Below are 46,893 nucleotides of genomic sequence, written 5' to 3' on the forward strand. Positions count from 1 at the left end.
GCGTCTGTTACGTCCGGTCATAATGTCACCTGTTTTGACTGTGAGGTGATGATACCACCTCTATTCAGGTGGCCAAATTCAGTGTGCCACTACAACTTCACCTGTAGGTGCCTCTCGAGTGAAGAGTATTGATCCTGACGGTGGCACTCCTCTCTGAGTCCAAATGTCGAAGTTTTTCTTATCTGTGTATAACGCGCCGTTGAAGTTTAGTTTCTGCTTTTTCACGTTTGTCGTTCGAACAACAAAGTATTCGCCATGCTCAAAATACTCTGGTGTTTTGTTTCGACAATCGACAACTTCACATTCAAACTTAAGGCGAGATACACCCCAATGCTCTGGCACTTTACCTAACCATTCCACACCTGAATCTTTCATGGGTGCTTGAGGGTTCAATCCTTTGGTCACCGCATGGCTGATCACTGCTTGGCGCTTTTCTTTTAGCAGCTTAATCAATTGCTGCTGCTTTTCTATCAAAGTGTCAATCTTGGCGGTTTCGTGCTCGAGGAAGTTGGCGACTTGGGTTTGTTCATCTCGAGAAGGCAAGCAAAACTGCATTGACTTCCAGTTCTCAAAATTGAAACTTTCGATTGACACTCCATACCCTTTTAAGTTTCGAGCAGACTCTCCAAGACAATAGAATAAATAGTCTCTATCGAGTTCATCAATCAATTTAATTCTTTGAACCACATTAGAGTAAATCGCGTTTGCTATAGGCTTATGAACATAAGGGGTGCCATTTCTTGTCAATAGCAAATCTCTTTCAGATGTTCGCTTGTGGTCTGGAAATTGGTCAAAATCTGATTGCATAGGAGTTCTATTGCAAGTGTAAAGAATTTCAATTCCATCGCCCCAATAAGTTTTATCGATAACCTCTCCAGCATTCGCTCTACTAAATGTATAGGCTAGTTTTTTGACTTGCCAAGTAAGTGGGATTTCACCTAATGATTCCAGTCCAGAGTCCTTATACTCTGAATACGCCTGATACCTTCCCATTACGAACGCACCTCTTGCAGTAGCTTCATAATATCGGCACTGACCACATCCAAATCGGCATCAATTGCTTCCAGCGCACGCGGCGGTTGATAAACATAGAAATGGCGGTTGAACGGGATTTCATAGCCCACCACACCAATCTCATTGTCTTGGTCATCGCGCTTGTCTGCGTTGATCCACGCATCGGCAACGTGTGGCTGCACTTCACGCTTAAAGTAGCTTTCGATCAGGGTTGATGTGCTAACGCTTGGATCAAGTGGCACATTTTCGTTATCGCGCAGATCGCCATCTTGTTGGAACTCAACAACCTTACCTTGGTAATCGAACGCCCCGTATAGCGGCTGTGCCGCTTCTTTTAGCACTTTTTTGATCACAGGTTCGGCGTCTTGGTTCTTCCACGTTATCGCATCAGTAAACTGTTTCTTCTGCCTGGCGTCGAACTTAATGCCAGTGGCCTTGAACGCGCCTTTCAGCGTCAGTTCAAACTGGTTGAAGTCATCGGATTGCTGTGCCTTTCCGCCAAGTTTGTCACCAACCGCCACTTGCAGGGCTTTGGCATCATCCATCAGGGCTTTCTGGCTGAGCCACAGTTTGCTGCCCAGCACGTCTTTGATTTGCTTTTCTTTCAGCTCTGGGAAGTCGGCTTTCAGCAGAACACGCACTTCTTTTTCCACCTCAGTGAGTGCGCCGTACGTGTCTTCGGTCCACTGTGTGCCAAACTGCTCGAAAATTGCCTGCATGACGGCATCAAATGGCTTAGGTGCAAAGCGCAGTGATGCCACCGCCGCATCGGTAATTTGCGCAGACAGGCGCAACGGGCGCTCAATCGTCAGGCGACGGTAGCCAAACTGATAAGTATCAAAAATCTTGCTGGCAAAGTGCTTCTTGTTGTCCGTCACACCATCTTTGGTCAAGGTGTCAATTTCTTCAAAGTCACCAAAGTTTTTCGTGATGGTGCGAATTTCTTCATCCGTTAAATAGTGACGCTTAGAGCCTAATGACTTACGCATTTTCGTACTTAAGTTAGCGCCATTAATCAATTGCACCTTGCCTTTACGTGCAGGGGCTTTTTTATTGCTCAGTACCCAAACATAGGTCGCAATGCCTGTGTTGTAGAACATGTCAGTTGGCAGCGCGACAATCGCTTCAAGCAGGTCAGCTTCTAACACGTAGCGACGAATCTCACTTTCACCGCTACCCGCACCGCCTGTGAACAACGGTGAGCCGTTAAGAATGATGCCGATACGACCACCATCGGTAACGTGGTTATCGATGTTCTTCTTGTCGCGCATCTTGCTGATAAGGTGCATTAAGAACAGCAGCGAACCATCAGACACACGCGGCAAGCCTGCGCCGAAGCGCCCATCAAAACCTTTTTGCTCATGCTCGTCTTTAATTTCGCCCTCAATCTTTTTCCAATCCACCCCGAACGGCGGGTTAGACAGCATGTAGTCAAACTTGTCGGCAGGTAGCTGGTCATTCGATAGCGTGTTACCGAGTTTGATACGGCTAACAGCTTGTCCTTTGATCAGCATATCTGCCTTACAGATAGCGTAGGACTCTGGGTTTAGCTCCTGACCAAACGCACGCATCACCGCTTTCGGGTTGAGTTCGTGTACGTACTCCATGCCAGATGAGAGGAAGCCGCCAGTACCCGCTGTGGGGTCGTAAATGGTGCGGATAATGCCTTCTTTGGTTAGGGCTTCATCGTCTTCCATAAATACCAACGAGGTGGTCAGGCGCACGATGTCACGCGGGGTAAAGTGTTCACCTGCGGTTTCATTCGAGCTTTCCGCAAAGCGGCGGATTAACTCTTCAAACACCAAGCCCATATCGTGGTTAGAAATGCTGTTTGGGCTAAGGTCGGTGGTGGCGAACTTCTTCACCACTTTGTAAAGCAGATTGGCATCTTCCAGCAGACCGACAAATTCATCGAACTTGAAGTGCTCGAAGATTTCACGCGCATCTTTGGAGAATGACTGTATGTACTTTTCTAGGTTCGCCTTGATGCTGCTTTGCCCCATCTTGCCAAGGTTCATTGGCGAAGTATTGAAGAAAGCCAAGCCATCTGGCTGTGCTGGTGATTGCGTTGCACGCAGCAAGAATTTTTCCTGCGCCTCTTCTGGCAGATTCATCGCTTTTATGCGTTCATACTCGGCAACTACCGCATCTTTGCTTGGCTCAAGCACACACTCAAGGCGACGAAGTAGAGTAAACGGCAGGATCACACGGCCATACTGGGATTGTTTGAAGTCACCGCGCAGCAGATCAGCGACTGACCAAATGAAGGCAGCGGTTTGAGAAAAGTTGTTGTTGGTCATTAAAAATGCCCCAAAGCGTTTAATACGAAATTGGGGGCATTATACGTAAGAGAAAAGCTAAAGTCCGACGGCTAAGTCATTAAACATGCTGACCTGCTCCCCGTTGATTAACATTTTCCTTATGGTTTACCCACATTTCATTCAATAGCCAAATCGAAAAATCATTGTTGCATTGTCCAATTTCAAGCTAGACATTCAACTAACTGAAAATGAATAGAGTAATTGCCTTAACTGCTCAGAGGGGATAGCGCTGGAAAGTGAGACGATGTGTGACAAAGACTAGAATCCTTGTCGCAGAGAGATTAGAGTCAATTTCGAGGGGTTGATGCTACTGAACTAACGAGGAATGTCCCTCACTTCACCCAGTATTCATAACTAATTGCTTTTAAAATCATTTATTAGAAACAATTCCTATCGAGCATCGGCGCAACAGAAAAGCGGCTGGCATTATACGGCCGCGCTGCTGCGGTTTGGTCAGCAAGTAAGGAGGTTTCAGTTTTCAGCGAGTCTGTCATTACGGCTTCTATTTAAAATCTGGCGGTAAAAAAGTAATCGTTGATTATAACGTAAACTCCCACCGAGACGAAATCACCGTGCGCTGTGGTGCCAAAAGTGTCATTAGTGGCAGAAAATAGCTCAACTCTCGGCGATTTGACGGATACATGTTAAAATCGCTTTTTTACGTACCGGGAAAGTAAGCCATGAACCCAACCAACCAGGAAAAGCTGCTCGCGCAGGCAGAACGACTCTGTCAGCAACGCAATGTGCGCCTGACGCCACAACGGCTGGAAGTGTTACGCCTGATGGCTCAACAGCCCGGTGCGATTAGCGCTTACGATCTGCTGGATCTGTTACGCGTCAGCGAACCGCAGGCCAAGCCACCCACCGTCTACCGCGCGTTGGATTTCCTGCTGGAACAAGGGTTTATTCACCGCGTTGAGTCGGCCAACAGCTATGTACTGTGCCACCATTTTGAACAGCCCATGCACACTTCGGCGTTATTTATCTGCGATCGCTGTGGTCAGGTTACGGAACGCACCACGGAAGGTGTAGAGGAAACGCTGCAAAAGCTGGCAAAAGACTCGGGGTTTGCGCTGCGTCACAGCGTGGTTGAAGCGCATGGCCTGTGTTCCGGCTGCGTTGAGGTGGAAGCCTGTGACAGTAAACACGATTGCGATCACGACCACAGCATTGTGATTAAAAAGAAATAACATTACTCAGGCACCTCCTTGTACCTGACAAACTTAGGCGGAGCAGAGTGGCATCCACCCTATCGCGCTACCAGCGATAGTGGTTGTGGTTTTCCCAAGATTTGACCTCTTCCTCGGCCGCTTCCTTCTGGTAGCCATAGCGTTCTTGGATTTTACCCACAAGCTGTTCACGTTTCCCTTCGATAACCGTCAAATCGTCATCGGTCAGCTTGCCCCACTTTTCCTTCACTTTACCTTTAAACTGCTTCCAGTTACCGTCGGCTTGATCTTTATTCATAACCTCTCCGTTACTTGTGGTGAGTCAGTTTTATACCCGTCATACTTCAAGTTGCATGTGTGTGGGCTTCACTCATTCACCCGAATCACTTACCAGAGTAAGCTCATCGGGATTTATTTCCTTGCCACCTTCCTGCAACGCGAATTATTTAGGGTATAGGTAAATCAGGCTGGGCTTTAGGTCGATAAAATATCGAGGTCGATTAAACCTCATCCTAAAAGATTAATCATCAGCTCAATCTGCCAGCCACATCAATAATTATAGTCGGTAATAGTGATTAGGCAGGTAAAAACCAGCAGGATAATTCTTAAAACAACAAAAACACCGACACAACAACAAATAGCGCTAGCTCAGCCACGCTCTTTTGCCATGACAACAGATTTATTCAACCTTGGAACGTGCAAACCAACTGCCCTGTACGTTATGCCGATGCCAAATCCACCCCAGAGACAGTCCACGCAAGCTCAGGAATACCGCCAGCGCTAACCATAATCCGTGGTTACCTAACCACGGAACGGTAAACAGCGTCAGGCCATATCCTGCGGCGGCAACCGCCATGCTGTTGCGCATTTCGGCCCCCCGCGTGGCGCCGATAAACATGCCATCTAACAGATAACACCAGACACCCACCACCGGTAGCACCACCTGCCACGGCAGATAGTGGTTCGCCAAGCTGCGTAATTCGGTTAACGAGGTCAATGCAGCAACGATGTGCTGCCCAGCGAAAGCGTAAACCAAGGCAAATCCCAACGCCACCAGGCAGGCTTGCCGACACGCAGCATGCCAAACGCGCTTTAACTGGCGATCGTCACGCGCCCCATAGGCATGCCCCGAATGCGCCTCAACCGCATAAGCAAACCCATCTAATGCGTAAGCGGTAAAGGTCAGCAGATTCATCAGCACCGCATTCACCGCCACCACTTCGCTACCTAACCGCGCCGCAAAAATGGTCAGTGAGGCAAAGCACAGTTGCAGCAACAGCGAACGCAGCATAATGTCGCGATTAAGCGCCAGCAAACGGCGTAAATTGCCGCGCCAAGCGTCACGCAGCGTCGTGAGCGAAATACCGCGCATCCGCATCACCCGATAGCTGAGCCCTAAACCAAGCAACAGCGTCGCGTATTCAGCAATGGCGGTGGCCGTCGCCGCCCCCTGCACGTTCCAGCCCAATCCCATCACCAGCCAGATATCCAACACAATATTCAGCAGGTTACCGACAATTAATAAAATCACCGGCGCACGAACGTATTGCACTCCCAATAGCCAGCCGAGCAACACCATGTTCGCCAGAGCAGCGGGGGCACTTAACCAACGAATCTCAAGGAATAAACGCGCCTGCACCTGTACGTCGGGATCGCCACCGACAATGCGCAATGCTAGGTCAATCAACGGATGTCGCAACAGCACAATGGCGAAACCCGCCAACAGCGCCAGCATCAATGGCTGCATGAAGGCACGCGCTAACGCCTGCGGGTTTTTAGCCCCCAGAGCCTGCGCGGCCAGCCCGGTGGTGCTCATGCGTAAAAACAGTAACAACATGAACAAAAAACTGGTCGCCATCGCCCCTACCGCCACGCCGCCCAGATAGTTCGGGCTATCGAGGTGGCCAATCACCGCCGTATCGACCAGCCCTAATAATGGTACGGTGATGTTGGAAAAGATCATCGGCAACGCCAAACGCCATAAGGCTTTATCGGTATCGCTGGTGAAGGTGGCAAGCAGGCGCATAATCTGACAGATTCCGTCCAGACCCTTATCTTTCAAGCTTCAGGTATGTTGGCTGCGCCTTGAAATAAGAGGGTTATAATTTCGATGTAGAAATGACATCGCCCCAGACAATGCTGAGGCGATTAAACGCGGGGGCTACGGTTTAGATCCAGTCGCCGTTGCGTATCACGCCGACGGCCAGACCTTCAATCGTGAAGTTTTGCTGACGCAAATCGACCACAATCGGCTGGAACTCGCTATTTTCTGGCAGTAACTCAACCACGTTCCCGTGCTTTTTCAGACGCTTGACGGTCACTTCGTCTTCGATACGCGCCACCACGACCTGCCCATTACGCACGTCTTGGGTCTTATGCACCGCCAGCAGATCGCCGTCCAGAATGCCGATGTCGCGCATTGACATACCGTTAACCCGCAGCAGGAAATCTGCATTCGGTTTGAACAAGGAAGGATCGACCTTGTAATGGCCTTCAATGTGTTGCTGTGCCAATAACGGTTCACCGGCAGCGACACGGCCAATCAACGGTAAACCGTCTTCGTCTTCCATCAACAGACGGATCCCACGTGAAGCACCGGACACGATCTCGATCACGCCTTTGCGCGCCAGCGCTTTAAGATGTTCTTCAGCAGCATTTGGCGAGCGGAACCCCAGACGCAGTGCGATCTCAGCACGCGTTGGCGGCATGCCCGTCTGCGAAATATGATCGCGAATCAGATCATAGACCTCTTGCTGTCTGGTTGTTAATGCTTTCATTCCGCCCCCTGTTTGTTTATACAGTCTTGCTGTGAGTATATACAGGTGAACACAGATTGGGAACCGGAGAATGAATAAAAATCAGGGATTAGCGTAGCGCTTCGCAACATTAATGCCAGGCATTATGCAAGGTGCTGCCACACGACGCTCACCCACACGAACAGTGCCAGTACGATAGTCAGTGACACCGCCGCCGAGCCCATATCCTTGGCACGGCCTGAAAGCTCATGGTGCTCAGTGCCAACGCGATCGACGACCGCTTCAATCGCACTATTGAGCACTTCCACAATCATCACCAACACCACCGAACCAATCAATAAAATCCGCGCGATCGCCCCCACATCCAGCCACGCCGCCAGTAGGATTGCCAATACCGCCGCCACCAGTTCTTGGCGGAACGCCGCTTCATGTTGCCAGGCGGCGGTTAAACCTTTATATGAATAGCCAAACGCTTTGATAATGCGGGTCAAACCGGTTGCTTGATTTGCCATGTTGCACGGAGCCTTTTATAAGTGATGAGTCATCATTTTAACCGCTCTGGTTTTTTTAACACCACAGATCTGTTTCGCGGTTTCTGGTATGCTTGCGGCGCATTGCTAACAAGAGGCTTCACGTTGTTATGTCAGGTTGGCGTAAAATTTACTATAAACTATTGAATTTACCATTAAAATTATTGGTAAGAAGTAAGGTTATCCCGTCAGATCCGGTCACGGAATTAGGGTTAGATCCCTCACGTCCGATTCTGTACGTTTTACCTTATAACTCCAAGGCAGACTTACTGACGCTGCGCACTCAGTGCCTGGCGCAGGATCTGCCCGATCCCCTTATTCCGCTGGAGATCGACGGCGCCGTGCTGCCAAGCTACGTGTTTATTCACGATGGCCCACGCGTATTCCGTTACTACACGCCGAAACAAGAGTCGGTAAAGCTGTTCCACGATTATTTGGATCTGCACCGTAATAATTCCGATCTCGATATCCAGATGCTGCCAGTTTCGGTGATGTTCGGCCGTTCGCCGGGCCGCGAAGGCCATGGTACGCCGCATCTGCGCCTGCTCAACGGCGTACAGAAGTTCTTCGCCGTGCTGTGGCTAGGGCGCGACAGTTTCGTTCGCTTCTCCAATACCGTTTCTCTGCGCCACATGGCGACCGAGCACGGCACCGATAAAATTATCGCGCAGAAGCTGGCGCGCGTGGCGCGAATGCACTTTTCTCGCCAGCGTCTGGCAGCAGTTGGCCCGAGCTTGCCGGCACGGCAGGACTTGTTCAACAAGCTACTGGCGTCTAAAGCGATTGAAAAAGCGGTAGAAGATGAAGCGCGCAGCAAAAAGATTTCCCACGAAAAAGCGCAGCAAAATGCCATCGCACTGATGGAAGAGATCGCCGCGGACTTCTCTTACGAGACAGTCCGATTGTCGGATCGTGTCTTGAGCTGGACGTGGAACCGGTTGTATCAGGGGCTAAACGTCACGAATGCAGAACGTGTGCGCCAGTTGGCGCAGGACGGCCATGAAATCGTCTATGTGCCCTGCCACCGTAGCCACATGGATTATCTGTTGCTGTCTTACGTGCTGTATCATCAGGGATTGGTGCCACCGCATATTGCGGCTGGCATTAACCTCAATTTCTGGCCAGCAGGGCCGATCTTCCGCCGTTTAGGCGCGTTCTTCATTCGCCGTACCTTCAAAGGCAACAAACTTTATTCCACCGTCTTTCGCGAATACCTTGGCGAGTTGTTCACGCGCGGCTACTCGGTGGAATACTTCGTTGAAGGTGGCCGTTCGCGTACCGGGCGTTTGCTGGAGCCGAAAACCGGCACCTTGTCGATGACCATTCAAGCTATGCTCCGCGGCGGCAGCCGTCCTATCACGCTGGTGCCGATTTACATCGGTTACGAACATGTGATGGAAGTGGGTACCTATGCCAAAGAGCTGCGCGGTGCAACCAAAGAGAAAGAGAGCCTGTTGCAGATGCTGCGCGGCCTGCGCAAATTGCGCAATTTAGGCCAGGGCTATGTCAACTTTGGCGATCCGCTGCCGCTGACCTCCTACCTGAATCAGCACGTACCGCAGTGGCGCGACGCAATCGACCCGATCGAAGCACAGCGCCCAAGCTGGCTGACGCCGACGGTGAACGACCTCGCAGGTAAAATCATGGTGCGCATCAATAATGCCGCGGCGGCCAACGCCATGAACCTGTGCTCCACCGCGTTGCTAGCCTCGCGCCAACGTTCGCTCACCCGTGAGCAACTGATTGAACAGCTAGACTGCTACCTGCAACTGTTGCGCAACGTGCCTTACGCTGACGATGTCACCGTACCAAACCAAACGCCTGAAGCGTTGCTGGATCACGCGCTCAACATGAACAAGTTTGAGGTGGAGAAAGATAACATCGGCGACATCATCATTCTGCCGCGCGAACAGGCGGTGCTGATGACGTATTACCGTAACAATATCCATCACCTGTTGGTATTGCCATCGTTGATTGCCACCATCGTTATGCATCACCGCCGCGTCTCGCGCGATGAACTGCTGCGCCAAATCAGTCTGATTTATCCCATGCTGAAAGCCGAACTGTTCCTGCATTACGATAAAGAGCTGTTGCCCGACGTGCTACAAACGTTGATTGACGAGCTGGCTCGCCAGCAGTTGATCTGCAATGAAGGTGATGAACTGGTGCTTAACTCGGCGCGTATTCGTCCGCTGCAATTGCTCGCAGCCGGGGTACGTGAAACCCTGCAACGCTACGCGATCACGCTCTCAATTCTCAGCGCGAATCCAAGCATCAATCGCGGTGCGCTGGAGAAAGAAAGCCGTATTATGGCGCAGCGTCTGTCGGTGCTACACGGCATCAACGCGCCAGAATTCTTCGACAAGGCGGTGTTCTCTACCCTGGTAGCGACGCTGCGTGAAGAGGGCTATATCAATGATATCGGTGATGCGATCCGCGAGCATACGTTGCAGGTCTACACCATGCTGAGCGATTTGATTACACCAGAAATCAAACTGACGATCGAAAGCGTGAGTTTACCGGCAGAAAGCGAAGTTCCGCCTGTGGCGGCAACAACAGCGGATAGCAAAGAAGAAGCTTAATCGGCAATCTGTAACAAGGTTAACGGGCGCGGCATGCCACGCCCCTACGGATACATCGACAACGCCGCCGCCTTCATGACCTAGGATCGCCGGCATGCCGCGCCCCCTACCGTAGTGGCCGGGCATGCCCGGCCAGCCTTTACAAATGTGTTGTGGTGCACAAATAACTACCGAAATCGCTCACATCTCTGACAATATAGCGCTAACTCACTTGGGCTTTTTTAACCCCCTACATCAGAGATAGCTCAATACAATCCCGATGAACACCACCAACCCAACGTAATTATTGTGCAAGAAAGCGCGGAAACAAGCATCACGCTCACGGGTAGCAATCTGTTGTTGCTGATGAATAAACAATGCTCCGGCTAACAGCAGCGACCAATAAAATGCACCGCTCAACTGCATCAGATACCCCACCCACAACAGCAGCAAAATGGTGGCGAATTGCAACAGACCCACAATCAGCTTGTCGTAACGGCCAAACAGCACCGCCGTCGACTTCACGCCTATTTTTAGATCATCATCGCGGTCAACCATCGCATATAACGTGTCATAGGCTACCGTCCAACAAATATTAGCCAGCAGCAATAGCCAGCAACTCAGCGGCAAGGCCTCGCTAACCGCAGCATAAGCCATCGGGATACCCCAACCAAACGCCGCCCCCAATACCACCTGCGGCAGATTGCTAACCCGCTTCATAAACGGGTAGATCCAGGCCAATGCCAGCGCCGCCAGCGACAGCAAAATGGTCATGGTATTGAGCGTCAGCACCAGCGCAAACGACACCAGCACTAACACCACAAACAGAATTTTGGCTTCTTTCTCGCTGACGCGGCCGCTCGGCAATGGGCGTTGGGCAGTACGCTTTACATGGCCGTCAAAGCCACGATCGGCGAAATCATTCACCACACAACCGGCCGCACGCATCAGGAAAACCCCTAACACAAAGACCAGCAGAATCGATAACGGCGGTATGCCTTGCCCGGCCAACCATAACGCCCATAACGTCGGCCACAACAATAGCAGCGTACCGATAGGTTTATCGATGCGCATCAAATGGCAATAGGCCTGCCATTTACTTTGGCTCACGCTTCCTTCCAAGATATCTCCTCCCTCGTCATGCCGGTTCGGCGCGGTTCACCGTGTAAAGCGGCGATGCGGGTAAAAACAACTCGGTTAGCAACAGCGGTTTACCCGCCAGACGTAAGCGGGAGCGGCGCGCCCACAAATCATCTTGCTTACCAATATGAATATAATCGCGGGTCAACGCGCCGCTACTGAACAAATAGCGGCCCAGCGGCACCGTACCGAGATCGACCAACGCCTGGTCGGGGCCAGTTAGCGTTTCAAGCGGGATCACCGTTCGCCCCAGCAACCAAGGTTGATTATCCCCCAACAATACGATTTCACGCAGCCAATAGCGCGGGCTTTCCGGCAGATGTTCAGCTTCATCCCCTAACGCTGCGCGGTTGATAAAACATTCACGCTGCGGTTCAACATGAACCCGCTGACAATGACCTTCAAAACGCCGGGTCATCGAACCCAATTCCATTAACCAATCATTAACGGCGGCAGGAACTGATAAAAGTGGCTCAGTGAGCCATTCCAGCGGAGGCAAGATGGATTCGCTATGGCCAGACATTGTTCTACTCCATGCCCATCGCGCACCAAACGGATCGCAGCACGCTAGGCAATACAAACTGTTAACAGAGAGCCATTGTAACGCAGAAATCCGTCAGCGGCAGGGTGATTCGATGAGTAAACGTAGTGTGAGGTGCCCACTCAAACGAGGAAATACGGGCAGCAGCGTGGAAAACCGTGCTTTGATAAAGAACGCATCAACCAAAAAAGGTGCGCCAAGGCGCACCAATCATCGAGCCAGTATCGGCAACGTGGGGGATTACCCCTTGCCTTTCACGCTACTGATAAACGTTTCACGTGCTGTGGTGGATCCCAATTTTTCGGCTTCATTCATGAGCTTCAATGCCTTATCGATATCACCGGCTTTTACCGCTTGTTTGATGCCGTTGTTAAAGTAGCTTTCGGTATCGGTCAACATCGGTTCAGCAGGTTTAGTTGATGCAGACGCTGTAGCCGGGGCAGCCGCCCCCTCTACCACCGGCGCAGCGGCCGGTGCGGGTTGTAGCATACCGATCATGACATTGCCCGTGCCCTGTTCGGCGGAAATTTTCAGCTTCAACTGCCCGGTTGCCGCATGGCGAGCAACCGGATCAGGAATATCCGGCACCGCGTTGCCGACGCCGCGAGCATACGCCTTCGCCGGATTGGTCAACTGCGTTGTTTTAGTCAGGTCCTGTCGCGTGGTGTACACCAGCAGGTAGATTTGTTTCTGACCGAGCGCGGGCGTCAATTTCAGGGTGCCCTCCAACCGATCGGCGGACATTACCCCCGGCGGTTGATAGGTGAAGTAGCTGCTAGGATAATAGGCCGCCGGGCGCAGATGCTCATCCAACACCAATACACTGGGTGCAAAAAGAGCCTTGTCTTTGGCGAGGCTACTCAAGGTGATCTCCAGCGAGCCGCGATCGGCCGGCAAGGTATAGGCGGCTATCGCGCCCTGAATATCGCCCTGATTGATTTGCGCGCTGGCATTATTCAAACTCACGTCCAGACTAACCGGCGGCACTAACGGCTGCCACGGCAGGCTTTGCAACGTAGCAGCGCTGATGGCGGGCGCGACGGAGACGTTGGCCGGTGTATCAGCATGAGCCATTAACGGCATACCGACGGACAAAGCCAGTGACAGGCAGAGTGACAACAGATTCTTTTTCATTGTTATATCCCCATGCATTCCGGCAGCGGGCAGGCAAGCGCCACGCTGCCGGTAATCAGAGACGGGAAGACGCCAAGGCCTCTTCCCACCGTGCCGGTATTACCACCAGATTTCCATCTGTGCGCCGAAGGTGACTTCATCGTCATTACCGCGGCTGAAGGTATGGGTGCTGTTATCGCGGTAAGCCGTACCGGACGTGTATGCCGAGCCAGAGTCGTTATTGGCATAACCCCACTTCTCATCCCACTTGGCATAGGTCGCGAACAAGCGAATCGCCGGACGTGACCAGATACTGTCACCCGCCTGCCATTGTTGCGCCAGGGTCACTTTGTACTGACCGTTGCGGTCGCCTGTACGCTGGGATTTGACGTTGTCGTAACCGGCTTCCAGCAAGGTGCTCATAATTGGCGTCCATTTGTACATCGGGCGTACGCCCACGGTATACCATGTGCTGCCGTTGTTGTTATCGCGGTCGATGTCTTGATACATCGCCACATACATCATGGCCCACTTATCGTTAAAATCGATCGCACCGTGATCCAACACGCGGAGCATGTGGCCGTTGTTATCCACACTCGCCCCCTGATTGCGACCATTGTTCTGTGAGGTCATGGCATCAGAGGCGTATTGCACCACAAACTTGTTGTAACCATTGAGGATACTTTGGGTATGTTCTGCGGTAAGCATCCAACCGTCTTTCGACGCCCCCTCGGCCAAACGATAACCGTCCTGCACGTTGGCTCGGCCGTAATCGACACCAAACTCCAAGGTGCCACCAGGGTTGGTTTCCAGACCGGCCAAGCGCACGTCGAACACGTCATTGACGGTTGGACGCTCGTCCCATTCGTTAGACAGGTAACCGAAAGAACCGCCGGATTCGCCATTGCGCGTCACCGCCATCGACAGTTTGCCGAAGCCGAGATCAACGTTTTCCAGGCCGGCACCCGGGCCGGAGATATCCCAATAGTAGAAATCGATCATGTGAACATCATGACGCTGATAAAAACGCTTACCCGCCCAAAGTGTGGAGCCCGGTAACCATTCGATCAGGTTTTTACCCTGCACATTCACCTCACGAAAGCCCGGCTTGGTATCTTCCCAATCGGAACGTTGTGAAACCGAGTACGCCAGGTTGGTATCGAAATAGAAGCTCTTGTCGCCGTCTTTCCATACTTCCTGACCCAGTTTTAATTCCGCATAGGTTTCACATTCATTACCCAGACGATATTTGCTGCCGGCACCGGTCGCCTGGAAGCATTGCTGCTCGCCACCGCTGCCGGTCCAACCGATTCCGGAACGTGCGTAACCGTGGAAATCCACCGCCACCGCTGATGAAGAGAGCACACCGGCGGCGACAGCCAGTGCCAGAGGAAGTTTGCGCAGAGTAGTCATCATTATTCTCCTGTTATACAGACTGTGGTGCTTTAAACGCCCGGCTCTTGGTGCAGCCGTTGACATGCCGTACCGTCTTCACGGAACAAATGGCAACGATGCGGCGGCAAACCGATAGCGAATGTGGCACCTTCTTCTACCAGCACTACGTCGTTCTGGCGGTAAACCAGGTTTTGACGAATTGCCGGGATTTGGATATGGATTTGCGTCTCGTTGCCGAGTTGCTCCACCACCTGTACGTCACCTTCCAACGTCACTTCTGAGGCGTTGCTCGGCAGCAGATGTTCTGGGCGAATGCCCAACGACATGTTGGCGCCAGCCTGAACCCCGGCGCCCTCCACAGGCAGCCAGACCCGTTGACGGTTTGGCAATTCAACCTGAACCTGTTGCGCTTCTACGTCGGTCACTTTGACCGGCAGGAAATTCATTTTTGGCGAGCCGATAAATCCCGCGACAAAGCGGTTAGCCGGGTAGTGATACAACGCCAGCGGCTTGCCGACTTGCACCACGCGCCCGGCATCCAGCACGACTATCTTGTCAGCCAATGTCATGGCTTCTACCTGATCGTGGGTGACGTAAATCATGGTGCGCTGCAAGCGCTTATGCAGGCGAGAAATCTCAATACGCATCTGCACACGCAGCGCCGCATCAAGGTTAGACAGCGGTTCGTCGAGCAAAAACACGTCTGGCTCGGCCACCAGCGTGCGGCCAATCGCTACCCGCTGACGCTGGCCACCGGACAAGGCTTTTGGCCGCCGCTCCAATAGGTGTGCCAGTTGCAGAGTTTCTGAAACCTGATTAACCCGCGTTGCGATCTCCGCTTTTTTGGCACCGGCCAACTTGAGGCCAAACGACATGTTTTCGGCTACCGACAAGTGCGGGTACAGCGCGTAAGATTGGAATACCATGCCAATACCGCGCTCAGAGGGCGGTACATCATTCATACGTGTTTCGCCGATAAACAAATCGCCAGAGGTAATATCCTCCAACCCGGCGATCATACGCAGCAGCGTGGATTTTCCGCAGCCAGATGGCCCGACAAATACCACAAACTCGCCGTCGTCAATGGTCAGATTGACGTCCTTGGAAATCACAGCCTCGCCAAAGGCCTTATAAACGCTGCGCAGTGTGACGCTAGCCATGCGTTACTCCCCTGCTTTCGCAGTTAACATTCCTAGTGAAAATGGCGGAGGAAAAACCCGCCAAAACCCATTGATGACCCTCTTGGATTTGCGCCGTCTGCCATGCCAGCGGCAAGGTCGCCTCAGATGGCGCAGCCGACTGAGTATAAGGCTGCAAATTAATCAGCGCTTCAAGGCATTGATCCTGATGGGTAATAAGTAAACGAATGACGCCATTATCTTGGCTCACCTCACTCAGTTCGCCGCGTTGAATTACCGATAACTGGCGCAGCTCTAACAACGACTGGCAATAGCTCAAGGTGGAGTGATTTTCATGTTGTTGGCGGCTAATCGCCAGCGCGCGATGCTCAATGGCCACTTGCTGATACCAATGAATTTCCCCCGCCGTCACTTGTTCTGGCGCTTCGTGCCACGGCATCGGCGTTTGCGCGCCCTGCCGTTCGTGCAATGCCGCCGCGTGTGGCAGCCCTAACTCTTCACCTTGATACAGGCAGATCGGGGCCGGTAGCAGCGTTAATAACGTCAGAAACGCGTCTGCCGAACGTAAATCCCCCTGCCCCCAACGGCTCACCACGCGGGGTTGTTCTGCATCACCGGTACTCCACACGTTATCGGCCAACTGATGACGGTGTAGATTAAGCACTTCAACCAGCTTTTCGGCGCTAAACGGCACCACCTGTTGCGCCAGTGCGCTGTGGGTATACTGACGGTGACCATCGTGATAGAGATGACCTAGGTCATCGCTGTGCCACAGCGTCAACCCGCGCGTAGCGGCTGCGCTATCAACATGCGACAACCAATCTTGCGGCAAGACCAACCCATCGACCGAAAGCGCGTCCAGATACGGTAACGCCGCAAGCAGCCCTTCAACATCGCCCACGCCATCGCCATTTCCATCGCGGAAACTCTCCGGATGAATGCGGTAGAGCGTGGGGTGAGTAGCACTGCGCATTAATGACATAGGTGCGGTTTCCTGCTGCTTCTTGGCTGAAATCAATGCTGTCGATAGTGCGCGAACCACGGGAAACGGTAATCATCCGTCATGGTATTTTTCATGGGGGAGGAGATGGGAGGATGAGGAAACGACCCAATCGGCTAGACGTTCACTAGCAAAGACAAATCTGTGAGCTGGCTGGCAAAAATCGTCCGCCTTTTTTGTGTCTAAGGCCACAGAATAGGGCATAACGTTAGCTGGATCACACTACTCACCCCGAGGGCGTAGAGGGGGGGAGGATGAGCCGCAGCCGCTTTGTCACTCACTATAGCGACGAAATCACTCTCCTTACCGCAGTGCCCACAGAAGGATTGGACTATGACTCGCAGAATTACCCCTACCGCACGCACCCTGGCGCTGTCTGCATTGACGACGTTGGTGCTGTCCTCTTCCGCATTTGCCAAGATCGAAGAGGGCAAACTGGTTATCTGGATCAATGGCGATAAAGGCTATAACGGCCTGGCTGAAGTCGGCAAAAAATTCGAGCAAGATACCGGTATCAAAGTCACCGTTGAGCATCCAGACAAGTTAGAAGAGAAATATCCGCAGGTCGCCGCAACCGGTGACGGCCCGGACATTATTTTCTGGGCTCACGACCGCTTTGGCGGTTATGCACAATCTGGCCTACTTGCGGAAATCCACCCTTCTACCGCTTTCCAGGAAAAAATTTACCCGTTCACCTGGGATGCAGTGCGCTATGACGGCAAGCTGATCGGTTATCCGATCGCGGTTGAAGCGCTGTCGCTGATATACAACAAAGATCTGATCAAACAAGCGCCAAAAACCTGGGAGGAAATCCCGGTACTGGATAAAGAGCTGCGTGCCAAAGGCAAAAGCGCCATCATGTGGAACCTGCAAGAGCCCTACTTTACCTGGCCGATTGTTGCCGCCGACGGCGGTTATGCCTTCAAGTTTGAAAATGGTAAGTATGATGTTAAGAACGTCGGCGTCGCGAATGCCGGTTCTCAAGCTGGCTTGCAATTCATCGTCGATCTGGTGAAAAACAAGCACATTAACGCCGATACCGACTATTCCATTGCTGAAGCTGCGTTCAACAAAGGCCAGACCGCGATGACAATTAATGGTCCGTGGGCCTGGTCCAACATCGACAAGAGCAAAATCAATTACGGCGTCACGCTGCTGCCCAGCTTCAACGGCAAGCCGTCCAAAGCGTTTGTTGGCGTGTTGACCGCCGGCATTAACGCCGCGAGCCCCAATAAAGAACTGGCGACCGAATTTTTGGAAAACTACCTGCTGACCGATCAAGGGCTGACTGACGTTAACAACGATAAACCGTTGGGTGCCGTGGCACTGAAATCATTCCAGCAGCAGTTAGAGCAGGATCCGAAGATCGCCGCCACCATGCAGAATGCGCAGAATGGCGAAATCATGCCGAATATCCCACAGATGAGTGCCTTCTGGTATGCCATGCGCAGCGCGGTGATTAACGCCGTCAGTGGTCGTCAGACCGCACAAGCAGCGCTGGATGATGCGCAAACCCGCATCACCAAGTAATGCTAGCTATTCCCTCGCCTTTAATCGGGGAGGGAATTTATTAAGACATTGAAGGAACGCCCTATGCAATTAGCTCACGCCGGTTCGCCTGCGTGAAAAAAATCGAAGTGGTGGCAAAGTGAAGGAGTGAAATGGCTGTTTATCGGTCTGTTCAGTCTGATCACCTGTTATCTGATTGTATTGATGTATGCACAGGGTGAATATTTGTTCGCCATCATGACGCTGATTCTGATCAGCGGCGGGCTGTACGTTTTCGCAAACCGCCGTGCTTATGCCTGGCGCTATGTCTATCCCGGTATCGCGGGTATGGGGCTATTCGTCCTGTTCCCATTAATCTGCACCATTGCCATTGCCTTCACCAATTACAGCAGCACCAACCAACTGACGTTTGAACGCGCGCAGTCGGTGCTCATGCAGCGCCAGTTCCAGACCGGTAATACCTTTAGCTTCAGCATCTATCCGGCAGAGAAACAACAATGGCAATTGCAGCTGATTCATCCTGACAGCGGTGAGCTGCTGGTTTCCGAACCTTTCAGCTTTGACGACACCGCAGCAAAACAGGTGAAGTTAACGCCAGCCATCAGTGAACCGAATACTGAACGCGCCACGCTGCGCGCCATCACCCAAAACCGTCAGGCGCTAAGCCAGTTGATCGCCGTACTGCCCGACGGTAATGAATTGCGTATGAGTTCTCTGCGGCAGTTCTCCGGCACTCAACCGCTGTATACCCTCGCTGACGATGGAAAACGCCTGACGAATAACCAAACTCACATTCAGTATCTTCCCAATCAAGATAGGGGTTTTTACCAAGCGATCAACGCGGATGGCAGTTGGGCAAAAGAAACGCTTAGCCCAGGTTATACCGTCACCACCGGTTGGAAAAACTTCCTCCGTGTCTTCCAGGATGAAGGCATCAAAAAACCGTTTATCTCGATTTTTATCTGGACCATTGTGTTCTCCGTGATGACGGTGATTCTGACCGTTGCCGTGGGTATGGTACTGGCCTGTGTCGTACAGTGGGAGGCGTTGAAAGGCAAAGCCATTTACCGCGTATTGCTGATCCTGCCCTACGCCGTGCCGTCATTCATCTCGATATTGATTTTTAAAGGCCTGTTCAACCAGAGTTTTGGCGAGATCAACATGATGCTCAGCGCGCTGTTTGGCATCAAACCGGCTTGGTTCAGCGATCCGATAACGGCGAAAAGCATGATCCTGATCGTCAATACCTGGCTGGGTTATCCGTACATGATGATCCTGTGTATGGGGTTACTGAAAGCCATCCCTGACGATTTGTACGAGGCTTCGGCGATGGACGGTGCCAGCCCGATGCAAAACTTCTGCCGTATTACCTTCCCGTTGCTGATCAAACCGCTTACGCCGCTGATGATCGCCAGTTTTGCCTTTAACTTTAATAACTTTGTACTGATTCAGTTATTGACCAACGGGGGACCAGACATGATCGGCACCACGACGCCGGCGGGCTATACCGACCTGTTAGTTAGCTACACCTACCGTATTGCCTTCGAAGGCGGCGGTGGGCAAGACTTCGGTCTGGCCGCCGCTATCGCTACCCTGATCTTCTTGTTGGTGGGTGCGCTAGCGATTCTGAACCTTAAAGCCAGCAAGATGAACTTCGATTAGGGAGAAAAGCAATGGCGATGGTCCAACCTAAATCTCAGCGCATACGTCTGTTGATGACCCATATTTTGATGCTGAGCTTTATTGCACTCATTATGTTTCCGCTATTGATGGTGGTGGCAATTTCACTGCGCTCCGGTAACTTCGCGACCGGCAGCCTGATCCCGGATGAGATTTCATTCGAGCACTGGCGGCTGGCGCTGGGGATGAATGTGACGCACGCCGACGGCAGCGTCACACCGCCGCCGTTCCCGGTGCTGTTGTGGCTATGGAACTCGATCAAAGTCGCCGCTATTACCGCGATCGGCATCGTCACGTTGTCTACCACGTGCGCGTATGCTTTTGCCCGCATGCGTTTTCGCGGCAAAAGTACGCTGTTGAAAAGCATGCTGATCTTCCAGATGTTCCCCGCCGTGCTGTCATTAGTGGCGCTGTATGCCCTGTTCGACCGTTTAGGGCAATATCTGCCATTTATTGGCTTGAATACTCACGGTGGGGTGATTTTTGCCTATATGGGCGGGATCGCGCTGCACGTGTGGACCATTAAGGGATACTTCGAAACCATCGATAACTCGCTGGAAGAAGCCGCCGCACTGGACGGCGCCAGCCCGTGGCAGGCATTCCGCTTGGTACTGTTGCCGCTGTCGGTGCCGATTCTGGCGGTGGTGTTTATTCTGTCGTTTATCGCGGCCATCACCGAAGTTCCGGTTGCCTCATTACTACTGCGCGATGTGAACAGTTACACGCTGGCGGTCGGTATGCAGCAATATCTCAACCCGCAAAACTATTTATGGGGTGACTTTGCCGCTGCGGCAGTGTTGTCCGCGATTCCGATTACCGCCGTTTTCCTAGTGGCGCAACGTTGGTTAGTCGGCGGGCTGACGGCGGGCGGAGTGAAAGGATAACGATTTATTTTATACCCGGCGTCATTCGAGTGGTCTTACGGCATGGGATCACAATGCCAACAACGATGCGACTGGAGGATGACGGGTATCGGCCACTGCAATGCGTTTGACGTTTTTGTCGTTATGTCTGTGTCTTCGGCGGCCCCAGAGGCCGCCATTTTTATCTCCCCTTTGCCATGAATGCCATGCCAGAGGATAAAATTTACTCGCGTTTTAGCCGATCGCTATTCGCCAGAAACAGCGTGACAACCAACAACAAGATCGCGCCTGAATAAATCAAGGTATCGATAGGGTTTTTATGATCGACAATAATCAGCCTAATAATGGCGGTAATACCGATATAAATAAAATAGCGCAGCGGGAAGTGATAACCCGACTCAAAATACTTAACAATCAACGCAATAAATTCGAAATACAAAAAGTAAATCACAATGCCTTCAATCAATAGATAGGAAGACGACTCCTCGCTATTAACAAATAACACTTGTGCCAGATGAATGGTTTCTTTTATCAGAAACACCACCAGTATCGCCGCCAGCAAGAGTAAACCGACGTTAAGCACCCGTTGCAATCCTTTCGCGATCATAATTGAACGTGATGTTTTTGCCATAAAATACTCCCACACTGAAACGTTAAAGTTCATCAATATTACCATACCCGCTAAAAGTCCGTTTTTCGTCTAATTATCAGACATTCCTTATGATGCCTGACAGCACCGTTGGGTTATGATCATTATTGGTGATATGTTTGTTGCAACTTGAAACACGAACTATCATTGTGCGTAACTAATTACATAATCACATAAAACTCAAACATCAAAGGAATCCTTCCTATGCGCGCTAAACTCAATGGATTGGTCGCTGCTGGCCTGTTTTCCTGTGCGTTATCCGGCCACGCCAGTGGCTTGATCACCCCTGATAACGATCTGCGTAATGACCTTGCTTGGTTATCGGATCGCGGCGTGATTAACGTCAGCCTGTCAACCTGGCCGCTGAGCCAAGAAGAAATCAACTCTGTGATGTCACAGGCCAAGCCAGTAACCAATACCGAGAAGAACGTGATCGAGCGCGTTCAGCGTCGCGTAGGCGAACTGAAATCTAACATCCGCATTAGTGGCTATGCCTCAACCGACAAACCGGGGACGCCGCAAGGCTTCGGCCAGAGCGAATACGCCGACGAGCGCTTGACCATCGGCGTTGGCGGCAGTGGTGAATACTGGGATGTCCGTTTACAAGGTGCTGTAGAAGGCGACCAGCGCGTTAATGACAGCTCTAACTTCAACCTGCAAGGCTCATACGGTGCAGTCAAAATCTGGAACCAATGGCTCTCCTTTGGTGAAGTCTCCCAATGGTGGGGGCCTGGCTACGATGGCAGCCTGATCCGTTCCGATGCCGCTCGTCCGGTGACCGGTTTTATGCTGCAACGTGCCGATCAATCGCCGTTTGAAACACCGTGGCTATCATGGATTGGCCGCTGGCAATATCAACTAACCGCCGGGCAACTGTCGCAATACTCCGTCGTACCGGATACCAAACTGATTGGCGGTCGCTTAACTATGATGCCAACTAATTTCATTGAGTTGGGTGCCTCACGGATCATGATGTGGGGGGGAGATGGTCGTCCGCAAAACTGGGGTTCATTTTGGGATGCGGTTGCGGGCAACGACAATACAGGCAATCCGAAAAACGATCCGGGCAACCAGTTGGGTGGTTTTGACTTTAAGCTAAAATTGCAGCCGTTAATCGGTTTACCGGTCAGTTTCTATGGTCAAATCACGGGTGAAGATGAAGCGGGTATGTTGCCATCGCATAATGCCTATCTACTCGGTCTGGAAGGCCATCCTGAATGGGGGCCAACCACGATTAACTGGCACATTGAAGGTGCCGATACTCGCTCCAATGGTAATGCCAATAATGTGATGTATAACCACTATATCTACCGTGGCGGTTACTACCAGCAAGGTTACCCATTGGGTCACGCCATGGGCGGCGACGGCCAAATGCTTTCTGGCCGTGTCGAAATGGTACTGGATGATGGCCAGCGCTGGAGCACACGTTTGGTCTATGCCAAAGTGAACCCGAGAAACCAGAGCATCAATCAGGCCTTCCCGCGTGCAGATACGCTGAAAGGCGTTCAACTGGGATGGGGCTACAACTTTGACTCTCAGGTAAAATTCGATACCAGCCTGTGGTACACCAACAACAACCACAGCACCGCTGACGACGTCGGTGCCGGTATCAGCGTTGAAGTTCCTATCAACCTGTAATCCTTAACCCGTCATCGCGTTAATGCCAGTCGGTTACGTACTGACTGGCATTTTTATTTCCTGCCGATATTATTTCGCCCAGCACATATTCCCCCATCTAATACATTATTCTGAGCTATCTTTTAGCTTTGATGTTAAGAGGGCCTAAAAAATGAAAGCAGCTGTTGTGAATCAAGATCACTCAATCGGTATTGTAGATAAAAAACTTCGTCCATTAGAACACGGCGAAGCACTGTTGAGCATGGAGTGCTGCGGCGTATGTCACACCGATCTACATGTAAAAAATGGTGATTTTGGTGATAAGACCGGCGTTATTTTAGGCCATGAAGGCATTGGCGTCGTCAAAGCCGTCGGTCCGGGCGTCAGTTCCTTGAAGGTCGGCGACCGCGCCAGCGTTGCTTGGTTTTATCAGGGATGTGGACATTGCGAATATTGTAACAGCGGTAATGAAACCCTGTGCCGCGACGTTAAAAATGCCGGTTACACCGTAGATGGCGGTATGGCGGAAGAGTGCATCGTCGTGGCGGATTACGCAGTCAAAGTGCCGGACGGCCTTGATTCCGCCGCAGCCAGCAGCATCACCTGCGCGGGTGTCACCACCTACAAAGCGGTGAAAATCTCCGGTATTGCGCCAGGGCAGTGGATTGCTATTTACGGCTTGGGTGGCTTGGGCAACCTGGCATTGCAATATGCGAAGAACGTCTTTAATGCCAAAGTCGTCGCCATCGATGTGAACGATGAACAACTTAAATTTGCCAGTGAAATGGGCGCAGACCGAGTCATTAACTCGTTGCAAGAAGACGCGGCTCAAATCATTCAGGCAGAAATGGGCGGCGCGCATGCGGCTGTCGTTACGGCGGTTGCCAAAGCCGCATTCAACTCGGCCGTTGACGCCATGCGTGCCGGTGGTCGCATTGTGGCGGTCGGTTTACCGCCGGAGTCCATGAGCCTGAATATTCCGCGTCTGGTACTAGACGGGATTCAGGTCGTTGGCTCGTTAGTCGGCACCCGTGAGGATTTAAAAGAAGCCTTCCAATTTGCCGCTGAGGGCAAAGTAGTGCCAGCGGTGACTAAACGTCCGGTAGAAGACATCAACGCCATCTTCCACGAAATGGAGCAAGGCAAGATCAAGGGACGCATGGTGATTGATTTCACCTCCCACTAACGCCGCCTTTGACAAAAAACCCGCTAAAATAGCGGGTTTTTTATGCGTCAAATGCCAAGGCAGGATTACGCCTGCTACAGCGTGATCAACGCCATGCTTTAAACTGATTAATCAGCGCATTAGTCGAACTGTCGTGACTGCTTACGGCTTCTTCGCCTGCCAATTCAGGCAGAATGCGGTTCGCCAGCTGTTTACCCAGTTCCACGCCCCACTGATCGAAGGTGAAGATATTCAGAATCGCGCCTTGGGTGAAGATCTTATGCTCATACAGCGCAATCAGGCTACCCAGGCTAAACGGGGTGATTTCACGTAGCAGAATGGAGTTGGTTGGGCGGTTCCCCTCGAACACCTTAAACGGCGCGACGTGCTTAACCTCTTCCGGCTTTTTCCCCTGCGCGGCAAACTCTGCTTCCACCACGTCCAGTGGCTTCCCAAACGCCAGTGCTTCAGTTTGCGCGAAGAAATTAGACAGCAGTTTAGCGTGATGGTCGCTCAACGGGTTGTGGCTAATGGCCGGTGCGATAAAGTCACAAGGAACCAGTTTGGTGCCTTGGTGGATCAATTGATAGAACGCGTGTTGGCCGTTAGTACCCGGCTCACCCCAGATAATGGGGCCCGTCTGATAATCCACCGGATTGCCGTTGCGATCGACATACTTACCGTTAGATTCCATGTTGCCCTGCTGGAAATAAGCGGCAAAGCGATGCATATACTGATCGTAAGGCAGAATAGCTTCGGTTTCAGCACCAAAGAAATTGTTGTACCAGATGCCAATCAGCGCCAGCAGTACCGGCAGGTTTTTCTCCGACGGGGTTTCTGCGAAGTGTTTATCCATCGCATGTGCACCGCTCAGCAACTGTTCGAAGTTCTCAAAGCCCAATGACAGGGCAATCGACAAACCGATCGCTGACCACAGTGAGTAACGGCCCCCGACCCAGTCCCAGAATTCGAACATGTTGTCAGTGTCGATGCCAAATTCCGCCACCGCTTGAGCATTCGTGGACAATGCCGCGAAGTGCTTAGCCACATGTTGCTGGTCGCCTGCGGCGTTCAGGAACCAATCGCGTGCGCTGTGGGCATTGGTCATGGTTTCTTGGGTCGTGAAGGTCTTCGACGCCACCAGGAACAGCGTGGTTTCCGGGCTCAATGGCTTCAGCGTTTCGGCAATATGTGTGCCGTCAACGTTGGAAACAAAGTGCATATTCAAGTGGTTTTTGTATGGGCGCAGTGCCTCGGTCGCCATATAGGGGCCAAGGTCAGAGCCGCCGATACCGATGTTGACCACATCGGTGATCGCTTTCCCGGTATAGCCTTTCCACTCACCGCCAATAACCCGGTCGCAGAACTGCTTCATCTTCGCCAGCACGGCGTTGACTTCGGGCATCACGTCTTTACCGTCCACAATAATCGGCGTATTGCTGCGGTTGCGCAAGGCAACGTGCAGCACCGCACGATCTTCGGTTCGGTTAATCTTCTCACCCGCAAACATGGATTTGATCGCACTCTGCAAATCCGTCTCTTTCGCCAACGCTTGCAGCTTCTCGAGCGTTTCCGTGGTGATTCGGTTTTTGGAATAGTCCACCAGCATCTGATCGTTAAACGTGGCAGAGAACTTGGAGAAACGCTCGCTATCCTGAGCAAACAGATCGCGGATCTGTACGTCTTTCATTTGTTCAAAATGTTGCTGCAGGGCTTGCCAAGCAGCGGTTTGACTAGGATTGATATTTTTCATAGCAACGCTCTTATGCTTGAGAATGAATGTGACGTGATGTGCCGATTGTAGCCTGTTCGACTGTGATTACGATCTCTTTTCTTGCGATAGGCGCTAACTGTCAAACCGTCACGCCCGCTTTTTACTTTTCGGCAACACTCTCCCTATACTTCAGCTAACAGCGGATAGCGCTGCGTTGTCAATCTGTCAGCGGAATGTGGCAGAATTGCCGGTTTGTTGTCAGCTTTTGGAAAGGAAACACGCAATGGAATTATCTGCTCCACTCATGTTAGTGGTGATTGGCTTGAGCTCGTTACTGGCACAATGGCTTGCCTGGCTATTGCGCCTGCCGGCCATTCTGCCGTTGCTGTTGTTTGGCATTATTTTGGGTCCCGTCATACACATGGTTCAGCCGGACGCGCTGTTCGGTGATTTGCTGTTTCCTCTGGTCTCGCTCTCGGTGGCAATCATTTTGTTTGAAGGTGCACTGACGCTGCGAGTGGAAGAGATCCGCGGTTTGGGCGGTGTAGTTCGCAATCTGGTGACTATCGGCATGCTGGTGACATTTTTAGTTATCAGCGTCGCTTGCTGGGGGCTATTGGATTTCCCGCCGGAGTTAGCGGCGCTGATCGGCGCAGTCACGGTGGTTACCGGCCCGACGGTGATCGCCCCGCTGATGCGGGTGGTACGCCCCAACGCCAATATCAACCAGGTATTACGCTGGGAAGGGATCGTGATCGATCCGGTCGGCGCGATCTTTACCCTGTTGGTGTTTGAGTTCATCGTACTGCAACAGAATGCAGAATCCTTTGCTCACCTGTTCTGGACGCTGGGCATTACCGCGGCTGTCGGGCTGCTTGCCGGGGCGATATTTGGCTATCTGCTCGGCGTGGCGCTGCGTCGAGTCTGGCTACCGCGCTATCTGCAAAACCTGGCGGTTTTGGCGATCATGCTCACGGCGTTTGGGCTTTCCAACGCTATCGCCGATGAATCTGGCCTGCTCACCGTCACGGTGATGGGCATCTGGCTGGCGAACATGCGCGATGTTGATACCAGCGATATTTTGGCGTTTAAAGAAGAACTCTCAGCCATTCTGATCTCTGCCCTGTTCATTATTCTGGCAGCACGACTGGATATCAACGCGCTATGGGATATGGGCTGGCCGCTGTTAGTTTTGCTGCTGGTGGTGCAGTTTATCGCCCGACCATTGTGCATTGCAGTTTCTACCTGGCGCTCGACGCTGCATTGGCGCGATCGCCTATTGTTAAGTTGGATCGCACCGCGCGGCATCGTGGCGGCCGCTGTTAGCTCACTGTTCGCATTGACCCTGCAACGCAATGGGTATGAAGGTGCTGACCGGTTAGTCACAGTGGTATTCGCCATTATTATCGGCACCGTGGTGCTACAGAGCCTAACCAGCGGCATGATGGCGCGTTGGCTACGAGTTCAGCAGCAAAAACCGCGCGGTGTACTGATTGTCGGTGCCAACGGGGTGGCGCGCACCTTAGCGCAAGCGTTGATCAAAATGAATATCCCGGTGATGGTAACCGATAGCAGCTGGGAATATTATCGGCAGGCGCGTATGGAAGGCATTCCGGCTTATTATGGCCACGCCTATTCCGAGCATGCTGAGAACACCCTCGATCTGAGCGGTACCGCGCAGGTGCTGGCACTGTCACCCAACCGGCATCAAAACGCACTGACCGTCTATCACTTCAGCCATATTTTTGGCGATGAACAGGTGTTTGCCATCCGTTCCGGCGCACCGCTGAAAGGGCGCAATAACAGCTCCGAAAGTGCACGTTTCCGTCGCCATGAAATCTTGTTCAATCAAGAGGCGACATACAGCCGGCTGAGCAGTCTGATCGCCAAAGGTGCCACTATCAAGGTCACCAAGCTGAATAAGAACTTTGGCTGGCTGGAATACATGGAGAAAAATAGCGGGGTTATGCCACTCTTTTTCCAGCGAGAAGATGGCAGTTTGCAACCGATTGGCACCGGTTTAACACCGTCAATGCCGTGTACGCTGATTGCGTTGGTGCAAGATGAAAATCCCTCAACGTCAGACCGTTGACAGCAGCGGTTAAACCCGCTATTCCTAACAGCCTACTTACGCACCGAGTGCGTAAGCCAGAAGAGGCGCGTCGCCCAGGTAGAGTGTCCGAGGAACCGTTTTCCGCAGACGGCACTGGAGGGGGAGTGACGCCGAGGTACGCCGCTATACGGTATGCGGCGTATCGACTACAGGGGCTGAATCCCTTGGGTTGTCACCCTGGCTGCCTAATGCAAGGCGGTCAACAAGGTGGGGCGCTTCTGGGTGTATCGTAGCGTTTACCTCTACGCCTGCTCCCTGTTTACCGCTCTTCCCTTGTGCCAAGGCTATGGAAATGAATTGCCGTGTGAAACGGTAACCCTGACACGAGGTTTTTACATGAATCAAGCAGCCCCCCAACCATCCATCACTGTGGCAAAATTCGGCGGCACCAGTGTCGCAGACTTTGACGCCATGACCCGCAGCGCCGACGTGGTGCTGAGCAATCCAGCCGTTCGTCTGGTGGTCCTTTCCGCTTCTGCTAGCGTCACCAATCTGTTAGTAGCGCTGGCTGAAGGCAGTGGAGCCGAAACGCGTGTCCAACAACTCGCTGAAATCCGCCGCATCCAATACGCGATCCTTGACCGCCTCGATAGCCCCGCAGTGGTTCGCGATGAGATCGATAGCCTGCTGGAAAATATCGCCATGCTATCGGAAGCCGCAGCGCTGGCCACCTCCGCCGCCTTAACGGATGAATTGGTCAGCCACGGCGAACTGATGTCCACGCTGTTATTCGTGGAAGTGCTTCGCCAACGCAACGTGCAGGCCGAATGGTTCGACGTGCGTAAAGTGATGCACACCGACGATCATTTCGGCCGCGCTACCCCGGATAACGCGGTATTGAAAGAGCTGGCGCAAACGCTGTTGCAACCGCGCTTACAGGAAGCTCTGGTGATAACCCAAGGTTTTATCGGCAGCGACTCCAAAGGCCGTACCACTACGCTCGGCCGTGGCGGCAGCGACTACACCGCTGCGCTACTTGGTGAAGCATTGGGCGTCAGCCAAGTGGATATCTGGACCGATGTCCCCGGTATCTACACCACCGATCCGCGCGTCGTGCCAGCGGCCAAACGTATCGATAAAATCACTTTCGAAGAAGCGGCCGAGATGGCCACTTTCGGCGCAAAAGTGCTGCATCCTGCGACGCTATTACCGGCGGTACGCAGCGATATTCCGGTCTTTGTTGGCTCCAGCAAAGATCCGACTGCAGGCGGAACGCTGGTATGCAACACCACCCATAATCCACCGTTGTTTCGTGCGCTGGCATTGCGCCGTAAGCAAACCCTGCTTACGCTGCACAGCCTGAACATGCTCCATGCGCGCGGTTTTCTGGCTGAGGTGTTCAATATCCTGGCACGCCACCATATCTCGGTTGATCTGATCACGACGTCAGAAGTCAGTGTGGCCTTAACCATGGACACGACCGGCTCAACGTCGACCGGCGGTAGCCTGTTGACGCCCTCATTACTGACCGAATTGTCGTCGCTATGCCGGGTCGAAGTCGAAGAAAACCTGGCACTGATCGCCTTAATTGGTAACAAACTCTCGCAAGCCTGCGGCGTCGGTAAAGAAGTATTTGGTGTCCTCGAGCCTTTCAATATCCGCATGATCTGCTACGGTGCCAGCAGCTACAATTTGTGCTTCCTGGTTCCGGGTGACGATGCCGAACAGGTTGTTCGCACCCTGCACCATAACCTGTTCGAATAATGCGATCGCGGGCGTAGCTTGGCTGCGCCTCTACCGCTAAAAATACGCGCATCATGGTGGGTTCAGGCGGCTGAACCCACCATCTTCCCCTTTTGTCATGCTTTGTGGATTAAGGAAAATCGCCCATGTTGGCCACCTTCACCCGTTTATTCCCACTGTGGGCTATTGCGATCTCCGTCGCCGCCTACTTCACACCCGGCACCTTTAGCGGTATCGGGCCATATATCAGCCCGCTGCTGATGCTGATTATGTTCGCAATGGGCGTCACGCTGCGGCTCGATGATTTTAAGCGGGTGTTATCTCGCCCAGGCCCGGTGGCGGCGGGTATTTTCCTGCATTATCTGGTTATGCCATTGGCGGCATGGGTGCTGGCGATGTTATTCCATATGCCACCCGATCTGTCTGCCGGTATGGTTTTGGTCGGCAGCGTCGCCAGCGGCACGGCGTCAAACGTGATGATTTATCTGGCCAAAGGGGATGTGGCACTGTCGGTAACGATTTCGGCCGTCTCCACACTGGTTGGCGTCTTCGCCACCCCCTTACTGACGCGCTTGTACGTCGATGCCACGATCAGCGTCGATATTGTCGGGATGCTACGGAGCATTTTGCAGATTGTGATCATTCCCATTGGCCTTGGTTTGATCGCCCATCATCTGTTTACCCAAACCGTCAAACGCATCGAACCGATACTGCCGGCATTATCGATGGTATGCATTCTGGCAATCGTCAGCGCAGTCGTGGCGGGCAGCCAAGGCCATATCGCCTCGGTCGGCCTGCTGGTGATTGCGGCGGTGATCCTGCACAACGCCATCGGGCTGTTGACGGGTTATTGGGGCGGCAAGCTGTTTGGTTTTGATGAATCAACCTGCCGTACACTGGCGATTGAAGTGGGTATGCAAAACTCCGGGCTGGCGGCGACGCTAGGCAAAATTTACTTCTCGCCGCTGGCGGCATTGCCGGGTGCGCTGTTTTCGGTCTGGCACAATCTTTCCGGTTCCCTGCTGGCCGGATATTGGTCTGGCCGACCGATTAAAAAGAGCAACAAATAAGTCATCGACCGGCGCGTTACCCTGCACGCCGGTTTGCCAGCCAGCCAACACGCTCACCGATTCAACACAAAATTCGGAACATCGTCGCCGTGAGATAACGCATAATGCAGTGCGGCGAGGCTTTGGCCACCTAGCCCGCATTTTTTATAATGGTAAGGATGGCATTTAAACAAGGATGAATGATGAAACGATTGGAAGGCAAGGTGGCGTTGATCACCGGTGGCGCGTCGGGTATTGGTTTAGCGATAGCTCAGCGATTCCTTGAAGAGCAGGCTCAGGTAATCATTACCGATATCGATCCACGCCATGGGAAAAAAGCACTGACGACGTTGGCCGAGTTTGCCGATAACGTCCATTTTTTAATCCACGATGTGACCAACGAAAAAGAGTGGACGACGGTATTTGAAACTGTCCTAGCACGGGTTTCGCACATCGATATTTTGGTGAATAACGCCGGCGTCAATTTGTATAAGAATATCGAGAACACCTCACTTCGCGAATGGAAAAAGCTGATGGCGGTGAATCTCGATGGCGCATTTCTCGGCACAAAATTTGCGATTATGCACATGAAACAGCGTGGAGGTTCCATCATTAACCTCAGCTCGATTGCCGGGCTGGTGGGCGATGCCAATCTCCCCGCTTACAATGCCTCAAAAGGCGGCGTGCGCATGCTCACTAAATCTGCCGCGCTGCATGCGGCACAAAACAATTACCGTATTCGGGTCAACAGCCTTCACCCCGGTTATATTCACACCGCCATGACCGGCACCAATCCAGATACGTTCCAAAAGCTGGTCGATTTGCACCCCGTTGGCCATCTTGGGGACATCAAGGACGTCGCTAACGCCGCGTTATTCCTCGCCAGCGACGAGTCCACTTTCGCCACGGGTTCGGAGTTGGTGATTGATGGCGGCTATACCGCGCAATAGCAACGCTTCCTCCTTTTTGGGTGCCATCACGGCACCCACCGCGTGATAGTTAGTCGGCGTCGTAACCCAGATTGGGCGCCAGCCAACGTTCAACCTCATCGACTGACATTCCCTTGCGCACCGCATAATCTTCCACCTGATCGCGCTGAATTTGCGCCACCGCGAAGTATTTGCTTTGTGGGTGGCTAAAGTACCAGCCAGACACCGCCGCCCCCGGCCACATGGCAAAAGACTCGGTAAGCACCATCCCAGTGTGGCGATTCACATCCAGCAACTGCCAGATTTCTGCCTTTTCGGTGTGTTCCGGGCAGGCCGGATAGCCCGGCGCAGGGCGAATACCCTGATAATTTTCACGGATCAATTCTTCATTACTCAGGTGTTCATCGGCGGCAAATCCCCAATGTTGCTTCCGCACCTGTTCATGCAGATATTCAGCAAACGCTTCGGCCAAACGGTCTGACAGCGCTTTGACCATAATTTTATTGTAATCATCATGTTGCGCATCATAAGCCGCCGCTAACTCGTCTTCTTCCAGTCCCCCCGTGACGGCAAAGGCACCAAAGTAATCGGCCTTACCGCTGCTTTTGGGGGCAATAAAGTCGGCCAGACAATAGTTCGGGAAGTCGGTTTTCTCCGTCTGCTGGCGCAAGTGGCGGCTGACCCCGCGCACCCGATCGCGGCGGTCATCATGATAGATCTCAATATCGTCCCCCACCCGGTTTGCGGGGAACAGGCCAAACACGCCGCGCGGGTTCAGGCTGCGCTGACGTGCCAGTTCGTCAAGCATCTGATTAGCATCGTCGAACAACCGTTTGGCTTCTTCGCCAACTACCTCATCTTCAAGGATGCGCGGATATTTACCCGCTAACGACCAGGTCATAAAGAACGGCGTCCAATCGATGTAATTACGCAGCGTGGTAATATCGGCCTCAACCGGGAATACCCCCAAACGTTTAGGCACCGGCGGGGTATAGTTATCCCAATCCAGCGCCATAGCATTATCGCGTGCTTTTTCCAGGCTGACCGGCGGCGTACGCGGTTTTTTACGCCCGTGCTGGATTCGTACGGTTTCGTACTCCTTACGGGTACGCGCCACAAATTCATCCCGCTGGGTATCGGACAACAGCGCCGATACCACGCCCACGGTACGCGACGCGTTTTGTACATACGCGGTCGGGCCGCTGTAGTTTTGTTCAATCTTTACCGCAGTGTGCGCCTTTGAGGTGGTCGCCCCGCCGATCAACAGCGGCAGCGTAAAGCCTTGGCGCTCCATTTCTTTCGCGACATTCACCATTTCATCCAGCGACGGGGTGATAAGCCCAGAGAGGCCGATGATATCCACATTTTGCTCGCGCGCGGTTTTGAGGATCTTATCGGTCGGCACCATCACGCCCAGATCGATAATTTCGTAGTTATTACACTGCAACACCACTCCGACGATGTTTTTACCAATGTCATGCACATCACCTTTTACCGTCGCCAGCAAAATTTTACCGGCCGTGCTGCCCTGCTGTTTGCTGGCCTGAATATAGGGTTCCAGATAAGCGACGGCCTGTTTCATCACGCGTGCCGATTTCACCACCTGCGGCAGAAACATTTTCCCCTCACCGAACAGATCGCCCACCACGTTCATGCCGGCCATCAACGGCCCTTCAATCACTTCTATCGGCCGGGCCGCCTGCTGGCGCGCCTCTTCGGTATCCAGCTCAATAAACTCGGTAATGCCTTTTACCAGCGAGTATTCCAAACGCTTCACGACCGGCCAACCACGCCATTCCGCCTGCTGCACCGCCACATTGTTGTCTTTGCTATCGCGGTATTTTTCCGCCAGTTCCAACAGGCGCTCGGTGCCGTCGGGGCGGCGGTTAAGCACTACATCTTCCACCGCGCCGCGTAGTTCCGCCGAGAGATCGTCGTAGATCGCTAACTGGCCGGCGTTGACGATCCCCATATCCATCCCGTTGCGGATCGCGTGATACAGAAACACCGCGTGGATCGCCTCACGCACCGGATCATTGCCGCGAAATGAGAAAGAAACGTTGGACACGCCGCCGGAGATCATCGCATGTGGTAAATGCGTTTTGATATCGCCGCAGGCTTCGATAAAGTCGACGGCATAGTTGTTATGTTCTTCGATCCCAGTCGCCACAGCGAAAATATTCGGGTCAAAAATGATGTCTTCCGGCGGGAAACCCACTTGCTCGGTCAGAATATGGTAAGCACGGCGGCAAATCTCAAATTTGCGTTCACGGGTATCCGCTTGGCCAACTTCGTCAAACGCCATCACCACCATGGCCGCTCCGTAGCGACGCACTTTCTTCGCCTGCTGGATAAACGCCTCTTCGCCCTCTTTCATCGAGATCGAGTTAACGATGCCCTTGCCCTGAATACATTTCAGCCCTTTTTCGATCACCTCCCATTTGGATGAGTCGATCATGATCGGCACCCGCGCAATATCGGGTTCACCGGCGATCAAATTGAGGAAACGCACCATTGCCGCTTCGGCGTCCAACATGCCTTCATCCATGTTGATGTCGATAATTTGCGCACCGCTTTCTACCTGCTGACGCGCCACGGCCAAGGCTTCGCCATATTTTTCTTCTTTGATCAATCGCTTGAATCGCGCTGAGCCGGTAACGTTAGTGCGTTCCCCCACGTTGACGAACAGCGTGTTGGCGTCAATGTTCAGCGGCTCCAAACCGGAAAGCCGACAGGCCACCGGAATCTCAGGCAGTTTGCGCGGTGGTACGCCAGCAACCGCCTTCGTCATCGCCGCAATGTGCGCCGGTGTTGTGCCACAGCAACCGCCGATAATATTGAGGAAACCGGCATGTGCCCATTCGCCCACCTGTTTAGCCATTTCTTCCGCATCGAGATCGTATTCGCCAAAAGCATTCGGCAGGCCAGCGTTGGGGTGTGCGGTTACGTAACTTTCAGAAATACGTGCCAATTCAGCAACGTACTGACGCAGCTCATCCGGGCCCAACGCACAGTTAAGGCCAAAAGTCAGCGGTTTAACATGGCGCAGGGAATTATAAAACGCTTCGGTTGTTTGGCCGGAAAGGGTACGGCCGGACGCATCGGTAATGGTGCCGGAAATCATGATCGGCAGTTCCACCCCCAGCGCTTCAAATTCGGTTTCTACCGCAAAGGCAGCCGCTTTAGCATTCAACGTATCGAAGATGGTTTCGATCATGATCAGATCGACACCGCCCTCAACTAGCGCACGGGTGGATTCGCGATAGGCTTCCACCAGTTGATCAAATGACACATTACGAAATGCCGGATCGTTAACGTCCGGTGAGATCGATGCCGTTCGGTTGGTTGGGCCCAGTACCCCAGCAACATAACGGGGTTTATCCGGCGTGCGGGCGGTCCAGGCATCGGCGCAGGCGCGTGCCAAGCAGGCAGCCTGATAGTTAATTTCGGCTGACAGCGATTCCATGTGGTAATCAGCCATTGCGATCGAGGTAGCATTGAAGGTGTTGGTTTCGAGAATATCTGCGCCCGCTTCCAGGTAACCATGGTGAATGGCGGAAATCACTTCCGGCTTAGTCAGCACCAGCAAATCGTTGTTACCCTTCAGGTCACTTTGCCAATCAGCAAAGCGCTTCCCACGGTAATCGTCCTCTTCCAGCCGGTAACTCTGGATCATGGTGCCCATACCACCGTCCAACACTAAAATGCGTTGCGCAAGCTGCTGCCGCAGTTGTTCTACTCGATTCGTCACTGTAACCCCTTCACATTACTGATCCACCCAACCGCTCTAAAAACAAACCATCCTAGCACAGTCTTTTACAGCAAAGATGCGAAGGCTAATTGAGAGTTTTTCAGGTTGAATAATTAACACATCCGATGAGCACAATTGTGTATTGCAATTCATACTTGAGAAACGAAAATGAATTCCATGATACGGAAAAAGGAAACTGAACATGGCCACACCCGTTCCTGCCAAACGCGGCAAAAAACCTCGCCTCGCCGCTCCAGCGACTGGCAGCGCTACCGGACAGGTGCAATCATTGACGCGTGGCCTGAAACTGCTGGAATACATCGCTGAAGCGCAGGGAAACGTCGCGCTCACCGATTTAGCTCAGCAAGCCGGGCTACCCAACTCCACCACGCACCGACTCCTCACCACCATGCAACAGCAAGGCTTTGTTCGTCAGGTCGGCGATCTCGGCCTGTGGACCATAGGTTCTCATGCGTTTGTCGTTGGCAGCAGCTTCCTACAAAGCCGTAATCTGCTGGCCATGGTGCACCCGACGCTGCGTCGGCTGATGGAAGAATCCGGCGAGACGGTTAACCTAGCGGTACTAGACACCAGCGAGTATCAGGCCATTATCATCGATCAGGTACAATGTACGGCATTAATGCGCATGTCTGCCCCCATTGGCGGTAAGTTGCCGATGCATGCCTCCGGCGCTGGCAAAGCGTTTCTGGCGACATTATCGGACGAACAGGTGACCCAACTGCTGCATCAAAAAGGCATGCATACTTATACGCCGCATACGCTGACGCCACATAATCTGAAAGCAGGTTTAGCGCAGATCCGTAAACAAGGGTTTTCTTTTGATGATGAAGAACATGCGTTAGGTTTGCGCTGTGTCGCCGCCTGCATTTTCGATGAGCATCGCGAGGCATTTGCTGCCATTTCTATCTCTGGCCCCGTGTCCCGTATTACCGATAACCGCGTCATTGAGCTCGGTGCATTGGTCATTCACGCAGCGAAAGAAATCAGCCTAGAGTATGGCGGCGTACGGTAATCCTTCTTCTTGCACGCTCCCTCTCCGCCAACTCAGGAGAGGGACGCTCATTTGTTATCTCGCTGTAAAATTAACCCACTAAATTGTTTTCCTGCCGGGGAAAAACTTGAAGCCGATCACAGTTAGCGTAGCCCAATGGTAAAGCTGATTGCCTCTTCTGTATGTTCCATCGACAATGTTACCGATAACATGTTACCGGTAACAATTTATGCCAGGTAGCGCCCTCTTCAGGTTTGGAGTTTAGCCATGACCAATAATCAAAACCGAATCTACGTCATTATGGGCGTTTCCGGCAGCGGGAAGTCCGCCGTCGCTGGCGCCGTTGCCCATCATCTGTCAGCCGGTTTCTTGGATGGCGATTTCCTGCATCCACGCAGCAACATCATGAAGATGGCCGAGGGCGTTGCGCTAAATGATGACGATCGCGCACCGTGGCTCGCCGCGCTGAACGATGCGGCTTTCGCCATGCAGCGTACTCATAAGGTATCGATCATCGTCTGCTCGGCACTGAAAAAACACTATCGCGATCGTCTGCGGGCTGGAAACGGTAACCTGTCATTTATTTATCTACATGGCGACTTTCCCGTGATTGAAGCGCGAATGGCGGCACGTAAAGGCCACTTCTTCAAACCCCAGATGTTGGTATCGCAGTTTGATGCACTGGAACAGCCAGGAACCGATGAAACCGATGTGATGGCGGTGGATATCAATCAACCGTTGGAGCAGGTGATTGCCGATACCCTGCAACATATTCAGAGTTTTATGCCGCAGGAAGACTGCGCCTAAATAACGTTCTGCATGGCGAGACAACCCCATCTTGAACCTAGGGCGCCCCGCCTCATGCGGCTATCGTAAGCCGTTTCAGCTTGATTCAGCGATAGCGCAATGCGCATGGCAGTGGCATCAAACCGAAGCGAATGTGCGCTACCCCGCGCATGAGGCCATCTCAAAAAAAATTATTCCGCTGCGCTTTTAGTAGCCCGGGGTTCGGCTGAAAACGCACGACCCCGTTTTGTGTATAGACGACAACACCACGATTAGCGCTCGCCAGCACAGACGAGCGCCCCGCCCTGACTGGCGGCATCAATAACAACAAGTTGAGGAAGGTATGATTCATTCAACCCTATCCCGTGTAACACAGCGCATCATTGAGCGTTCTAAACAGAGCCGCGCCGCTTATTTGGCGCGTATTGACGCCGCGCGCTGCAAAACCGTACACCGCGCGCAGTTGGCCTGTGGCAACCTGGCTCATGGCTTCGCCGCCTGTCAGCCCGATGATAAAAACGCGCTGAAAAACATGGTGCACAGCGATATCGCCATCGTCACCGCCTATAACGATATGCTGTCCGCCCACCAGCCTTACGAGCATTACCCACAGAAGCTGAAACAGGCGTTGAATGCCGTTGGTGCCGTCGGCCAAGTAGCCGGGGGGGTACCCGCCATGTGCGACGGCGTAACGCAAGGCCAAGATGGCATGGAGTTGTCGCTGATGAGCCGCGACGTGATCGCCATGTCCTCGGCTATCGGCCTGTCGCATAATATGTTCGACGGGGCATTGTTCCTGGGTATTTGCGATAAAATCGTACCGGGGCTGGTGATGTCGGCACTCTCGTTTGGTCACTTACCGGCAGTATTCGTTCCCGCCGGGCCAATGAGCAGTGGTCTGCCAAACAAAGAAAAAGTGCGTGTGCGCCAGCTGTATGCCGAAGGCAAAGCGGATCGTCACGCATTACTGGAAGCGGAAGCAGCCTCTTACCACAGCATCGGCACCTGCACGTTCTACGGCACCGCCAATACCAACCAGATGGTGATGGAAGTCATGGGTCTGCATTTACCGGGCGCCTCTTTCGTGCATCCCAATACGCCACTGCGCGAGGCGCTTAACGATGCCGCTGCGCGTCAAGTGACTCGCCTGACCGAAACGTCGGGTAATTATCTGCCGATCGGTCAATTAATGGATGAGAAAGTGGTAGTCAATGGCATTGTGTCACTGCTGGCTACCGGGGGATCGACTAACCTGACTCTGCATATGGTCGCCATGGCGCGTGCGGCAGGTATCATTATCAACTGGGATGATTTCTCTGAGCTATCGGACGCCGTGCCGTTGCTGTGCCGCATCTATCCGAATGGCCCCGCCGATATCAATCAGTTCCAAGCCGCAGGCGGCGTACAATTAGTGGTGCGTGAACTGCTGAACCATGGCCTGCTGCATCAGGACGTACAGACCGTTGCAGGCTTTGGTCTTGAGCGCTATACGCTGGAACCGTGGCTGGATAACGGCCAGTTGGCCTGGCGCGAGGGGGCAGAAAGCTCACTGGATGACAGCGTGATCGCCAGCATCGCGCAACCATTCGAACAACATGGCGGCACCAAAGTGCTGTCTGGCAACCTTGGTCGCGCGGTGATGAAAACCTCTGCGGTGCCTGCCGATAACCAAATCATCGAGGCCCCCGCAGTCGTATTCGAAAGCCAGCACGATATTGTTCCTGCTTTTGAAGCAGGCCAATTAGACAAAGACTGTGTGGTCGTGGTGCGCTTCCAAGGACCGCAAGCCAATGGTATGCCGGAACTGCATAAACTGATGCCGCCATTAGGCGTGTTGATGGATCGCGGTTTCAAGGTGGCACTGGTCACCGATGGCCGCCTGTCCGGCGCATCGGGTAAAGTCCCTTCCGCCATTCACGTCACGCCGGAAGCTTACACCGGAGGCCTGTTGGCGAAAGTACGCAATGGCGACATCATTCGCGTTGATGGCCGCAGCGGCGAGCTTTCATTGCAGGTCGATACGGCTGAACTGGCCGCGCGCGAAGCGGTAACCCCCGATCTCAGCGCCGAACATATCGGCTGTGGCCGAGAGCTATTTGGCGCCCTACGCAGCCAACTTTCGGGTTCGGAGCAAGGTGCCTGCTGCATTAAATTTTAATCGACCGCGGGCGCAGCGTCATTCTGATGATGGCTGCGCTTTCGCCCAGGCCAACACTGAAGAGAGTTTGAGATGAAAAATTGGAAAACAAGTGCTGAACAGATCCTGACGGCAGGCCCGGTAGTCCCGGTGATCGTCATCAATAAACTGGAACATGCGGTACCGCTGGCGAAAGCGCTGGTCGCCGGAGGTGTACGCGTTCTGGAAGTGACACTGCGTACAGAATGCGCGATGGATGCCATTCGCGCCATCGCCAAAGAAGTACCGGACGCCATTATCGGTGCAGGCACCGTGATTAACCCGCAACAGCTGCAAGACGTCACTGCGGCCGGTGCACAATTTGCCATCAGCCCGGGGCTGACCGCCGATTTACTGAACGCCGCCACCACAGGCAGCATTCCGCTAATTCCGGGTATCAGCACCGTATCTGAACTGATGCTGGGTATGGACTACGGTTTGCGTGAGTTCAAATTCTTCCCGGCGGAAGCTAACGGCGGCGTAAAAGCCCTACAGGCGATTAGCGGTCCCTTCCCGCAAGTGCGTTTCTGCCCGACCGGCGGCATTTCGCCAAGCAACTATCGTGACTATTTGGCGCTGAAAAGCGTGCTGTGCATCGGCGGCTCATGGCTGGTGCCATCTGATGCGCTGGAAAGTGGCGACTATGCGCGCATTACCGATCTGGCGCGGGAAGCCGTCGCGGGTGCCACCGCTTAACCGTCTCGGGCGCGGCCTACCGCGCCCTTACACCATTATTGCTGATGGAGGCATTGCCGCACTGCTACGTTGGCCGAAACGCCGTTTTTTACGATAGGCGAAAACATCTTCAACATACCCCTGACGAATTCGCTGCTGCAAACCACGCCAATATTCCGCCTCAAACAAATCGCCGTGCAACTCTTCAAATACCTGTCGTATGCGCTTATCGCTACACAGAAAATGGCGAAACTCTTCTGGGAAAACATCATTCGGCGACGTGCTGTACCAAGGCTCGCTGGCCAATTCATCTTCCGGATAGCGTGGTGGCGGTATATTGCGAAAATTAACCTCGGTCATGTAGCAAATTTCATCATAATCGTAAAACACCACCCGCCCATGTCGGGTGACGCCAAAGTTTTTAAACAGCATGTCACCCGGAAAAATATTGGCCGCCGCCAACTGTTTGATCGCATTGCCGTACTCCTCAATCGCATCGTGCAGTTGCCGTTCATTAGCCTGTTCAAGATACAGATTGAGCGGCGTCATACGGCGTTCCATATACAAATGCCTGATGACGATCCGATCGCCTAAATCTTCGATTTTTTCCGGCACTTCACGCTGTAATTCCGCCAACAACTCCACACTGATACGTGCCTTGTCGATCACAAAATTTTCATACTCTTGCGTGTCTGCCATCCGGCCAACGCGGTCGTGTTCTTTGACTAACTGATAACAAGCCATGACTTGCGCCTGCGTCACTTCTTTTTGTGGCGCAAACCGATCTTTAATCACTTTAAATACCCGATCGAACGACGGTAGAGTAAACACCAGCATCACCATCCCCTTCACACCCGGGGCGATGATGAATTGATCCTGCGATTCGGCCATAAACGTCAAGTACTCGCGGTAACATTCCGTTTTACCGTGTTTTTGGCAGCCAATCGCCATGTACAGCTCAGCGGTCGTTTTACCCGGTAATATTTCCCGCAGCCATTCCACCATGGCCGCTGGCAACGGGGCGTAAACCATAAAGTAAGAACGCGCGAAGCCGAATACGATGCTGGCTTCCGCTTGGCTGGTCAGGCAGGTATCAATAAATAGCGCCCCGGATTCGCTGTGATGAATCGGTAACAGGAATGGAAACACGCCCTCTGCGGTGCGTAATTTACCGATCAACCACGCGGCCTTGTTGCGATAAAACAATTCGTTAGCAATCTGGAAGGTTCCCGTCGACAACTGCTGGGCGCTAAAATCCTGCTGTAATGCGGTGGTGATGTAACCAATATCGCGCGGTAAATCTTCCCACGGCAAACGCAACGGTAAGTCTGTTAACATACTGTGCAACATCGCAGACAGATCGCCGTTCGGGGTGAAATCGCGTGCTAATGGTCGGGGCATAGCGCGAAAGCGCCGTGCCGGCTGAGAGCTGAAAACGAACAACTTTTCTGGTGTGAGGTCACGATGTTTGAACAATCGGCAATAAACGGAATTAAAAAAACTTTCGGCGATTTCGAAACGCGGATAGTCCGGTAGCAAATCGATATAGACCGCTTTCACTCGACTGGGAAATTGCGCATCGAAAGACTGCTGCCCGGTAATGCATTTCAGTTGTTCCACCACCAAACCCACATGGTGATCATAAAGATGGATACGCTTTTTCATCGCCTGCTGTATCGCGGGCCAGTCAGCCTCCTCAAAGCGTTGTTGCGCGCCAGCGGTAACCTCTAGAAAGCGACCATACTGTGCATCAAACCCTTGCAGGATAGTCTGCGCGATCAACAACTCAAGTTTTGCCGCCATCTTTATTCTCCTACAAACGTATCGGGGCCCGGCATGCCGAACCCCGATTTAGGCTCTGCCTACGCCGTTAGAATTGCTGTTCTTCAGTGGAACCGGTTAATGCAGTGACCGACGATGCGCCGCCCTGAATGATCGTCGTGACCTTGTCAAAGTAACCCGTTCCCACTTCCTGCTGGTGTGAAGCAAAGGTATAGCCGCGATTGACCGCCTCAAACTCCGGCTGCTGTACTTTTTCGACGTAGTGCTTCATGCCTTCGCCCTGCGCGTAAGCATGCGCCAAGTCAAACATGTTGAACCACATGCTGTGTATACCCGCCAGCGTAATGAACTGATATTTGTAGCCCATCGCCGACAGCTCTTCTTGGAAGCGCGCGATCGTCTGATCGTCCAAATTCTTTTTCCAGTTGAACGACGGTGAACAGTTGTAAGCCAGTAGCTTGCCGGGGAATTGAGCGTGGATAGCATCGGCAAAACGCTTCGCGGCGGCTAAATCAGGCGTCGAGGTTTCACACCACACCAGATCCGCATACGGCGCATAGGCCAGACCGCGGCTGATCGCTTGCTCTATACCGGCATGGGTGCGGAAGAAGCCTTCAGCCGTACGCTCACCGCTAATGAATTCGCTGTCGTAGGGATCACAATCCGACGTAATCAGGTCGGCAGCATCCGCATCGGTACGCGCAATCAGCAAGGTCGGTACGCCCAACACATCAGCGGCTAATCGCGCTGCCACCAGTTTCTGAATCGCTTCTTGCGTTGGCACCAGCACTTTGCCGCCCATATGGCCGCACTTCTTCACAGCGGCCAATTGGTCTTCAAAATGCACCCCGGCCGCGCCCGCTTCAATCATCGCTTTCATCAGTTCGAATGCATTCAGCACGCCGCCGAAACCCGCTTCGGCATCCGCGACAATCGGCAGAAAGTAATCGGTATAACCTTTGCTACCCGGTTCAATTTTATTCGCCCACTGAATCTGATCGGCGCGACGGAAGGTATTATTGATTCGTTCAACCACCGCTGGCACAGAATCCACCGGATACAGCGATTGGTCTGGATACATCGCCGACGCACTGTTGGCATCCGCCGCAACCTGCCAGCCGGAGAGATATATCGCCTCTACCCCTGCCTTGGCCTGTTGCAAAGCCTGCCCGCCAGTTAACGCGCCCAGGCTGTTCACATAGCCTTTGCGAGATTTACCGTGTAGCAACGCCCACAGTTTAGCGGCACCATTTTGCGCCAGAGTACAGGCAGGGTTAACCGAACCGCGCAGGTTAATCACGTCTTCCGCGCTATATGGACGAGTAATTCCTTCCCAGCGTGCTGATTGCCATTCCTGTTGCAGTTGTTGAATTTGTTCGGTACGAGAGGTCGTCATAATTTTATCCTTGAGTTGTAGGGGGTAATCAGGAACGGTTTAGGCTAAAAGTTCGTAACCAGGTAACGTCAGGAAATCGATTAATTCATCTTGCGTGGTGATACGTTCCATCAGGCACGCCGCTTCTTCGAACCGGCCAGCGTTAAAGCGCGCCTCTCCCACTTCCTCGCGTATCACTAACATCTCTTCACTCAGCATTTGGCGGAATAACGCCTTAGTGACCGGTTGCCCATCGCTGAGGGATTTTTGATGGTGAATCCACTGCCAGATTGAGGTACGCGAAATCTCCGCAGTTGCCGCATCTTCCATCAGGCCGTAAATCGGCACGCAGCCATTGCCTGAAATCCACGCCTCGATGTATTGCACTGCGACACGAATATTGGCACGCATTCCCGCTTCCGTGCGTTCACCTTCACAGGGTTCAAGCAACTGCGCGGCGGTAATCGGCGTATCACCGTCCCGCGTGACATCAAGCTGATTTTGACGCTGACCAAGTACCGCATCGAATACCGCCATAACGGTGTCAGCTAAACCAGGATGTGCGACCCAAGTGCCATCATGACCATTCTTCGCTTCCAGTTGTTTATCGGCGCGCACTTTGTCCAATACCCAAGCATTTTGCTCTGCATCCTTGCTGGGGATAAACGCCGCCATGCCGCCCATCGCAAACGCCCCCCGCTTGTGACAGGTTTTAATCAGCAAGCGCGAATAGGCACTCAGGAAAGGTTTATCCATGGTGACCGACTGGCGATCTGGCAATACACGATCGCCATGATTCTTTAACGTTTTGATATAGCTGAAAATGTAATCCCAGCGCCCGCAGTTTAACCCGACGATATGATCGCGCAGGTGATACAGGATTTCGTCCATCTGGAATACCGCAGGCAGAGTTTCGATCAGTACGGTAGCCTTGATGGTGCCACGTGGCAGTTCAAAGCGATCTTCCGTAAAACTGAATACCTCACTCCACCAAGCCGCCTCCTGCCAGGATTGGGTTTTCGGCAGGTAAAAGTAAGGGCCGCTGCCGTTAGCCAACAATTGACGATAGTTATGGAAGAAATACAGAGCAAAATCGAACAGACCGCCGGGGATCGCTTCACCTTGCCATTGCACATGTTTTTCAGGGAGATGTAGCCCGCGCACGCGGGCAATCAACACCGCAGGGTTAGGCTTTAACTGATAAATTTTTCCCGCTTCATTGGTGTAGGAAATTGTACCGTTCACTGCATCATGCAAATTGATTTGGCCATCGATCACTTTTTCCCAACTCGGTGCCAATGAGTCTTCAAAGTCTGCCATGAACACCTTAACGTTAGCGTTCAGCGCGTTGATCACCATTTTGCGTTCGACCGGGCCGGTAATCTCTACCCGACGGTCGCGTAAGTCCGCCGGTATACCGCGAATAGTCCAATCGCTATCACGAATGGAAGCCGTTTCCGAAATAAAATCCAATAACTCACCTTGGTCGATTTTTTCCTGACAGGAGGCGCGCGCAGCCAAAAGCTTATTGCGCTGAGGCGTGAATTTACTCACCAGCTCCGCCAAAAATTCGACCGCATCATCCGTTAATACCTGTCGTTCAGCTGCGGTAAAGCCTTGTGTGAACGTCAACGCCGTACCTACCATCTGTTGTGTCATTGTTTTGCTCCTTCCCAACGTACCGCCGGCCTCTCGCGCACAAACGGTGTATATGCATCAGAAATTACTGCGCTTAAGGGCGGATAAAATGATAACCAACTGGTCTGATCTCATCGCGCGTGATCTAAGAATAACCAAGTAAAATTAAAAATCAAAAACGATTTCCATTTTTATAAAAAATATTTTATTAACGTTTTGTTATCAATTGGTTGCGTGTAAAGGTGGTTTTTTTATGTAAGGAAGGGATTGCACTTCACGAACAATAACAACATAACTTATTGTTATTTATTTGTTTTATCTGATTTATAAGCAAAATCGACGGCGGGAATGCGCAGGGCGGCCTCGATTCAGCCGCCAACTATAGGAAGAAATTATTCGAGCGTTGGGTTCATCTGGCGTAAATCGAACGGCGTGATCTGGTATACGTAGTAGTTCAACCAATTGGAAAATAACAGATGGCCATGACTGCGCCAAGAGGCTTTCGGGGCGAGATGGGGATTATCATCAGGAAAATAATTAAGCGGGATCGTTGGGTTAAGGCCAGCCTCGCAATCGCGACAATATTCCCCCGCCAACGTCAGTGCATCATATTCAGGATGGCCGGTAACAAACGCAAGCCGCTTGTCTTTACTGGCAAACAAATAGGCTCCGGTCAGCTCAGACTCGGCTAAAATATCGAGGTCGGTATACTGACGAATGATTTCCGCAGGAAAATCAGCATAGCGAGAATGGGGAGCTAAAAAGGTCTCATCAAAGCCACGTGTTAACAGCGCATGTTGTTGCAATGTTTGATGTTGATAGACGCCTGACAGCTTCACCTTGCGCGTCATTTTAGGGATGCCGTACAGGATATTTAACGCCGCCTGTACTGCCCAACAAACGAATAATGTCGAGGTGACGTGATGCTTTGCCCAATCGATAACGCGCTCAATCTGTGGCCAATAGGCCACATCGCAGAAGTCGACCAGGCCTAATGGTGCGCCGGTAACGATCAGACCATCATAGTTTTCATTCTGGATATCATCAAAGTCACAGTAGAAATTGTTCAAATGCTCTGTCGGCGTGTTCTTCGACTCACGGCTATCGATGCGTAACAGCTGGATATCAATTTGTAGCGGTGAGTTAGAGAGTAAGCGTAGAAATTGATTCTCCGTCTCAATTTTCTTTGGCATCAGGTTGAGGATCAGCACTTTCAATGGCCTGATTTCCTGTGTTTTTGCCCGTGAGGATGTCATAACAAAGACATTCTCATTACGCAAAAAACTCACCGCAGGTAACTCATCAGGAACACGAATTGGCATTGCTTAACCTCACAGATCCATTTATACGTTTAGACTTCTAGATGCCCGAAGATAGCGTTTTTTGACCCGAATGTCGAGTATTCAGCCGAAAGGTGAAAATGTTTCATTACCTCTTTTCCATATGGAAACAAACTTGATAAGTCGGGGGGATAAACACCGGGAAGATGCAGCGCTACAACGCAAAAGGCCATCCTTTCGGATGGCCTTTTGTTTTTTTGATACTTGGCAGGTTCCTACTCTATTCGTCTCTTCTGGGCTGCCGCCGTTGACGGCGTTCCAATCTGTTCTCGACAAATTGGTCGCCTGCCTATGCTCGAAACAGCGCATCGGATAACCGGCAAAGCAAAAAGCCCTACGTTTTCACGCAGGGCTTTTTACTTTATTTGATGCTTGGCAGTGTCCTACTCTCGCATGGGGAGACCCCACACTACCATCGGCGCTACGGCGTTTCACTTCTGAGTTCGGCATGGGGTCAGGTGGGACCACCGCGCTATTGCCGCCAAGCAAATTCTTTTTCTGCCGAACTTCTCAACCCACTTTAAATTAAAGTGGTGCTGATACCCAGAGTCGAACTGGGGACCTCACCCTTACCAAGGGTGCGCTCTACCAACTGAGCCATATCAGCACACAAATTTGATGCCTGGCAGTGTCCTACTCTCGCATGGGGAGACCCCACACTACCATCGGCGCTACGGCGTTTCACTTCTGAGTTCGGCATGGGGTCAG

At 52.5% G+C, this 46,893-nt stretch carries 32 protein-coding genes, 1 tRNA gene, 2 rRNA genes, 2 pseudogenes and 1 riboswitch; of the genes and pseudogenes, 15 read left to right on the forward strand and 22 right to left on the reverse strand.

Annotated features, from left to right (window positions below; genetic code table 11):
* Nucleotides 1-308: 308 nt before the first annotated feature.
* A pseudogene (locus tag ACQKDS_RS18145) lies at nucleotides 309-993 on the reverse strand (restriction endonuclease subunit S); the annotation flags it as partial.
* Nucleotides 993-3,314, reverse strand: coding sequence for a type I restriction-modification system subunit M (locus tag ACQKDS_RS18150; protein ID WP_399673466.1), 2,322 nt, complete (start codon nucleotides 3,312-3,314; stop codon nucleotides 993-995). The pseudogene ACQKDS_RS18145 and the gene ACQKDS_RS18150, both read right to left, overlap by 1 nt.
* A gap of 701 nt (nucleotides 3,315-4,015) precedes the next feature.
* Here ACQKDS_RS18150 and zur point away from each other — a divergent pair.
* Nucleotides 4,016-4,525, forward strand: a complete 510-nt coding sequence (gene zur / locus ACQKDS_RS18155) for a zinc uptake transcriptional repressor Zur (RefSeq protein ID WP_399673464.1) — start codon at nucleotides 4,016-4,018, stop codon at nucleotides 4,523-4,525.
* A gap of 67 nt (nucleotides 4,526-4,592) precedes the next feature.
* On the opposite strand, the gene ACQKDS_RS18160 is transcribed toward zur, so the two are convergent.
* The 4 genes from ACQKDS_RS18160 to ACQKDS_RS18175 form a co-directional block, all read right to left on the reverse strand.
* On the reverse strand, nucleotides 4,593-4,802 hold the full coding sequence (locus ACQKDS_RS18160; protein ID WP_399673462.1) for a CsbD family protein: 210 nt from the start codon (nucleotides 4,800-4,802) through the stop codon (nucleotides 4,593-4,595).
* A gap of 381 nt (nucleotides 4,803-5,183) precedes the next feature.
* Entirely contained in the window at nucleotides 5,184-6,530 is a 1,347-nt protein-coding gene (gene dinF / locus ACQKDS_RS18165; protein WP_399673459.1) for an MATE family efflux transporter DinF, read from the reverse strand.
* A 142-nt stretch (nucleotides 6,531-6,672) separates the two neighbouring features.
* Nucleotides 6,673-7,281, reverse strand: a complete 609-nt coding sequence (gene lexA, locus ACQKDS_RS18170; RefSeq protein ID WP_004957863.1) for a transcriptional repressor LexA — start codon at nucleotides 7,279-7,281, stop codon at nucleotides 6,673-6,675.
* 122 nt (nucleotides 7,282-7,403) lie between these two features.
* The gene (locus tag ACQKDS_RS18175) at nucleotides 7,404-7,772 is read right to left on the reverse strand and encodes a diacylglycerol kinase (RefSeq protein WP_399673457.1); all 369 of its coding nucleotides are present in this window, start codon (nucleotides 7,770-7,772) and stop codon (nucleotides 7,404-7,406) included.
* Between the two features lie 128 nt (nucleotides 7,773-7,900).
* On the opposite strand from ACQKDS_RS18175, the gene plsB reads away from it, so the two are divergent.
* Entirely contained in the window at nucleotides 7,901-10,372 is a 2,472-nt protein-coding gene (plsB, locus tag ACQKDS_RS18180) for a glycerol-3-phosphate 1-O-acyltransferase PlsB (RefSeq protein WP_399673455.1), read from the forward strand.
* Nucleotides 10,373-10,606: 234 nt separating this feature from the next.
* On the opposite strand, the gene ubiA is transcribed toward plsB, so the two are convergent.
* The 6 genes from ubiA to ACQKDS_RS18210 all read right to left on the reverse strand — a co-directional run bounded on the left by ubiA (nucleotide 10,607) and on the right by ACQKDS_RS18210 (nucleotide 16,661).
* Complete coding sequence (gene ubiA / locus ACQKDS_RS18185) at nucleotides 10,607-11,473, reverse strand: 4-hydroxybenzoate octaprenyltransferase (protein ID WP_399673453.1); 867 nt, start codon at nucleotides 11,471-11,473, stop codon at nucleotides 10,607-10,609.
* Between the two features lie 16 nt (nucleotides 11,474-11,489).
* Nucleotides 11,490-12,014, reverse strand: a complete 525-nt coding sequence (ubiC, locus tag ACQKDS_RS18190; protein WP_399673451.1) for a chorismate lyase — start codon at nucleotides 12,012-12,014, stop codon at nucleotides 11,490-11,492.
* A gap of 258 nt (nucleotides 12,015-12,272) precedes the next feature.
* Nucleotides 12,273-13,166, reverse strand: a complete 894-nt coding sequence (gene malM / locus ACQKDS_RS18195) for a maltose operon protein MalM (RefSeq protein ID WP_399673449.1) — start codon at nucleotides 13,164-13,166, stop codon at nucleotides 12,273-12,275.
* 99 nt (nucleotides 13,167-13,265) lie between these two features.
* On the reverse strand, nucleotides 13,266-14,558 hold the full coding sequence (locus tag ACQKDS_RS18200) for a maltoporin (protein ID WP_399673467.1): 1,293 nt from the start codon (nucleotides 14,556-14,558) through the stop codon (nucleotides 13,266-13,268).
* A 32-nt stretch (nucleotides 14,559-14,590) separates the two neighbouring features.
* On the reverse strand, nucleotides 14,591-15,700 hold the full coding sequence (gene malK, locus ACQKDS_RS18205; RefSeq protein WP_399673447.1) for a maltose/maltodextrin ABC transporter ATP-binding protein MalK: 1,110 nt from the start codon (nucleotides 15,698-15,700) through the stop codon (nucleotides 14,591-14,593).
* Entirely contained in the window at nucleotides 15,693-16,661 is a 969-nt protein-coding gene (locus ACQKDS_RS18210; protein ID WP_399673445.1) for an alpha-amylase family glycosyl hydrolase, read from the reverse strand. The genes malK and ACQKDS_RS18210 overlap by 8 nt, the downstream gene beginning before the upstream one ends.
* A 351-nt stretch (nucleotides 16,662-17,012) precedes the next feature.
* Here ACQKDS_RS18210 and malE point away from each other — a divergent pair, with 351 nt between their 5' ends.
* From malE to malG, 3 genes and pseudogenes are all read left to right on the forward strand, one after another.
* Complete coding sequence (malE, locus tag ACQKDS_RS18215; RefSeq protein WP_399673443.1) at nucleotides 17,013-18,209, forward strand: maltose/maltodextrin ABC transporter substrate-binding protein MalE; 1,197 nt, start codon at nucleotides 17,013-17,015, stop codon at nucleotides 18,207-18,209.
* A 63-nt stretch (nucleotides 18,210-18,272) separates the two neighbouring features.
* Nucleotides 18,273-19,850, forward strand: a pseudogene (gene malF / locus ACQKDS_RS18220) (maltose ABC transporter permease MalF).
* A gap of 11 nt (nucleotides 19,851-19,861) precedes the next feature.
* A complete protein-coding gene (gene malG, locus ACQKDS_RS18225; protein WP_399673441.1) occupies nucleotides 19,862-20,752 on the forward strand; it encodes a maltose ABC transporter permease MalG in 891 nt (296 codons plus the stop codon).
* Nucleotides 20,753-20,954: 202 nt separating this feature from the next.
* Here the strand turns inward: malG and psiE are convergent, their stop codons facing one another.
* Nucleotides 20,955-21,362 (reverse strand): phosphate-starvation-inducible protein PsiE, encoded by a 408-nt coding sequence (gene psiE, locus ACQKDS_RS18230; RefSeq protein WP_399673439.1) that lies wholly within the window; start codon nucleotides 21,360-21,362, stop codon nucleotides 20,955-20,957.
* A 222-nt stretch (nucleotides 21,363-21,584) separates the two neighbouring features.
* Between psiE and ACQKDS_RS18235 the strand changes: the two genes are divergently transcribed.
* Nucleotides 21,585-23,018: a capsule assembly Wzi family protein gene (locus ACQKDS_RS18235; RefSeq protein ID WP_399673437.1), complete on the forward strand. Its 1,434-nt coding sequence runs from the start codon at nucleotides 21,585-21,587 to the stop codon at nucleotides 23,016-23,018.
* A gap of 151 nt (nucleotides 23,019-23,169) precedes the next feature.
* Nucleotides 23,170-24,183, forward strand: a complete 1,014-nt coding sequence (gene adhP, locus ACQKDS_RS18240; protein ID WP_399673436.1) for an alcohol dehydrogenase AdhP — start codon at nucleotides 23,170-23,172, stop codon at nucleotides 24,181-24,183.
* An 85-nt stretch (nucleotides 24,184-24,268) separates the two neighbouring features.
* Here the strand turns inward: adhP and pgi are convergent, their stop codons facing one another.
* Nucleotides 24,269-25,915, reverse strand: a complete 1,647-nt coding sequence (gene pgi / locus ACQKDS_RS18245; protein WP_399673434.1) for a glucose-6-phosphate isomerase — start codon at nucleotides 25,913-25,915, stop codon at nucleotides 24,269-24,271.
* A gap of 244 nt (nucleotides 25,916-26,159) precedes the next feature.
* Between pgi and ACQKDS_RS18250 the strand changes: the two genes are divergently transcribed.
* From ACQKDS_RS18250 to ACQKDS_RS18265, 4 genes are all read left to right on the forward strand, one after another.
* Entirely contained in the window at nucleotides 26,160-27,968 is a 1,809-nt protein-coding gene (locus ACQKDS_RS18250; protein WP_399673432.1) for a cation:proton antiporter, read from the forward strand.
* Between the two features lie 52 nt (nucleotides 27,969-28,020).
* Nucleotides 28,021-28,215, forward strand: a riboswitch (Lysine riboswitch).
* 110 nt (nucleotides 28,216-28,325) lie between these two features.
* Nucleotides 28,326-29,693 (forward strand): lysine-sensitive aspartokinase 3, encoded by a 1,368-nt coding sequence (gene lysC / locus ACQKDS_RS18255; RefSeq protein ID WP_399673430.1) that lies wholly within the window; start codon nucleotides 28,326-28,328, stop codon nucleotides 29,691-29,693.
* A gap of 125 nt (nucleotides 29,694-29,818) precedes the next feature.
* A complete protein-coding gene (gene panS / locus ACQKDS_RS18260) occupies nucleotides 29,819-30,742 on the forward strand; it encodes a ketopantoate/pantoate/pantothenate transporter PanS (protein ID WP_399673428.1) in 924 nt (307 codons plus the stop codon).
* A gap of 179 nt (nucleotides 30,743-30,921) precedes the next feature.
* On the forward strand, nucleotides 30,922-31,671 hold the full coding sequence (locus tag ACQKDS_RS18265) for a glucose 1-dehydrogenase (protein WP_399673426.1): 750 nt from the start codon (nucleotides 30,922-30,924) through the stop codon (nucleotides 31,669-31,671).
* A 49-nt stretch (nucleotides 31,672-31,720) separates the two neighbouring features.
* On the opposite strand, the gene metH is transcribed toward ACQKDS_RS18265, so the two are convergent.
* Nucleotides 31,721-35,401: a methionine synthase gene (gene metH, locus ACQKDS_RS18270; RefSeq protein WP_399673424.1), complete on the reverse strand. Its 3,681-nt coding sequence runs from the start codon at nucleotides 35,399-35,401 to the stop codon at nucleotides 31,721-31,723.
* A gap of 202 nt (nucleotides 35,402-35,603) precedes the next feature.
* Between metH and iclR the strand changes: the two genes are divergently transcribed.
* From iclR to ACQKDS_RS18290, 4 genes are all read left to right on the forward strand, one after another.
* Nucleotides 35,604-36,434, forward strand: coding sequence for a glyoxylate bypass operon transcriptional repressor IclR (gene iclR, locus ACQKDS_RS18275; protein ID WP_399673422.1), 831 nt, complete (start codon nucleotides 35,604-35,606; stop codon nucleotides 36,432-36,434).
* A gap of 246 nt (nucleotides 36,435-36,680) precedes the next feature.
* Entirely contained in the window at nucleotides 36,681-37,220 is a 540-nt protein-coding gene (gene gntK, locus ACQKDS_RS18280) for a gluconokinase (RefSeq protein WP_399673420.1), read from the forward strand.
* Nucleotides 37,221-37,542: 322 nt separating this feature from the next.
* Complete coding sequence (gene edd, locus ACQKDS_RS18285) at nucleotides 37,543-39,357, forward strand: phosphogluconate dehydratase (RefSeq protein WP_399673418.1); 1,815 nt, start codon at nucleotides 37,543-37,545, stop codon at nucleotides 39,355-39,357.
* A gap of 72 nt (nucleotides 39,358-39,429) precedes the next feature.
* Nucleotides 39,430-40,071 carry a bifunctional 4-hydroxy-2-oxoglutarate aldolase/2-dehydro-3-deoxy-phosphogluconate aldolase gene (locus ACQKDS_RS18290; protein WP_399673416.1) on the forward strand — a complete coding sequence of 214 codons (642 nt, stop codon included), beginning with the start codon at nucleotides 39,430-39,432 and terminating at the stop codon, nucleotides 40,069-40,071.
* A 27-nt stretch (nucleotides 40,072-40,098) separates the two neighbouring features.
* On the opposite strand, the gene aceK is transcribed toward ACQKDS_RS18290, so the two are convergent.
* From aceK to rrf (ACQKDS_RS18325), 7 genes are all read right to left on the reverse strand, one after another.
* Entirely contained in the window at nucleotides 40,099-41,853 is a 1,755-nt protein-coding gene (gene aceK / locus ACQKDS_RS18295) for a bifunctional isocitrate dehydrogenase kinase/phosphatase (protein WP_399673414.1), read from the reverse strand.
* Nucleotides 41,854-41,920: 67 nt separating this feature from the next.
* The gene (gene aceA, locus ACQKDS_RS18300) at nucleotides 41,921-43,228 is read right to left on the reverse strand and encodes an isocitrate lyase (protein WP_399673412.1); all 1,308 of its coding nucleotides are present in this window, start codon (nucleotides 43,226-43,228) and stop codon (nucleotides 41,921-41,923) included.
* A gap of 39 nt (nucleotides 43,229-43,267) precedes the next feature.
* A complete protein-coding gene (gene aceB, locus ACQKDS_RS18305) occupies nucleotides 43,268-44,866 on the reverse strand; it encodes a malate synthase A (protein WP_399673410.1) in 1,599 nt (532 codons plus the stop codon).
* 371 nt (nucleotides 44,867-45,237) lie between these two features.
* Nucleotides 45,238-46,167, reverse strand: coding sequence for a homoserine O-acetyltransferase MetA (metA, locus tag ACQKDS_RS18310; RefSeq protein WP_399673408.1), 930 nt, complete (start codon nucleotides 46,165-46,167; stop codon nucleotides 45,238-45,240).
* 388 nt (nucleotides 46,168-46,555) lie between these two features.
* Nucleotides 46,556-46,671 (reverse strand): 5S ribosomal RNA (gene rrf / locus ACQKDS_RS18315).
* A gap of 45 nt (nucleotides 46,672-46,716) precedes the next feature.
* Nucleotides 46,717-46,792, reverse strand: a tRNA-Thr gene (locus ACQKDS_RS18320).
* A gap of 13 nt (nucleotides 46,793-46,805) precedes the next feature.
* Nucleotides 46,806-46,893 (reverse strand): 5S ribosomal RNA (gene rrf / locus ACQKDS_RS18325); the annotation flags it as partial.

Origin of the sequence: Serratia sp. NPDC078593, assembly GCF_050268245.1 — a bacterium.
GTDB lineage: Bacteria > Pseudomonadota > Gammaproteobacteria > Enterobacterales > Enterobacteriaceae > JBNNGK01.

Coding starts and splice junctions, on each gene's coding strand:
- plsB (WP_399673455.1), top strand. CDS start 7,901: ATGTCAGGTTGGCGTAAAATTTACTATAAACTATTGAATTTACCATTA.
- malG (WP_399673441.1), top strand. CDS start 19,862: ATGGCGATGGTCCAACCTAAATCTCAGCGCATACGTCTGTTGATGACC.
- panS (WP_399673428.1), top strand. CDS start 29,819: ATGTTGGCCACCTTCACCCGTTTATTCCCACTGTGGGCTATTGCGATC.
- metA (WP_399673408.1), bottom strand. CDS start 46,167: ATGCCAATTCGTGTTCCTGATGAGTTACCTGCGGTGAGTTTTTTGCGT.
- iclR (WP_399673422.1), top strand. CDS start 35,604: ATGGCCACACCCGTTCCTGCCAAACGCGGCAAAAAACCTCGCCTCGCC.
- lysC (WP_399673430.1), top strand. CDS start 28,326: ATGAATCAAGCAGCCCCCCAACCATCCATCACTGTGGCAAAATTCGGC.
- ubiC (WP_399673451.1), bottom strand. CDS start 12,014: ATGTCTGGCCATAGCGAATCCATCTTGCCTCCGCTGGAATGGCTCACT.
- pgi (WP_399673434.1), bottom strand. CDS start 25,915: ATGAAAAATATCAATCCTAGTCAAACCGCTGCTTGGCAAGCCCTGCAG.
- edd (WP_399673418.1), top strand. CDS start 37,543: ATGATTCATTCAACCCTATCCCGTGTAACACAGCGCATCATTGAGCGT.
- zur (WP_399673464.1), top strand. CDS start 4,016: ATGAACCCAACCAACCAGGAAAAGCTGCTCGCGCAGGCAGAACGACTC.
- lexA (WP_004957863.1), bottom strand. CDS start 7,281: ATGAAAGCATTAACAACCAGACAGCAAGAGGTCTATGATCTGATTCGC.
- malK (WP_399673447.1), bottom strand. CDS start 15,700: ATGGCTAGCGTCACACTGCGCAGCGTTTATAAGGCCTTTGGCGAGGCT.
- ACQKDS_RS18150 (WP_399673466.1), bottom strand. CDS start 3,314: ATGACCAACAACAACTTTTCTCAAACCGCTGCCTTCATTTGGTCAGTC.
- aceK (WP_399673414.1), bottom strand. CDS start 41,853: ATGGCGGCAAAACTTGAGTTGTTGATCGCGCAGACTATCCTGCAAGGG.
- aceB (WP_399673410.1), bottom strand. CDS start 44,866: ATGACACAACAGATGGTAGGTACGGCGTTGACGTTCACACAAGGCTTT.
- ACQKDS_RS18265 (WP_399673426.1), top strand. CDS start 30,922: ATGATGAAACGATTGGAAGGCAAGGTGGCGTTGATCACCGGTGGCGCG.
- malE (WP_399673443.1), top strand. CDS start 17,013: ATGACTCGCAGAATTACCCCTACCGCACGCACCCTGGCGCTGTCTGCA.
- ACQKDS_RS18200 (WP_399673467.1), bottom strand. CDS start 14,558: ATGACTACTCTGCGCAAACTTCCTCTGGCACTGGCTGTCGCCGCCGGT.
- ACQKDS_RS18175 (WP_399673457.1), bottom strand. CDS start 7,772: ATGGCAAATCAAGCAACCGGTTTGACCCGCATTATCAAAGCGTTTGGC.
- aceA (WP_399673412.1), bottom strand. CDS start 43,228: ATGACGACCTCTCGTACCGAACAAATTCAACAACTGCAACAGGAATGG.
- ACQKDS_RS18210 (WP_399673445.1), bottom strand. CDS start 16,661: ATGTCATTAATGCGCAGTGCTACTCACCCCACGCTCTACCGCATTCAT.
- ACQKDS_RS18160 (WP_399673462.1), bottom strand. CDS start 4,802: ATGAATAAAGATCAAGCCGACGGTAACTGGAAGCAGTTTAAAGGTAAA.
- gntK (WP_399673420.1), top strand. CDS start 36,681: ATGACCAATAATCAAAACCGAATCTACGTCATTATGGGCGTTTCCGGC.
- ACQKDS_RS18250 (WP_399673432.1), top strand. CDS start 26,160: ATGGAATTATCTGCTCCACTCATGTTAGTGGTGATTGGCTTGAGCTCG.
- malM (WP_399673449.1), bottom strand. CDS start 13,166: ATGAAAAAGAATCTGTTGTCACTCTGCCTGTCACTGGCTTTGTCCGTC.
- ACQKDS_RS18290 (WP_399673416.1), top strand. CDS start 39,430: ATGAAAAATTGGAAAACAAGTGCTGAACAGATCCTGACGGCAGGCCCG.
- dinF (WP_399673459.1), bottom strand. CDS start 6,530: ATGCGCCTGCTTGCCACCTTCACCAGCGATACCGATAAAGCCTTATGG.
- adhP (WP_399673436.1), top strand. CDS start 23,170: ATGAAAGCAGCTGTTGTGAATCAAGATCACTCAATCGGTATTGTAGAT.
- psiE (WP_399673439.1), bottom strand. CDS start 21,362: ATGGCAAAAACATCACGTTCAATTATGATCGCGAAAGGATTGCAACGG.
- ACQKDS_RS18235 (WP_399673437.1), top strand. CDS start 21,585: ATGCGCGCTAAACTCAATGGATTGGTCGCTGCTGGCCTGTTTTCCTGT.